Source organism: Amycolatopsis sp. NPDC051106 (assembly GCF_040682775.1).
Lineage (GTDB): Bacteria > Actinomycetota > Actinomycetes > Mycobacteriales > Pseudonocardiaceae > Amycolatopsis.
Genome location: NZ_JBFBBQ010000003.1, coordinates 215,176 through 265,976, shown reverse-complemented (window position 1 = coordinate 265,976; position 50,801 = coordinate 215,176). Strand labels below are relative to the sequence as shown.

42 protein-coding genes (1 of these 42 running past the window's edge) are annotated in these 50,801 nt (G+C 70.6%); 24 read left to right on the top strand and 18 right to left on the bottom strand.

What is annotated here, in order from left to right:
* Positions 1–116 (bottom strand): manganese catalase family protein (locus tag AB0M83_RS04490; RefSeq protein ID WP_364512377.1); only part of this gene is annotated, 116 nt, incomplete at its 3' end.
* A 215-nt stretch (positions 117–331) separates the two neighbouring features.
* Between AB0M83_RS04490 and AB0M83_RS04485 the strand changes: the two genes are divergently transcribed.
* Together AB0M83_RS04485 and AB0M83_RS04480 are read left to right on the top strand one after the other, a co-directional pair.
* Entirely contained in the window at positions 332–1,123 is a 792-nt protein-coding gene (locus AB0M83_RS04485; protein ID WP_364512375.1) for an SDR family oxidoreductase, read from the top strand.
* Between the two features lie 11 nt (positions 1,124–1,134).
* Positions 1,135–1,584, top strand: a complete 450-nt coding sequence (locus AB0M83_RS04480) for an OsmC family protein (protein ID WP_364512349.1) — start codon at positions 1,135–1,137, stop codon at positions 1,582–1,584.
* Between the two features lie 6 nt (positions 1,585–1,590).
* Here the strand turns inward: AB0M83_RS04480 and AB0M83_RS04475 are convergent, their stop codons facing one another.
* Entirely contained in the window at positions 1,591–1,914 is a 324-nt protein-coding gene (locus AB0M83_RS04475) for a hypothetical protein (RefSeq protein ID WP_364512346.1), read from the bottom strand.
* Positions 1,915–2,039: 125 nt separating this feature from the next.
* Complete coding sequence (locus AB0M83_RS04470) at positions 2,040–2,237, bottom strand: acyl carrier protein (protein ID WP_364512343.1); 198 nt, start codon at positions 2,235–2,237, stop codon at positions 2,040–2,042.
* Between the two features lie 258 nt (positions 2,238–2,495).
* On the opposite strand from AB0M83_RS04470, the gene AB0M83_RS04465 reads away from it, so the two are divergent.
* The gene (locus AB0M83_RS04465; RefSeq protein WP_364512340.1) at positions 2,496–2,852 is read left to right on the top strand and encodes a hypothetical protein; all 357 of its coding nucleotides are present in this window, start codon (positions 2,496–2,498) and stop codon (positions 2,850–2,852) included.
* Positions 2,853–3,008: 156 nt separating this feature from the next.
* On the opposite strand, the gene AB0M83_RS04460 is transcribed toward AB0M83_RS04465, so the two are convergent.
* The gene (locus AB0M83_RS04460; RefSeq protein WP_364512337.1) at positions 3,009–3,389 is read right to left on the bottom strand and encodes a hypothetical protein; all 381 of its coding nucleotides are present in this window, start codon (positions 3,387–3,389) and stop codon (positions 3,009–3,011) included.
* Between the two features lie 114 nt (positions 3,390–3,503).
* Between AB0M83_RS04460 and AB0M83_RS04455 the strand changes: the two genes are divergently transcribed.
* The 3 genes from AB0M83_RS04455 to AB0M83_RS04445 all read left to right on the top strand — a co-directional run bounded on the left by AB0M83_RS04455 (position 3,504) and on the right by AB0M83_RS04445 (position 6,807).
* Positions 3,504–5,153, top strand: coding sequence for a RecQ family ATP-dependent DNA helicase (locus tag AB0M83_RS04455; RefSeq protein ID WP_364512334.1), 1,650 nt, complete (start codon positions 3,504–3,506; stop codon positions 5,151–5,153).
* Positions 5,154–5,247: 94 nt separating this feature from the next.
* Positions 5,248–6,189, top strand: a complete 942-nt coding sequence (locus tag AB0M83_RS04450) for a zinc-binding dehydrogenase (RefSeq protein ID WP_364512331.1) — start codon at positions 5,248–5,250, stop codon at positions 6,187–6,189.
* A gap of 33 nt (positions 6,190–6,222) precedes the next feature.
* On the top strand, positions 6,223–6,807 hold the full coding sequence (locus tag AB0M83_RS04445; protein ID WP_364512328.1) for a TetR/AcrR family transcriptional regulator: 585 nt from the start codon (positions 6,223–6,225) through the stop codon (positions 6,805–6,807).
* On the opposite strand, the gene AB0M83_RS04440 is transcribed toward AB0M83_RS04445, so the two are convergent.
* The 6 genes from AB0M83_RS04440 to AB0M83_RS04415 are packed head-to-tail and all read right to left on the bottom strand — an operon-like array spanning position 6,801 to position 15,568.
* Complete coding sequence (locus tag AB0M83_RS04440; protein ID WP_364512325.1) at positions 6,801–8,387, bottom strand: gamma-glutamyltransferase; 1,587 nt, start codon at positions 8,385–8,387, stop codon at positions 6,801–6,803. The genes AB0M83_RS04445 and AB0M83_RS04440 overlap by 7 nt on opposite strands.
* Positions 8,387–9,730, bottom strand: coding sequence for an MFS transporter (locus AB0M83_RS04435; RefSeq protein ID WP_364512323.1), 1,344 nt, complete (start codon positions 9,728–9,730; stop codon positions 8,387–8,389). Before AB0M83_RS04435 ends, AB0M83_RS04440 begins: the two co-directional genes overlap by 1 nt.
* An 18-nt stretch (positions 9,731–9,748) precedes the next feature.
* Positions 9,749–10,846, bottom strand: a complete 1,098-nt coding sequence (locus AB0M83_RS04430) for an FAD-binding oxidoreductase (RefSeq protein ID WP_364512321.1) — start codon at positions 10,844–10,846, stop codon at positions 9,749–9,751.
* Complete coding sequence (locus AB0M83_RS04425) at positions 10,843–11,874, bottom strand: Gfo/Idh/MocA family oxidoreductase (protein WP_364512318.1); 1,032 nt, start codon at positions 11,872–11,874, stop codon at positions 10,843–10,845. The genes AB0M83_RS04430 and AB0M83_RS04425 overlap by 4 nt, the downstream gene beginning before the upstream one ends.
* Positions 11,871–13,526: a hydantoinase B/oxoprolinase family protein gene (locus AB0M83_RS04420; protein ID WP_364512315.1), complete on the bottom strand. Its 1,656-nt coding sequence runs from the start codon at positions 13,524–13,526 to the stop codon at positions 11,871–11,873. The genes AB0M83_RS04425 and AB0M83_RS04420 overlap by 4 nt, the downstream gene beginning before the upstream one ends.
* On the bottom strand, positions 13,523–15,568 hold the full coding sequence (locus tag AB0M83_RS04415; protein WP_364512313.1) for a hydantoinase/oxoprolinase family protein: 2,046 nt from the start codon (positions 15,566–15,568) through the stop codon (positions 13,523–13,525). Before AB0M83_RS04415 ends, AB0M83_RS04420 begins: the two co-directional genes overlap by 4 nt.
* A gap of 124 nt (positions 15,569–15,692) precedes the next feature.
* On the opposite strand from AB0M83_RS04415, the gene AB0M83_RS04410 reads away from it, so the two are divergent.
* Both AB0M83_RS04410 and AB0M83_RS04405 read left to right on the top strand, forming a co-directional pair.
* Positions 15,693–16,754, top strand: coding sequence for a LacI family DNA-binding transcriptional regulator (locus tag AB0M83_RS04410; RefSeq protein WP_364512311.1), 1,062 nt, complete (start codon positions 15,693–15,695; stop codon positions 16,752–16,754).
* Positions 16,755–16,908: 154 nt separating this feature from the next.
* Positions 16,909–19,893, top strand: a complete 2,985-nt coding sequence (locus tag AB0M83_RS04405) for a family 16 glycoside hydrolase (protein ID WP_364512309.1) — start codon at positions 16,909–16,911, stop codon at positions 19,891–19,893.
* Here the strand turns inward: AB0M83_RS04405 and AB0M83_RS04400 are convergent.
* Genes AB0M83_RS04400 through AB0M83_RS04385 form a run of 4 tightly spaced genes read right to left on the bottom strand, consistent with a single transcriptional unit; the run spans position 19,886 to position 24,562 of the window.
* Positions 19,886–21,610: a glycogen debranching protein gene (locus tag AB0M83_RS04400; RefSeq protein WP_364512306.1), complete on the bottom strand. Its 1,725-nt coding sequence runs from the start codon at positions 21,608–21,610 to the stop codon at positions 19,886–19,888. The two genes, AB0M83_RS04405 and AB0M83_RS04400, sit on opposite strands and share 8 nt — an antisense overlap.
* Before the next feature lie 13 nt (positions 21,611–21,623).
* Positions 21,624–22,436 carry a carbohydrate ABC transporter permease gene (locus AB0M83_RS04395; protein WP_364512303.1) on the bottom strand — a complete coding sequence of 271 codons (813 nt, stop codon included), beginning with the start codon at positions 22,434–22,436 and terminating at the stop codon, positions 21,624–21,626.
* Positions 22,433–23,326 (bottom strand): sugar ABC transporter permease, encoded by an 894-nt coding sequence (locus AB0M83_RS04390; RefSeq protein ID WP_364512300.1) that lies wholly within the window; start codon positions 23,324–23,326, stop codon positions 22,433–22,435. Before AB0M83_RS04390 ends, AB0M83_RS04395 begins: the two co-directional genes overlap by 4 nt.
* A gap of 6 nt (positions 23,327–23,332) precedes the next feature.
* Positions 23,333–24,562, bottom strand: a complete 1,230-nt coding sequence (locus AB0M83_RS04385; protein WP_364512297.1) for an extracellular solute-binding protein — start codon at positions 24,560–24,562, stop codon at positions 23,333–23,335.
* A gap of 157 nt (positions 24,563–24,719) precedes the next feature.
* Between AB0M83_RS04385 and AB0M83_RS04380 the strand changes: the two genes are divergently transcribed.
* The 9 genes from AB0M83_RS04380 (at position 24,720) to AB0M83_RS04340 (ending at position 39,584) form a co-directional block, all read left to right on the top strand.
* Positions 24,720–25,727, top strand: coding sequence for a LacI family DNA-binding transcriptional regulator (locus tag AB0M83_RS04380; RefSeq protein ID WP_364512294.1), 1,008 nt, complete (start codon positions 24,720–24,722; stop codon positions 25,725–25,727).
* A 232-nt stretch (positions 25,728–25,959) separates the two neighbouring features.
* The gene (locus AB0M83_RS04375) at positions 25,960–27,795 is read left to right on the top strand and encodes an RICIN domain-containing protein (RefSeq protein WP_364512291.1); all 1,836 of its coding nucleotides are present in this window, start codon (positions 25,960–25,962) and stop codon (positions 27,793–27,795) included.
* Between the two features lie 101 nt (positions 27,796–27,896).
* Entirely contained in the window at positions 27,897–28,196 is a 300-nt protein-coding gene (locus AB0M83_RS04370) for a hypothetical protein (protein WP_364512289.1), read from the top strand.
* Between the two features lie 50 nt (positions 28,197–28,246).
* Complete coding sequence (locus AB0M83_RS04365) at positions 28,247–29,953, top strand: NACHT domain-containing protein (protein WP_364512286.1); 1,707 nt, start codon at positions 28,247–28,249, stop codon at positions 29,951–29,953.
* An 85-nt stretch (positions 29,954–30,038) separates the two neighbouring features.
* Positions 30,039–30,500: a hypothetical protein gene (locus AB0M83_RS04360; protein WP_364512284.1), complete on the top strand. Its 462-nt coding sequence runs from the start codon at positions 30,039–30,041 to the stop codon at positions 30,498–30,500.
* A 161-nt stretch (positions 30,501–30,661) separates the two neighbouring features.
* Positions 30,662–31,810, top strand: coding sequence for a M48 family metalloprotease (locus AB0M83_RS04355; RefSeq protein WP_364512282.1), 1,149 nt, complete (start codon positions 30,662–30,664; stop codon positions 31,808–31,810).
* A gap of 317 nt (positions 31,811–32,127) precedes the next feature.
* Positions 32,128–32,703: a hypothetical protein gene (locus AB0M83_RS04350; RefSeq protein ID WP_364512279.1), complete on the top strand. Its 576-nt coding sequence runs from the start codon at positions 32,128–32,130 to the stop codon at positions 32,701–32,703.
* Between the two features lie 3 nt (positions 32,704–32,706).
* Positions 32,707–34,716, top strand: a complete 2,010-nt coding sequence (locus tag AB0M83_RS04345) for a flotillin family protein (protein WP_364512277.1) — start codon at positions 32,707–32,709, stop codon at positions 34,714–34,716.
* Positions 34,713–39,584, top strand: coding sequence for a DNA repair ATPase (locus tag AB0M83_RS04340; protein ID WP_364512274.1), 4,872 nt, complete (start codon positions 34,713–34,715; stop codon positions 39,582–39,584). The genes AB0M83_RS04345 and AB0M83_RS04340 overlap by 4 nt, the downstream gene beginning before the upstream one ends.
* Before the next feature lie 176 nt (positions 39,585–39,760).
* Here AB0M83_RS04340 and AB0M83_RS04335 read toward each other — a convergent pair whose 3' ends face one another.
* Positions 39,761–40,663: an NADP-dependent oxidoreductase gene (locus AB0M83_RS04335; protein ID WP_364512372.1), complete on the bottom strand. Its 903-nt coding sequence runs from the start codon at positions 40,661–40,663 to the stop codon at positions 39,761–39,763.
* Between the two features lie 35 nt (positions 40,664–40,698).
* Complete coding sequence (locus AB0M83_RS04330; RefSeq protein ID WP_364512271.1) at positions 40,699–41,565, bottom strand: NmrA/HSCARG family protein; 867 nt, start codon at positions 41,563–41,565, stop codon at positions 40,699–40,701.
* Positions 41,566–41,703: 138 nt separating this feature from the next.
* On the opposite strand from AB0M83_RS04330, the gene AB0M83_RS04325 reads away from it, so the two are divergent.
* The 5 genes from AB0M83_RS04325 to AB0M83_RS04305 all read left to right on the top strand — a co-directional run bounded on the left by AB0M83_RS04325 (position 41,704) and on the right by AB0M83_RS04305 (position 47,107).
* On the top strand, positions 41,704–42,489 hold the full coding sequence (locus tag AB0M83_RS04325) for an AraC family transcriptional regulator (RefSeq protein WP_364512269.1): 786 nt from the start codon (positions 41,704–41,706) through the stop codon (positions 42,487–42,489).
* A gap of 76 nt (positions 42,490–42,565) precedes the next feature.
* Positions 42,566–44,152 (top strand): AMP-binding protein, encoded by a 1,587-nt coding sequence (locus tag AB0M83_RS04320; protein WP_364512266.1) that lies wholly within the window; start codon positions 42,566–42,568, stop codon positions 44,150–44,152.
* A gap of 57 nt (positions 44,153–44,209) precedes the next feature.
* Entirely contained in the window at positions 44,210–45,097 is an 888-nt protein-coding gene (locus AB0M83_RS04315; protein WP_364512263.1) for an amidohydrolase family protein, read from the top strand.
* Positions 45,097–45,915 (top strand): SDR family oxidoreductase, encoded by an 819-nt coding sequence (locus tag AB0M83_RS04310; RefSeq protein ID WP_364512260.1) that lies wholly within the window; start codon positions 45,097–45,099, stop codon positions 45,913–45,915. The genes AB0M83_RS04315 and AB0M83_RS04310 overlap by 1 nt, the downstream gene beginning before the upstream one ends.
* Before the next feature lie 46 nt (positions 45,916–45,961).
* On the top strand, positions 45,962–47,107 hold the full coding sequence (locus tag AB0M83_RS04305) for a Dabb family protein (protein WP_364512258.1): 1,146 nt from the start codon (positions 45,962–45,964) through the stop codon (positions 47,105–47,107).
* Between the two features lie 108 nt (positions 47,108–47,215).
* Here the strand turns inward: AB0M83_RS04305 and AB0M83_RS04300 are convergent, their stop codons facing one another.
* A complete protein-coding gene (locus tag AB0M83_RS04300) occupies positions 47,216–47,824 on the bottom strand; it encodes a TetR/AcrR family transcriptional regulator (protein ID WP_364512255.1) in 609 nt (202 codons plus the stop codon).
* 91 nt (positions 47,825–47,915) lie between these two features.
* Between AB0M83_RS04300 and AB0M83_RS04295 the strand changes: the two genes are divergently transcribed.
* Together AB0M83_RS04295 and AB0M83_RS04290 are read left to right on the top strand one after the other, a co-directional pair.
* Positions 47,916–48,446, top strand: coding sequence for a DUF302 domain-containing protein (locus tag AB0M83_RS04295; protein ID WP_364512253.1), 531 nt, complete (start codon positions 47,916–47,918; stop codon positions 48,444–48,446).
* A gap of 10 nt (positions 48,447–48,456) precedes the next feature.
* Entirely contained in the window at positions 48,457–49,881 is a 1,425-nt protein-coding gene (locus AB0M83_RS04290) for an amidase family protein (RefSeq protein ID WP_364512250.1), read from the top strand.
* A gap of 13 nt (positions 49,882–49,894) precedes the next feature.
* Here AB0M83_RS04290 and AB0M83_RS04285 read toward each other — a convergent pair whose 3' ends face one another.
* Positions 49,895–50,801, bottom strand: partial view of a DUF6351 family protein gene (locus AB0M83_RS04285; RefSeq protein ID WP_364512247.1) — the final stretch only. 1,226 nt of this gene lie beyond the right edge of the window; the window shows 907 of its 2,133 coding nt (coding positions 1,227–2,133); its start codon lies off the right edge, out of view — the gene reads right to left on this strand; its stop codon occupies positions 49,895–49,897.

The following is a 50,801-nucleotide window of genomic DNA, read 5'->3' as shown; positions in this document are numbered from 1 at the left end:
GTCACGGTCATCTCGCCGTAGGCGCCGCCGATGAGTTCTTGGAGCTTGTGGGCGTAGACGGGGTCGGGCTTTTCGGGCTTGGCTTCGAACTGCAGCAGTTTCGTGTGACGGAACACGGTGATCCCTCCGTCGTCGGATCGGGGCACGCCGGGACCGGCGGTCGCCGCCAGCGTTCCCGGTTAGCGGACGGTTAACCGTGCGAGTGAACGCGGTCTCGGATCGTGTGAAACGGAGTCGCGGGGGTACCAGGAACCGTCGTGTCCCGTCGCCCGAGGAGGACTCCGTGTCCCAGCCCGCCCAGCAGCAGAGCCCGCCCGGGTCGACGGCGGAGATGACCCCGCGGCCCGACCACGGGGAGCACACCTACCGCGGTTCCGGCAAGCTGACCGGGAAGGCCGCCCTCATCACCGGTGCGGACAGCGGGATCGGCCGCGCGGTGGCGATCGCGTACGCGCGGGAGGGGGCCGACGTCCTGATCTCCTACCTGAACGAGCACGACGACGCGGAAGAGACGCGGCGCTGGGTGGAGGAGGCGGGGCGCAAGGCCGTCGTCGTGCCCGGTGACGTCGCCGATCCGGCGCACTGCCGGGCCCTGGTCGCCCGGGCGGTGGAAGAGTTCGGCCGGCTCGACGTCCTGGTGAACAACGCCGCTTTCCAGATGACGCACGAAACGCTGGAAGAGATCCCGGACGAGGAGTGGGACCACACGCTCGCGACCAACCTCAGCGCGTTCTTCCACCTCGCCAAAGCCGCCGTGCCGCACTTGAAGGCCGGGGCGTCGATCATCGGCAGTTCGTCGGTGAATTCCGACAACCCGAGTCCGCAGCTGATGCCCTACGACGTCACGAAGGCGGGCGTCGCCAACATGTGCGCCGCGCTCGCCCAGCTGCTCGGCCCGAAGGGAATCCGCGTCAACAGCGTGGCGCCGGGGCCGATCTGGACGCCGCTGATCCCGTCGACGATGCCGGCGGAGCAGGTGAAGTCGTTCGGGCAGCAGGTGCCGCTGGGCCGGGCGGGCCAGCCGGCGGAGCTGGCGCCGGTGTACGTGCTGCTCGCCTCCGACGACGGCAGCTACGTGTCCGGGGCGCGCGTCGCGGTGACCGGTGGCACGCCGATCCTCTGAGCGGAGACGCGATGGCTGACGAGATCTACTCGACGGAGGCGACCTCCAGCCGGGGAAGCGTCCGGGTCGACGGCCGGGGCGACCTGGCCTACGCCGTCGGCGAGCCGGGCGACGGCACCGCCGATCCGCTGAACCCGGAGCGCCTCTACGCCGCGGCGCTGGCCACCTGCCTGCACCAGTCGCTGACGATCGCCGCGACGTCGTTGGCGGTGGAGGCCGGCGAAAGCGTCGTGACCGCCAAGGTCACCTTGGCCGCCCGCCACGACGGCGGCTACGAACTGCGCGCGACCGTCGAGGTGTACCTGCCCGGCGCCAGCACCGACTCGCTCTACGACGCCGTCACCCGCGAAGCGCTGCGGCTGTGCCCGCTCGTCGGCGGCGGAGTCGCGGTGACCTTCGACCGTGAGCGCGGCTTGGCGCTCCAGCACCACAGCGGTCCCGCCGATCCGGGGCAGAACTGACCGCTGTCACCGGGGCTGCGTCAAGGCGTCGGGCACGCCCAGGCGCCGGCGCAGCTCCGGGACGAACGCGGGATCCGTGCGGGCGAGCGTCTCCAGGTCGTACTCGTCCGGCAGGGCGAGCCCGCCGAGCAGCATGCGGTCGATGAGCACGCCGGCCGCCGCGAGCACCAGGTCGGCGTCGTCGACCGGGGGCAGATCCGCAGCCGCGGGCGAGGTCAGCAAGAGGTCGAACGTGCCGGCGGGACCGCCGCGGCAGCAGTACCGCACCCGGAAGCGGGCGTCGTCGACGAGCCGCACCTGCCAGACCGTGCACGCAGTGCTGAGGGGCATGCCCCTCCATTACCCGGCCGGCCGGCGGACAAACAGCGGCCGGGAACGCATTGTGTGCGAAGCGACGAAAGCCGGAGCCGGGTCTCATCGTCCCGCCCGGCCGGCGGGACGATGAGACCGCCGATTCACGAGACCGCCGGACCGGACTCCGAACTGCCGGACAGCTCCTTCAGGAATTCGTGGCACTGCTTGGCTCGCGCGGAGTCCTCCTCCATCACTTTGCGGAAGAAGCCGGCGATGTCCTGCCGCCCCGCGTTGTCGGCGTCGCGCACGTACTGGCCGTAGCCGTGGCCCGCCTTCAGGGCGTGGTACTGCACCGACACGAGGTCGAAGGTGACGTCGTCGAATCCGGGTCGGAGCTCCCGGCCCCCGCCGATCGATGCACGGCGTCGAAGCTTTTTGTGCCGACCCGGAAGAACCCGATCGGACCAATGACTGCGCGGTCAGCGGATCGCGGTCATCACACGATGGTGTCCCCCGGTGGAACAATGTGCGGAAACGCCAGTAGTTTTCGCTTCGCGCGACGCGGACCATTCGCTGCCGCTCAGTCCAACGCAATTGTTCATTCGAGGAGTTCACGCATGCTGAAGAAGATCGGTTTCGTCACGACCGCCATGGCGGCCGGCGCTTTGCTGGCCGGTGGCGTCGCCGCCGCCGACACCCCGGACGGCTGGGAGCACCACCACGCGTACGACTCCAACGGCCAGCTCGGCCTGCTCAACCTGAACAACACCGACGCGCTGCACAACGTCAACGCCACGGTCGGGTTCTGCGACAACAACGTCAACGTGCTCGGCGTCCAGGTGCCGGTCCGCGACGTCGCGAACGGCATCGGCGTGCCGGTCCTGTCGCCGGGCGAGCACGAGGCCAGCGGCGAGTCCCCGTACAACTGCGCCGCCAGTGGCGTGGCCGACGGCGGCACGAGCCAGGGCAACTGAGGTAGGTTCCCGCGCCGAGGCCGCCCGCTGATGCGTGCGAAAGCCGGCTGAGGCGCGGCACCGACGCGGGGTGGGACCGGCCACGAGAACGACGAGTGCGCCGGTCCCACCCGGTATCGCGGCGAAAACAGCCGGGAACGTGGCGCCGTCCTGGGCTCACTCGGGCGGCAGGGGTTCCCGGATCTCCTCCGGCATCGAGCCGCCGGCGACGTCGGCGGAGATGCCGAGCTCTTCCTCGTAATCCCTCGCGCCGAAGTCGCCCTCGCGCACCGCGGGCGTCGCAGCGTCGACGTCGGGCCGCTCCTCGGCCAACCGGTCGCCGAGCGGGCGGTCGTGGGCCTGCTCCCACGGCGTCATGCCGTACTTCGTGACACCGGTCCAGTGCTCGGGCGGGTCCATGGCCTCTTCGAGAGGATCCTGGCGAAGGCGGTCCTCGTCGAGGTCTTCGGCGCTGTTCAGCGCCGCCGGATCGGTCTCCACCGCGTCCGGCGCGCCGGTGTCCTGGGGTGGGTCGTAGGGCTGGTGCGGTTCGGTCACCGCGGCACCTCCTTCGCTCGGACCCGGAGGCTGCCCCGATCGCGCCCGGCGAAACCTCCGGCAGCACCGGCCACGCTCTCGTTTCCGGCCGCGAAGTACGGGTACTTGCGGCGGATGGCAGGAAGACGCGACGAACTCCAGCGGATCGCGGCCGAGAACTTCGGCTGGTCCCGGCTGACCCGTGAGCAGCTGGAAGCGATGGAGCAGGTGATGGCCGGGCACGACGTGCTCGCCGTGCTGCCCACCGGGGCCGGCAAGTCGGCGATCTACCAGGTGCCCGCGCTGCTCCTGGACGGTCCGACGCTGGTGGTGTCGCCGCTGATCGCCCTGCAGAACGACCAGATCGAGGGCATCGAGGACAGCGGTGCCCCGGAAGCCGTGGCCCTGAACTCCACGCAGCGCGCCGCCGAGCGCGAGCACGCTTGGGAGGCGTTGCGCCGCGGTACCGCCGAATACCTGTTCCTGTCCCCGGAACAGCTCGCCTCCGACGAAGTCCTCGACGCCGTCGCCGAGCTGGGGGTGTCGTTGTTCGTGGTGGACGAGGCGCACTGCGTTTCGGCGTGGGGGCACGACTTCCGGCCGGACTACCTGCGGCTGGCGCCGGTGGTCGAGCGGCTCGGGCACCCGCGCGTGATCGCCCTGACCGCGACCGCGGCGCTGCCCGTGCGCACCGACATCGTGCGGCGGCTGGGACTGCGCGACCACCGGGAGGTGCTCGCCAGCTTCGACCGCCCCAACCTGCGCCTCGGCGTCGACCCGCTGCCGAACGACGACGACCGGCACCAGGCCGTCCTCACGCGGACGCGGGCGCTGACCGCGGATCCGGCCACCCGGCCGGGGCTGGTCTACGTCACCAGCCGGAAGGACGCCGAAACCTACGCCGGGGAGCTCGACGCGGCCGGCGTCCGCGTGGCGGCCTACCACGCCGGGATGAAGGCGGCCGACCGCGAGCGGGTGCACGAACAGTTCCTGCGCGGCGAGCTCGACGCGGTCGTGGCCACCTCGGCGTTCGGGATGGGGATCGACAAGGCCGACCTGCGGTTCGTGCTGCACGCGTCGGCGCCGGAGTCGCTCGACACCTACTACCAGCAGATCGGCCGCGCCGGCCGCGACGGCGAACCGGCCGAAATCACGCTGTACCACCGGCCTCGGGACCTGGGCAGGCAGAAGTTCCTCACCGCGGCGAAAGCACCGGAGCAGGCGCTGGCGGAGGTGGCCACCACCCTCGCCGGGCACGACGCGCCCGTGAAGCCGGCCGAGCTCGGCAAGGAGGTGAACGTCTCGGCGGCCCAGCGCACCCGGGCGGTCAACCTGCTGGAGCAGACCGGAACGGTCGGCGTCACCGCCGACGGCCGCCTCGAATACCGGGATGCCGCCGCGGACCCCGGGCAGGCCGTCGAGCGGGGGGTCGAGGTCGCCGAAACCCACCAGCGCCTGACCCGGTCCCGCATCGAGATGATGCGCGGCTACGCCGAGACGACCGGGTGCCGCCGGCAGTACCTGCTCGGCTACTTCGGAGAGCAGCTCGACCGGCCCTGCGGCAACTGCGACACGTGCGCCGCCGGTACCGCCCAGGCGCAACCGTCCGGCAGCGGTGCCTTTCCCGCCAACAGCGCGGTCGAGCACGCGGAGTGGGGCCGCGGCACGGTGATGTCCGCGGACGACGACAAGGTGACCGTCGTGTTCGACGACCACGGCTACAAGACGCTGTCGGCGTCCGCGGTCCGCGAACAGAGCCTCCTCAAGACCGTCGCGGGGAATTGAGCGGAGCCTGGACGGCTGGTGCCACCCTTGACAGCTTTGACCACTCGCATTACGTTTCGATCCGAATCGAAACGAAATGAGAAAGTGGGTCACCGTGCGAGCAGTCGTCGTACAGTCGTCCGGGCAGCTCGAGCTCGCCGCCGTGCCGGAGCCGGTTGCCGGGCCCGGCCAGGTCGTCGTCGAGGCCGAGGCGGCCGGCGCGGGGTTCGTGGACGTCATGCTGCGGCGAGGTGAGTACCCGGGTTCTCCGGCGACCGGCTCGATACCGGGGGTGGAGGTCGTCGGCGAGGTGCGGTCGGCCGGACCGGGCGTGGCCGGAGACCTGATCGGCCGCCGGGTACTGGCCCTGCCGGCGTTCGGCGGCTACGCGGAGCTGGCGGTCGCCGACGCCGCACGGGTCCTGCCGGTGCCCGACGGCGCCGACGCCGCCGACACCGTCGCCTTGGGCGTGAACTCGCTCGTCGCCGAGATCTCGCTCGCCCGGGCGGGCACGAAAGCGGGCGACCACGTCCTGGTCCGCGGCGCGAGCGGCGGGATCGGCGTGCTCGCCACGCAGATCGCCGCCGCCCGTGGAGCCGAAGTCGCCGCCGTCACTTCCTCGGCGGCCCGGGGCGAGCGGCTGCGGGCCCTGGGTGCCCGGCTGACCATCGACCGGACTTCGCCCGCCGTCTCCGGAGAGACCTACGACGTGGTGATCGACCCGGTCGCGGGTCCCGGCGTGGTGCCCTACCTCGAATCGCTGCGCGACAACGGCCGGTACGTGCTGTGCGGTGCCGCCGGAGGACTTCCGGCACCCGGCTTCTTTCCCGCTCTGCTGGGGCGGTTCCACACCTCGCCGGCCGTGCTGGCGTTCAGCCTCAACTCGGTGGCGCCCGAGGACCTGCGGACGTCCTGGCGGGTGATCACGGAATTGTGGGCGCAGGGCGCGCTTTCTCCCGTCGTCGACGAGCGCCTCCCGCTGTCCGAAGCCTCGCACGCGCTACGGCTGCTGGAACGCGGTGGGCCGTTCGGCAAGGTGGTGCTCCAGCTCCGGTAAGGTGGCGTGACCGCGGACCAGCAGGGAGGCGCGATGCCACGGCACCGCGACGAGCGCATCGACGAGGCCGTGCTGACCGCGGTCTCGGCGCTGGTGCGCGAAACCGGCTACGCCGCGCTGACCATGGAAGCCATCGCCACGCGGGCCGGCACCACCAAACCCGCCATCCGCCGACGGTGGAAGAGCCGGCAGCGCCTGGTGGTCGCCGCCATGGCGCGCGACCGCGTCGGGGTCACGGAAATCGACACCGGCTGCCTCGGCTGCGACATCGCCGGGCACTTGGAGGCGCTGCGGCTCGGCTTGGACGACCCCGCCATGCGCCGGGTGCTGCCCGCCCTGCTGGCCGACCTCGCCGACGATCCGGAACTGCGCCAGGAGTTCCTCGACGCGGTCTGGGCACCTCGCCGTCAGGCGTGCATCGCCGTGCTGCGCAAGGCGGAGCAGCGCGGCGATGTGCACGTCGACGACGTCGACCTGGTGATCGACCTGTTCGCCGGACCCATCCTCTTGCGGGCGCTGTTCCGGCATGCGCCGTCCGGTCCGGACTTCTCCGAGCGCGTGACGCGGGCCGTCCTCACCGGAGTCGGCGGCACCACCGCGCACGTCTGCGCTCAGTAACCTTCCGCCGCGCCGTTGCGGCGGGGGTCCGCGCAGGAGCGCAGCAAATCGCCGGAGAGCGTGATGCCTTCGAAGTTGCCGGTCAGCGAGTGCCACGGGCCCAGGTCGCGCAGCCACCGGCCGCGCCCGGCGCACCGGCGGCGGAACTCCGTGGCGACGCCGGGGCCGAAACCGTGCTCGAGCGTCACGCCCGGCAGCCAGCCGGACGCGGGTTCGTGCGGCCGGACCCCGAACCGGGGCGCCGCCACCGAGTCCTCGATGGACAGACCGAAGTCGAGCAGGTGCACCAGGTTCTGCAGCACGCACGCGACCAGCGACACCGACGGCGACCCGGACGCGATGACCGGTACGCCGTCCCGCAGCACCAGGTTCGGCGCCAGGTAGACCGCGGCGCGCTCGCCCGGCCACGGCATCGCGCGCTGGAAGAACGATCCGCCGCCGGAAAGCTGGAAGCCCTCGGCGAACAGGCCGTTGACCCACGGCGAGGCCATGTGCGAGTGCGTCACCGAGGCGACGTTGCGCTGCGCGTCCACGACGGTGACGTGGATCGTGCCGGGTACCGGCACCGGCCCAGAAGGAGGAGCGGTGCCGAGCCGAGCCATCCGCCGCGCCGCGTACTCCTTGGACAGCAGGGTTTCCACGTCGGTGGCCGCGGTGCGCGGCGGGGCGTAGTACACCTCGTCGTGCACGTCCGTCAGCAGCTCCAGGGTCTCCGCCGACGAGTGCGCCGGCCCCCACGAAGGCAGGTCCGACAGCTCCAGCAGGTTCAGCGCCTCGATGAGCTGGCACCCGCCGTCGTCGGGCGGCGCGGACGTGACGATCTCGGCGTCCCGGTAGGTGCCCCGCAGCGGGGTGTGCCAGCGGGCCTCGTAGGCGGCGAAGTCATCGGGCGTGATCACGCCGCCGCCGCGCCGGCATTCGGTGCTGAACGCCCGCGCGAAGTCGCCGAGGTAGTAGTCCAGATCCTCGTCCCGCAACCGCTCCAGCGTGCGCGCGACGCGTTCCTGACGCAGTGTCCCTCCGGGCGCCACGAGAGTTCCCTCGGGCAGGAACGCCTCCCGTCCCTGCTCGTGACAGCCCAGCTCCGCCCGGTGCGCGTACATCTCGCCGAACAGGGAGGGATTGACCTCGAAGCCGTCCCGCGCCAGCTCGATGCCGTCGCGCAGCAACCTCGCGCGGGGCAGCCGGCCGAACCGTGCGTGCGCGGCCCGGAAGGCCGGCCACCAGCCGGGGACGGGCACGCCCCGGCCGGTGGTCAGGTCGGCGCCGGTGAACCCGGGCAGCGGCGCCAGCGGGGCCGCCACGTTGCCGTTGAGGTAGTCCGCCTCGCCGGTTTCGCCGTCGTAGTACAGCATTTCCAGCCCGCCGGTCAGGGCCGTCATGTGCGGTTCGGCCACCAGCTGGGTCGCGGCCGCGGCGAGGGCGGCGTCACCGGCCGTGCCGCCCTCGCGCAGGACGTCGAGGCCGGCCCGCACCGCCAGCGGGTGCGAGGTCACGACCATGCCGTGGCGGGCCTCGACCGGCTCCTTCGGGCCGTAGGCCGCCCGGCGGGCGAGTTCGGCGGCCGTCTGCCGGTCCATCAGGCCTCCGTCAGTGAGCTGCGCCGCCGCTCGTCGACCGCGTGCGGCATGGCGAACAGGGCCACCAGGATCGAGACGACGCAGATCACCGTCATGTACCAGCCGAAGGCCGCGTTGCTGCCGGTGAGGCCGAACAGCCACACCGCGATCAGGCCGGCCGTCGAACCCAGCGCGGTCGTGCCGATGTTGTAGTTGAGCGCCGACGCGCTGGCCCGCACCTCGGCCGGGAAGCTCATCACGTACGCGGTGGTCAGGGGGGCGCCGACGAAGTTGTTGATGAAGGTGAACGCGACCACCGCGACCACCGCCAGCCAGAGCGAACCCGAGCCGATGGCCAGGAACGTCGGCACCGTCAGCACGACGAACAGGCCGTAGCCGACGACCAGCGGGATCCGTGCCCCGTGCTTGTCGGCGAGCTTGCCGCCCCAGATCGCCGGGAGCGGCCCGATCGCGTAGGTGAGCAGGGACGCCAGCAGCGCGTTGTTCTCGGCGAACCCGGCCTTCACCATCGCGGTGACGAAGTAGGCCTGGATGACGAACGAGCCCACCCGCTGGCCGGCGCCCAGGCCGATGGCGCGCAGCATCGCGCCCCAGTGCTCGCGCACCGCCGTGCGGAACGGCGTCTGCTTGACCTTGCTGCGTTCGGCCAGCTCCGCCATTTCCTTGAACTGCGGCGTCTCCTCGACGTGCCGGCGGATGTAGATGCCGATGAGCGCCATCGGGATCGCCAGCAGGAACGGGATCCGCCAGCCCCAGGCGTTGAACGCCGGGGCCGGCATCGCCGAGATCACCAAATAGGCCACCAGGGTCGCGAGCAGCGGACCGACCGAAGTGGACGCCACGCTGAGCCCGGCCAGGTAGTTGCGCCGGTTGCCGCGCTCGTGCTCGAAGATGAAGTTGGCGGCCGTGGTGTACTCGACGCTGGCCCCGATGCCCTGCAGCATCCGGCACAGCAGCAGGATGATCGGCGCCGCGATGCCGATCGCCGCGTAGTTCGGCAGCAGGCCGATGCCCGCCGTGCCGACGCTCATCACGGCGATCGTCAGCAGCAGCACGAACCGGCGGCCCTTGAGGTCGGCCAGCGGGCCCAGCACGATCGCGGCCAGCGGCCGCAGCGCGTAGGACAGCACCACCCCGGCGTAGGTCGACAGCAGGGCCGCGCTTGAGTCACCCGCGGGGAAGAACTGGCGGGAGATGATGACCGCCAGCGTGCCGTAGAGGCCGAAGTCGTAGTACTCGACGACGTTGCCGAGCATGGCGGACAGGAGGACCCTGCGCCGCGAGCGCAGATCGGATCCGGGCGGCCCGGCGGCCGTGCTCTCCCGGGTGTCGTGGTCGGTCAACGGGATCTCCTCGGGAAGTCAGGGCCGGAAGCGGTCCGGCCGGAAGGACGCCAGCAGGGGGTGGGGTTCGCCGGTGCGGATCTCGCCGGCCAGCAGTTCACCGGCGATCAGGCCGAGCGTGGCGCCGGAGTGGGTGAAGGCGACGAAGCAGCCCGGCACCGTGGACAGCGCACCGAGCACCGGCTCGCCGTCGCCCGGAACCGGCTTGCGGCCGAGCTTCCAGGACGCGGCGGTCAGGGTGACCCCGCCGGCCAGCAGGGCGGACGCCTCGGCGGTCAGTTCCTTGACCACCGACTCGTCGATCGTGCAGGTGCCGTCGGCCGCCTCGGTGATGCGGTCCTCGTACCAGTGGTGGTCGAGGGCGAAGGTGTTCCCCGGGTTGGGGCGCAGAGCGACGCGCGGGGTGTTCATGACGGTGCGCACCGCCGTGTCGGCCGGCTCGGTCAGCACGAGCATCGACAGCGGCGAAGCGTCCGGAATGGACACTCCCAGCCCGGCGACCACCGACGGGGTGGCCGCGCCGCAGGCGACGACGACGGCGTCCGCGTCGAACCGCTGCCCGTCGGTGGTGGTCACCCCGGTGACGGCTCCGCCGCCGGTCGTGACGCTCGCGGGGCCGGCGCCGGTGACGATCTCCCCGCCCAGCCCGGTGAACTCGGCGGCCAGGTGCTCGATCAGGTGCGGCAGGGAAACCCAGCCCTCGCCGGGGTTGTACACAGCGGACTCGGGGGCCGCGGCCGGGTCGAGGCCGGGGATCTCTGCGGGTGAGACCAGTTTGGAGTCGTACGCGTGCGCGAGTTCGGCGCGGTGCCGGTCTTCCATCGCGCCGCGGTCGGCGCCCCAGTGGAGGCCGCCGTCGAAGCGGAGCCAGTCGCGGGTGGGGTCGGCGGCGAAGAGCGTGCGGTACCGGTCGATGCCGGCCATCCGCAGCGCGTGGTAGGCGGCCGAGCGGGACCCGGCCGAGTTGAGCCACGAAAGCGAGCGCCCGGATGCGCCGTCGGCCAGCTCGCCTTCGGTCACCAGCACCACCGTCACGCCGTCGCGCTGCAGGTGCGTGGCCGTGGAGACGCCGAGCACGCCCCCGCCCACCACCACGACGTGCTTGCCTGCGGTCATCGGGAAAGTTCCCCCTTCCGGGCGTGCGCCCGCTCGATGATGCGAAGGACGTCCACCGCGTCCCGTGGGTCGACCGGGAGCTCGCCGCCGTTCTCGATGGCGGCGGCGAGCAGGCGGTAGAACCGGCCGTAGTCCCCGGGTTCCGGCTCGACGGCCCGGGTGTCGCCGCGGACGCCGAGCGTGCCCCAGTTCTCCCGGGGCTCGTGGCCGAAGCCGTCGTCGCCGGGCCGGGCACCGTCCTTGAGCGCCTGCTCCTGCGGGTCCAGGCCCCACTTGGTGTAGCCGGCCTTCTCACCGAGGACGTGGAACCGCGGCCCGGGCACCGCGGCGAGACTGGACATGAAGAGCCGGGACCGGGTGCCGTTCTCGTGGGCCAGCACCAGGAACGTGTCGTCGTCGCCCTCTCCCGCGCCGCGGCGGAGGACGTCGGCGTGCACCTGCTCGACCGGCCCGAACAGGCGGCACGCCTGGTCGATGAGGTGGGTGCCGAGGTCGAACAGGATCCCGCCACCGTCGGCGACGCCCGTGGCCGCCTTCCAGTCCCGCGGGCCCTGCGGCTTCCACCACTCGAAGCGGGACTCGAAGGTGTGCACGCGGCCCAGCTCGCCGTCGTCGACCAGCCGGTGCAGGGTCCGGAAGTCGCCGTCCCACCGCCGGTTCTGGAACACGGTGAGCACCCGGCCCACCCGGTGCGCGTGCTCGATCAGGGCCTCGCTCTGCGCGCTGGTGACCGCGAACGGCTTGTCCACCACGACGTGCAGTCCGTGGTCGAGGGCGGCCGCCGCGAGATCGGCGTGGGTCACGGGCGGAGTGGCGAGGACGACGAGGTCGACTTCGGCGGCCCGGGCGAACAGTTCGTCCGCTCCGGAAAGGACAGTCGCTTGTGGATACTCGGCCGCGGCTTGGGCGGCGCGGCCGGCGTTGCCCGTCACGACGAAGTCGAGCGAGTAGGCGTCGTCGGCGGCGAGGAACGGGGCGTGGAAGATCCGCCCGGACACCCCGAAGCCGAGCACGGCGGTCCGGATCACGCTTCCACCCCGTACACCGTCCGGGCCCGCTCGGCGGAGATCCGGCCTTCGGCGACGTCCCGGCGCACCTCGTCCGGGTCGCGCTCGGCGGGCGGCCCGTAGCCGCCCGCGCCCGCGGTCCGGATCGAGACGCGGTCGCCGGGCTGCAGGCGCGTGTAGCTGTGCTCGACCGGTTGCGCCCCTTCGGAAAGCTCCACGCTGGCGCTCTCGCCCGGCTCGCCGCCGAACAGGCCCCACGGCCGGGACCGCTGCCGCGAGGTGTCGAGCCAGAAGTGGACGTCGGCCTCCTCGACCCGGACCGTGCGCCGGATGCCCATGCCGCCGCGCGTGCGGCCGTCACCGCCGGAGCCGTCGACGAGCGCGTACTCCTCGACCACCAGCGGATACTCGGTTTCCAGGGCTTCCACCGGCAGGTTGCTGGTGTTGGTCATGTGCACCTGGACGCCGTCCATGCCGTCCTTGGTCAGGCGCGCGCCGCAGCCGCCGCCGATCGTTTCCAGGTAGACGAAGTAGCGGCCGGTCCGGCTGTCCACCCCGGAGAAGTGCACGCCGGTGTTGGCGCCGTTGCTCGCGGCGGTGACGGTCTCCGGCACCGCGTTGGCGAGGGCGCCGTGGATCAGGTCGACCACTCGCTGGCAGGTTTCGCTGCGGCCGTTGACCGCGGCGGGTTCCACGCAGTCGAGCACCGAGCCCCGGGGCGCGTTGATCGTGACCGGCCGGTGCAGGCCCGCGTTGGGGATGATGTCCGGGTCCACCACCGTCTTGAGGGAGTAGTAGACGGCCGCGTACAGCGCGGTCCACACCACGTTGACGCTGGCCCGGACCTGCGGCGGGGCGGTGAAGTCGAACGTCACCTCGTCGCCGCGCACGGTCACGGTGACGCCGAGGTCGAGCTCGTCGTCCAGCTCGGGGCAGTCGAAGCGGTCGGTGAAGGGGTAGGTCCCGTCGGGCACCTTCGCGATCGCCGCGCGGGTGCGCCGCTCGGTGTAGTCCAGCAGCGCCTCGCCCGCCGCGACCAGCGTGTCACGGCCGTACCGCTCCGCCAGCTCGGTGAAGCGGGTGACCGCGAGCCGGTTCGCGGCGATCTGCGCCCGCAGGTCGGCCCGCCGCTCGTGCGGCACCTGGCAGTTGAGCAGGATCAGCTCGAACAGGTCGGTCTGCAGCTCGCCGCCGCGCATCAGCCGGACCGGCGGGATGCGCAGGCCCTCCTGGAAGATGTGGGCGTGCCCGCGGTCGCCGAAGTCGGCGTGGTGGGCCAGGTTCGCCACCCACGCGGTGATCTCGCCCTCGAGGAACACCGGGGACACCAGCACGATGTCGGGCAGGTGCGAACCGCCGCCGGTGAACGGGTCGTTGGCGATGAACGTGTCCCCGTCGGCGATCGTGCCGGCCGGGTACCGGCGGGTGATCTCGTCGACGACGCCCATCAGCGAGCCCAGGTGCAGCGGCGAGCCGCCCTCGTCCTGGGCGAGCATCCGGCCGCGGGCGTCGAACAGCGACGCGGTGCAGTCGCGGCGTTCCTTGATGTTGGTGGAGTAGGCGGCGCGCACCAGCGTTTCGCTCATTTCCTCCACGATGGACGACAGTGCGGAGCCGATCACTTCGACCAGCACGGGGTCCTGCATGGTCTTCCTTTCCGTCGCGGGGGTCATCGGCCCACCGTCACGACGAGGTTGCGCAGTTCGTCGACGACGGCGACGTCGCCGGGCAGCAGCAGGGTGGTGGTGTCCATCTGCTCGACCACGGCCGGGCCTTCGATGCGGTGCCCGGGGTTCAGGCGCGAGCGGTCGTAGACGGGACAGGGCGTGAAGCCCCCGCTTTCGGGCAGGTAGACCTCGCGGGTGGCGCGGACCGCGGCGCTCGCGTCGGCGTCCCCGAGCGGGGCGCGGTGCAGCTCGGCGCGGGACACCTCGCCGACGGCCCGCACCCGGAAGGTGACGACCTGCACCGCGTCCTCGGCGGCCGAGTAGCCGTACAGCCGTTCGTGCTCGGCGGTGAACCGCTTGGTCAGCTGCGTGACCGTGTCCGCGGTGATGACGCCGTCGGGCACCGGCACGGCCAGCTCGTGGTTCTGGCCCGTGTAGCGCATTTCCACGAACCGCTCGACGCGGCGGCGCTCCGGCGGCACGTTCTCTTCGGCGAGCCACGTCGTCGCGGAGGTCTCCAGCTCCGCGAACACCCCCGCGACGCCCGGCTCTTCCGGAGCCATGATGCGGGTGCGCAGGAAGTCCGCGCGGATGTCGGTCATCAGCAGCCCGGCGGCGCACTGCGCACCCGGCGTCTCGGGCACCAGCACGGTGCGCATGCCCAGCTCGCGGGCCAGCCGCACGGCGTGCAGCGGCCCGGCCCCGCCGAAGGGCACCAGGGTGTAGTCGCGCGGGTCGTAGCCGCGCTGCACGGAGATGACCCGGATCGCGCGGGCCATGTTGGCGGTGATGACCCGCACGATGCCCTGCGCGGCGTCGAGGACGTCCATGCCGAGCGGGCCGGCCACCGTCGCCACGGCGGTGCGCGCCGCGTCCGCGTCGATCTTCATCTGCCCGTCCAGCAGGTACTCCGGGTTGAGCACGCGCAGCACGACGTTGGCGTCGGTGACGGTCGGTTCGGTGCCGCGGCCGTAGCAGGCCGGCCCCGGATCGGCGCCGGCGCTGCCCGGCCCGACCTTGAGCGCGCCGCCCGCGTCGATCCAGGCGATCGATCCGCCGCCGGCGCCCACGGTGTGGATGTCCAGCATCGGCGCGCGCACCGGCCGCCCGTCGATCTCGGTCCCGGTGGACTCCTTGGGCACGCCGTCCTGCACGAGCGAGACGTCGGAAGACGTGCCGCCGACGTCGAAGGTGATGATGTCGGGGAAACCGGCGGCGCGGGCGATCCCGGCCGCGCCGACCACCCCGGTGCTGGGTCCGGAAAGGACCATCCGGGACGGTGTCCGTTCGGCCGTCTCGAACGGGATGACACCGCCGTTGGACTGGGTGACGTGCGGGGTCACCCGCAGCCCCAGCTCGGCGAGGCGGGTGCGCAGCCGGACGAGGTAGCGGGCGACGACCGGCCCGAGGTAGGCGTTGACGACCACAGTGGACAGTCGCTCGTACTCGCGGAACTCCGGCAGCACCGCGGAGGAGACCGAGACGTGCACGCCCGGCAGCTCCTCGGCGAGGATCCGCTCGGCGGTCTGCTCGTGCCCGGGATCGACGAAGCTGTACAGGAAACAGACCGCGACCGCCTCGACCCGCTGCTGGCGCAGCTGCCGGGCGAGAGCGCGGATCTTCTCCGGGTCGAGGGCGCGCTCGACGCGGCCGTCGTGGCGGACCCGCTCTTCGGCTTCCAGCCGCAGGTCACGGGGCACCAGCGGCGCGGGCTTGTCCGCCTGGAGGTCGTAGAGGGAAGGACGGCGGCCGCGCCCGAGCTCCAGCAGGTCGCGGAACCCGGCGGTGGTCAGCAGGCCGGTGCGGGCACCCCGCCCGGTGAGCAGCGCGTTGGTGCCGACGGTGGTGCCGTGGGCGAAGTAGGTCACCTCGCCCAGGTCGCGGCCGCCGATCTCGTCGAGCAGCTGCGAAACCCCCGTCACGATCGCCCGGCCGGGGTCGTCCGGGGTGCTGGACACCTTGCGCACGTGCAGGCGCCCGGTGTGCTCGTCGAGAGCGCAGACATCGGTGAACGTGCCACCGGTGTCGACGCCGATCCGAAGTGTCATGTGCTCAGCCTCGCGGGAGTGAGAACCTTCTCATTGGCTACTGAGTGAGAACCTTCTCAGTCGGTGGTAGCCTCAGTCAAGGGATTCGTCCCGAACGGTTTTCGCCGATGGGGGAGGCGCGCAGGTGACGACGCACGAGGCTTCGCTGATCGAGGTCGCCCGGCTGGCGGAGGTGTCGACGGCGACCGCGGGGCGCGCGCTCGGCGGGTACGGGAAGGTCAGCGAGCGGACGCGGGAACGCGTGCTGGCGGCGGCGGCCGAGCTCGGGTACCGGCCGAACAGCCTCGCCCGCAGCATGGTCACCGGCAGCACGCACACGATCGGCGTCGTGGTGACCGACGTGGCGAACCCGTTCTTCGCCACCGCGTTGCGCGGCATCACCGACGTGACGTCGCCGGCCGGGTTCGAAGTGCTGCTGGCCAACACCGGCGGCGAGCTGGCGGCCGAGCAGCGGGCCGTCACGGTGATGTCGGAGAAGCGGGTGGACGGCATGATCGTCGCCGCCGCCCGGCCCGGCGAGGCGGCGCACCTCAAGCACGCGATGGGCGCCGGGGTCCCGATCGTCCTGATCGACCGGCAGGTCAGCGGCGTGCCGGACGCCGACAGCATCACCGTGGACAACGACCGCGCCGCGGCGGAGGCCGTGGAGCACCTGCTGGAGCTGGGGCACCGCCGGATCGGCGTGATCACCGAGGCGGGCGACCAGCTGGCGCGGGTGCGGTCGGGCACCCGGCGGCGCGGCCTGTTCCCCAGCGCCGTGCGGCTGCGCGGGTACGTGACCGCGCTGGGCGCGGCGGGCCTGCCGGTGGACGAAACCCTGGTGGCGTCGGCCCGGTACGACCGCGAGTCCGCCTACGACGCGATGAACCGCCTGCTCGACCTGCCCGAGCCCCCATCGGCCGTGGTGTGCACCGACAACGTCCTGGCCTCCGGCGCCTACCGGGCCGCGCAGGACCGCGGGCTGCGCATGCCGGCCGAGGTGTCCTTGATCGGTTTCGACGACGAGCCGTGGACGACGCTGGTGCGCCCGGAGCTGACGGTCGTCGAGCAGCCCACCTACGACCTGGGTGCCCGCGCGGGGCAGCACCTGCTGGACCGCATCACCGCCGGCGCCACCCCGCGCCGCCCGCAGCACATCCAGCTGAGCGCGAAGCTCGTGGCGCGCAGCTCGACCGGGCCGCGGTAGGGAAGGGCTGGGCTGTCTCCAGCGTCCGACTTACGCCGCTAGACGGCGTAATTTCGCTCAAACGCGACATACTTTCGTTGACTTAATGCAAAAGTCGTCTTTACGCTCACCGGGCGTCAGGTACAGACCCTGGCTCTTCCCCCGAGGAGCAACGATGCTTCTGGCTGTCCGCGAACGATGCCGCCGGGCGGTTCTGGTGGTAACAGTCCTGTTCACAGCCCTGTCGGCGGTCGTCGTCACACCCGCTCACGCCGCCGTCCCCCCTCAAGAGCCAGGCGTGACCCTCCGCGTGTTCGACATGCAGACCGAGCTGAGCAAGCTGTGCACCATCAAGCCCGGGTTGACCCCCAACGTCGACAAGCTGATGCCGACGATCAACTGGACCAGCACCGCCGACTTCGGCGTCGCCGACTTCCTGGTGTCCGAGGTGACCGGCAACATCGCCATCGCGACCGCCGGCACCCACCAGTTCCGGCTGACCAGCGATGACGGCTCCCGGCTGCGCATCGACGGCCAGGTCGTGATCACCAACGACGGCCTGCACGGGGCCACCGCGGTGACCGGCTCGATCGCGCTGACCACCGGGTACCACGCGCTGCGGATCGAGCACTTCGACAACGCCGGTGACCAGCAGATCACGCTCGAGTGGCAGCCTCCCGGCTCGTCCGCCTTCGCGGTGGTGCCCACCTCGGTGCTCAGCACCGACGCCGGGGTCGTCCGGGTGACTTCGCCGGGCAAGAAGGACTGCGAAAGCACCGCCGACTCCCCTGGTGACGGCCTGCCGCTCACCGGCGTCCACCCCGGCTTCACGCTGACGAACCTGCGCCCCGACGGCTTCCAGCCGCAGGTGACCGGGATGGACTGGCTGCCGGACGGCCGCCTCGCCATCACGACCTGGGGTGGTTCGGACAACACCGCCGGGGAGGTCCAGCTGATCAGCAACGCCACCGGCACCACGGACCCGTCCCGGGTCCGGACGCAGCGGATCGCCAGTGGCCTGAAGGAACCGATGGGCGTCAAGTACGTCGACGGCAAGCTGTACGTGTCGGAGAAGACGCGGCTCGTCGAACTCAACGACACCAACGGCGACGGCGTGACCGACGTCTACCGGACGGTGGCGACCTGGCCGTTCGGCGGCAACTTCCACGAGTTCGCGTTCGGCCTGCTGTACAAGGACGGGTTCTTCTACGTCAACCTGTCGGTGGCGATCGACCTCGGCGGGGCGACCACCAATCCGCAGCCCGCGCCGGGCCGCGGTGTCACCATCAAGGTCGACAAGAACACCGGCGCCGTCTCGACCATCGCCGGCGGCCTGCGCACCCCGCACGGCATCGGCTGGGGCCCGGAAGGCGACGTCTTCGTCACCGACAACCAGGGCGGCTGGCTGCCCGCGAACAAGCTCGTGCGCATCAAGCAGAACCGGTTCTTCAACCACTACACCAACCCGGCGGGCCCGTTCGACGCGCAGCCGGTGACCGCGCCGGTGGTGTGGTTGCCGCACAACGAAATCGCCAACTCGCCCAGCAACCCGGTGCAGCTGACCCAGGGCACCTTCGCCGGCCAGCTGGTCTACGGTGACGTGACTTACGGTGGCCTGCAACGGGTCTACCTGGAGAAGGTCAACGGCGAGTACCAGGGCGCGGTCTTCCGCATGACCCAGGGTCTCGAGTCCGGGGTCAGCCGGATCAGCCTCGGCCCGGACGGCGCGATCTACACCGGCGGGATCGACGGAGGCGGCAACTGGGGGCAGCCGGGCAAGCTCGCCTACGGCCTGCAGAAGCTGACCCCCAACGGCGCCAACACGTTCGACATGCTCGCCATGCGGGCGGTCCCGGGCGGCTTCGAAGTCGAATACACGCAGCCGCTGTCCGCCGCGACGGCGCAGGACCTGAGCACCAAGTACCAGGTCTCGCAATGGCGTTACGCGCCGACGGCCGCGTACGGCGGTCCCAAGGTCGACGAGCAGACCCTCACCGTGACCGGCGCGACGGTGTCCGCCGACCGCAAGAAGGTCACCCTGCAGATCTCCGGCCTGCTGGCCGGGCGGGTCGTCCACGTCCGGTCGCCGCGGCCGTTCGCGTCCGAATCCGGCACGCCGTTGTGGAGCACGGAAGCGTGGTACACCCTCAATTCCCTGGTGGGCGGCCCGCCGGCGAGCGTGACGTACGAAGCGGAGCGCGCGACGCTGAGCGGCGGCGCGGGCGTCAACACCGACCACACGGGCTACGAAGCGACCGGATTCGTCGACGGGTACTGGACCCAGGGCGCCGCCACGACGTTCGCGGTGAACGTGCCCACGGCCGGGAACTACAACGTCGGCCTGCGGTACGCGAACGGCCCGAATCCCAGCGCCGGGACGAAGTCCGTGAGCGTCTACGTCAACGGCACGAAGGTCCGGCAGACCCGGCTGGCCAGTACGACGACGTGGGACAGCTGGGCCCGCCAGCCGGAAGTGCTGCCGCTGACGGCGGGGGCGAACTCGATCTCCTACCGGTTCGACAGCGGCGACGCCGGCAACGTCAACCTCGACAACATCACGGTCACCGCGGCCACCCGGATCCCGTTGTTCACCGGAACCGACCTGAACGCCTGGGAACTCCGCTCCGGCGGAGCGGCGCCGTGGCCGGTCGCCGGCGGCTCGATGGAGTCCCTCGGCGGAGACATCCGGACCCGGCAGAAGTTCGGTGACTTCAAGCTGCACGTCGAGTGGTACGAGCCGAATTACCCGTCGAACGTGACCGGGCAGGCGCGCGGCAACAGCGGCGTGTACCTGCAGGACCGCTACGAGGTCCAGGTGCTCGACTCCTTCGGCGACACGACCCTCGCCAACGACGAGGCCGGCGCGATCTACACGCAGAAAGCACCGGACGTGAACGCCGCGACAGCGCCGCTGACGTGGCAGACCTACGACGTCACGTTCCGCGCGGCACGCTTCGACAGCGCCGGGACGAAAACCGACAACGCCAGGGTGACGGTCGTCTGGAACGGCGTGACCGTCCACAACGACGTCGCCATCACCGGCTCGACCGGAGCCGGCGACCCGGAAGGCCCGGCCCTCGGCGCGATCCGGCTGCAGGACCACGGCGATGCCGGGGAGAACGTGCGGTTCCGCACCATCTGGATAGAACCGATCAGCTGACGACCGTCCGGCGGGGCTCGTTCATTGAGCCCCGCCGGCCTTCGGCGTCCTCGGCGAGAAGCAGGTAGGCGCCCGCCGTCCAGGTGTACGCGCGGTCGCGCAGTCCTTCGCCGGTCAAAGCGTCGAAGTTCTCGGCGAAGCCCGACTTCTCGCAGGTCGTGCGGAACCGGGCGCTCACCTGCTCGGCGAGGTCCACCGCGCCGCCGCGGCGGAGACCGTCCTCGATCAGGACCGTGGCCGGCGCCCAGACCGGGCCTCGCCAGTACCCGTCCGCCTCGTAGTACGGCGAAGTGGGCAGTTCCGTGGCCGGCCCCACCGCGGTCAGGTGCCGGGCGATGCCGTCGCACAGCCGCTCGAAGACCTCGGGCGGCAGGTGCTCGCCCAGCACGACCGGCATCAGCTCGAGCAGGCTGGATCCGCCGCGGAGCGTTCCGCTGACCACGCCGCGGCTGACGAACCGGGTGCCGTCCCACAGCCGGTCCAGCATCGCCGCCAGCAGGTCGTCGGCCTGCTCGTCCCATGACTGCGCCGGCTCGCCGACTTCGGCGGCGAGCCGGGCCAGCTCCTTCAGCTGCAGAACCAGGAACGCGGCGAGATCGGCCGACTGGACGAGGCGTTCTTCGCGGAACACCGTGGCGTTGTCCCAGCCGCTGTCGTTGCCGTGTTCGTAGTAGGGCAACGCGTGGCCGGGGGGCCGCCGGTGGTCGAGCCAGAACCGCGTCCACGCCGAGAGCTGCCGGTACGTCTTTTCAGCCTCGGGTACCTCGCCACCGAAGCGGTCCCGCAGCCGGCCCAGGGCCCACCCGTGGATGGGCGGCTTGACGAAGTTGCGCAGCGTCTCCGAGTGGGTGATGGAGTCCGGCAGGGCCCCCTGCTCGTCCTGGTGGTCGAACACCACCTGGAACTGGTCCCAGGCGAGCTCGGGGGCGCCGGAGGCCAGCGCCAGCGCGGTGAAGCAGTGGTCCCAGCTCCACACCTTGTCCATCCAGTGCTTCGACATCAGCACCGCCGGCCGGGTGATGAACCCGGCGGGCCGGACCGTGGCCGACCAGATCACGTAGCAGGCCAGCTCGGCGGCCGGGGTCCGCTCGCCGCGCCACGGCGCCACGGCGTCGGCGAACCGGGCGAAGTCCGCCTCGGAAGCAGCGACCGCTTCGGAAAGGCCGGCCGCGGGCGGTTGCGGCGGCGGTGAAGTAGCGATCTCCTCGATCACCAGCTCCCACGGATCGCCGTCTTCGCCGGCGGCGACCAGCCGTTCGGCCGTCCCGAGCGCCTGCTCGCCCGACCGGCGCTCCTGTCCGGAAAGGACGGTGACGCGGAACCGGTGCCCGGTTTCGTAGGAGGTGAACACGGCACCGCCGGCCGGATCGGGGTAGAGGTACGTGCCGGTGAAGGGCGTCAACGTCGGCTCGGTCGCGCTGATCCGCACTCCCAGCCCGGTTCCCGCGAGGTGCAGGGTGCTCGGCGACCCGAACGCCGCGGTGATCCGCCCGGCACCGGCGTTCCAGGTGAGCTTCGCCGGCTCCGCGGTGAGCGAAGCGGAGACCCGGCCACCGTCGGCGACGGGCACGATCGACAGCACCGCGTGCATCCCGTTGCGGTGGGACACCAGGTGGACATCGTCGCTGTAGGTCGCGAGGCCCACGACGGGCGAGAGGCCGAACCAGGCGCCGAACCGGCTGAAGGGGATCTCCCGCACCGAAAACTCGGGGGCCACAGTGGACTTCCTTTCAGTCTTTGACGGCGCCGGTGGTGATGCCCGCGGCGACGAAGCGCTGCGCGACCACGAGGAGCACGGTCGCGGGGATCGACGCGACCACGGCCGTGGCCATGATCGAGTTCCACTCCTGGTTGTTGTTGCCGATGTAGCGGTAGATGCCGAGGGTGAGCGGCTGCAGCCGGCCACCGGCGTCCAACGTGGCCGCGAAGACGAAGTCCGACCAGGCCCACAGGAACGAGAACAGCGCCGCGGTGACCAGCCCGTTGCGGCTGGCCGGCAGCACGACGGAGACGAACGTCCGCCAGGGCCCGGCACCGTCGATCCGGGCTGCCTGCAGCAGTTCGTCCGGAACGACCGCCATGAACGAGGTGAGGATCAGCACCGCGAACGGCACGGCGATGGTCGAGTCGGCGAAGATCAGGCCCCAGACCGAGTTGGTGATGCCGAGGCCGACGTAGATGCCGTAGAACCCCAGCGCCATGATGATGCCGGGGATCATCTGCGCGACGAGCAGGACGAACGCGAGCGGGCCGCGGCCGCGGGGCCGGAGCTTGGCCAGCGAGTACGCCGCGGGCGCGGCCAGGACCAGGGTGAGCACCACCGTGCCCAGCGCGATGAGCAGGCTCGTGCCGAAGTACGGCAGTTGCTCGCGCAGGACCCGCTCGTACCCCTCGGTGGTCGGGGACGCCGGGAACAGGTCGGGTGGCGTCTTGCGCATGTCGCGCGCGGGCGTCAGCGAGACGGTGATCATCCAGTAGACCGGGAACAGCATCAGCGCGGTCAGCACCAGGCCGACCGCGGTCCGCCAAGCGGGGCGCTTCATGCCGGCTCCTGCTTGCGCTGCAACCGGATGTACAGCAGCCCGGCGGCCAGCGCGAGGAGGATGAGCACGTTGCCCACGGCGGCGCTGGGCCCGAACCGGGGGAGCAGGCTGCCGAACCCGAGTTCGTAGGACCAGGTGGCCAGGGTGCTCGACGAGCCGCTCGGCCCGCCCTTGGTCATGATCCAGATGAGGTCGAACACCTTCAGCGTGTAGACGAGGCCGAGCAGCAGGGTGATGGCGGAAACCGGGCGCAGCAGGGGAAAGGTGATGTGGCGGAAGGCCTGCCAGCCGGTCGCCCCGTCCAGCGCCGCCGCCTCGTAGACGTCGCGGGGGATGTTCTGCAGCCCGCTGTAGAGCACGACGAGGTTGAACGGGATCCCGATCCAGATGTTGGCGGCGATGACCGACACGAGCGACCAGGACGGCGAGGTCAGCCAGTGGACCGGCCCGATCCCGAGCAGCTCCAGCCCGGCGTTCACCAGCCCGGACTCGCTGTTGAGCAACCAGGCCCACGTCGACGCCGACACGATGAGCGGCAAGAGCCAGGGCACCAGGAACAGGGCCCGCAGGGTCGCCGACAACCGGAACCCGCGGGCGAAGAACACCGCCATCGCCAAGCCGATCACGTACTGGAACGCCAGCGACGCCACCGTGAAGACCAGGGTGTTCACCAACGCGGTCCGGAACAGCGGGTCGCCGAACACCGTGGCGTAGTTGGCGAACCCGACCAGCGGCGCTCCACCGTGGACGAACGTGCGGACCGTGTAGCCGCGGATGCTCAGGTCGACGTTGGTGAGCAGCGGGTAGGCGTAGCACACCACCAGGTAGGCCACCAGCGGCACGAGGAACGCCCAGCCGACGACCTGCCGGCGCACCTCTCGCGAGCGCATCGGCACCTACTTCGCCGCGGCCTGCGCGTCCGCGAGCGCGGCTTGCGGTGTCTTGGCCCCGGTCAGCGCGGCCTGGACCGCGCCCCACAGGGGCTGCGAGATCCGCGGGTAGCGCGTGCCGAGGTCGTCCCCGGTGCGGCCCTTGGCCTTGTTCACCGCGTCCACCCAGACACCCAGCTCCGGCGTCTGCGCGACCTGTTGCCGCTGCACGGAGGGCACGGCCGAGACGTAGGTCAGGGCGGTGTCGGTCGCGAGCACCTTGTCCGGGTCGGTCAGGCACGCGACGATGCGCGCGGCCTTGGTCTCCTTGTCCTTGTCGTCCTGGGCCGTGACGGTGACGAACTCGCCGCCGGTGGGCGCCGGCGCGGTTCCCCCGGCCCGGGCGGGAATCGCGATGACGCCGTACTCGAAGCCGGCCTTCTTCGCGTTCTTCAGCTGCCAGGTGCCGTTTTCCGCGAACGCGTACTCGCCGGTGGCGAACTCCTGCCAGCTCGTGGTCTGGGTGTTGTTCACCACCGAGTTGGGGGCGTATCCCTTGTCCAGCCACGACTTCCACACTTCGAGCGCGGCGGTGGCGGCGGGGGTGCCCAGGTCGGTCAGCGCCGCTCCGGCGCCCCAGAACCACGGCAGGAACTGGAACGTGCCCTCTTCGGTGCCGATCGCGGAGAACGTGATTCCCTTCTTGCCCGTCGCCTTCACCTTGGCCAGCGCGGCGTCGAGGGAGGCCCAGTCCTTGATCGCGGCCGGGTCGACGCCGGCCGCGGTGAGCACGGCCTTGTTGTAGTAGAGCGCGAGCGTGTTCGCCCCGATCGGCACGCCGTAGGTGTGGCCGCCGATCTGCCCGGCGCCCAGGAGGTTCGCGGACGCCTGGCCGGCGTCCAGCCCGACGTCCTGGTTCGCCTTCAGCACCCCGCCTTCGGCGAGCGTGCTCACCACCGGGTTGTCCAGGACCAGGACGTTGGGGGCGGTGCGCTGCTGGGCGGCGAGCAGGACCTTGTTGGTCAGGTCGGTCGTGTCGTAGGACTGGCGCCGGACCTGCACGCCCGCTTCCGTGCCGCACTTGCCGATCACCTGCGCCCACTCCGAGCTCGCGTCGAACTGCGGGTACGGGTCCCACAGGGCGAACGGGCCGGATTCGCCGGAGCCGCCGGCGTCGGACGACGGCGAGCACGCGGTCAGGGACGCGGCCAAGCCGAGCGCGGCCAGGGCGGCGGGGAGACGTCGGGAGCGGTGCATGGTGGTCCCTTCCTGCGGCTGCGGTGGCGACTACATCGAACCGGTTCGATGCCAGAAGGCGACGTCAACGTAGCCGTCACGTCCTGGCCGCGCAAGTACGCGTTACGATCGTCGACGGATCGGTCGAACCGGTTCTCTGCGGAACGGAGAGGTGCGGATGAACATCGGGGAGATCGCCCGGCGCGCCGGGGTGTCGCGCAGCACGGTGTCCTACGCGCTCAGCGGGAAACGGCCGGTCTCCGCGGCGACCGTGCGGCGGATCAACGACGTGATCGCCGAGCTCGGCTACCGGCCCAACGCCAGCGCCCGCGCCCTCGCCGAAGGCCGCACCCGCACGTTCGGCCTGGTGATCCCGCCGGCGAGCGCCCGGCTGACCGACGCCCAGCTGGGCTTCGTGGCCAGCGTGGTCGAGGCGGCGGCGGTGCACGACCACGACGTGCTGCTCTCGCCGGGCGGGGGAGACCACAGCCGGTCCTTCGACCGGATCGTCACCGGCCGCCGGGTCGACGGGGTCATCCTGATGGAGATCCTCCTGGAAGACCCGCGGGTCGAGCGGCTCGGCCAGGCCGGCCTGCCGTTCGTCACCATCGGGCACACCGAGCACCCCGGCGCGTTGTGGTGGGTCGACGTCGACTACGCGGGGCTGATCAGCCGGTGCGTCCACCACCTGGCCGACCTCGGGCACCGGGACATCGTTCTGGTCAACCGCTCCGACGAGCTCGTCGCCGCGGGCTACGGCCCCGCCCTGCGGGCGGCCGCCGGATTCCGCGAGGCGGCGGGGGAACGCGGCCTCACCGCGCACCACGTGTGCTGCGCCGACGAGCCCGCCGCCGGCCTGACGTGCTTCGAGCGCATCCGGGCCGACTGGCCCGAGGTGACCGCCGTGGTGACCATCAACGAGGCGGCGCTGCCCGGGGTGCAGCGGGCGCTGCTGCGGGCGGGCCTGGACGTGCCGCGGGACTTCTCGGTCACCGGTGTGCTCGCCGACCGGCTGGCGGAAGACTTCCACCCGCCGCTCACGGCGGCGGACGTGCCGGCCGGGGAAATGGCCCGGCTCGCCGTCGCGCTGCTGCTGGAGCAGATCGGGGACGCGTCGGCCACGCCGCGGCACGCTCTGCTCGAGCCCGCGATCTCCCTGCGTTCGAGCACTGGCGCGCGCCGGTAGCGCGGAACCGGTTCGACAAACTCTCTCTTGATTGACGGACTCTTCTGCGCGTACTCTCGTCGTCGCATCGAACCGGTTCGAATTCCTTCCCGCCCGGTCCGTCCGGAGTGTCGATGGTTCAACGGCGAACATCCGCACCGCCGCCCACGGCGGCCGCTCCACCTTTCCCCGCGTCGCCGCCGGTCGCCTCTCCGCTTGAGTCCGGGACGTCCCCACGTCCAAGGAGTCGCAAGTGGACACTGTGCGCACGCCCCGGCGACCGCGTCGCCGCCTCCTCACCCTCCTCGCCGGAGGTGCCCTCGCCGCCGCCTCCCTGACCACGGCCACCACCCCGGCCCGGGCCGCCGACGAGTCCATCAGCGTCGACTTCTCCGTCGCGGGTGGCGCGCCGACCTACCGGGCTTCGGGCTGGATCTACGGGATGACCGAAGACGCGTCGGGGCCCGCCGACCACTTCTACCGCGACGTGCGGTTCCGCTCCATGCGCGCCGGAGGCGCGCAGCTCGACAGCCCGGGCGGCTGGGTGTCGGGCCGGTACGACCGCCGGTGGAACGCGACCCGCGCCCAGTTGCTGCGCACGCGGTCCCTTGGCGGCCAGTTCGTCCTGCTCGTCCATGACCTCTGGGGTGCCGACGGGTACCCGATCTCCCGTTTCCCCGGAGACAACGGCAACTGGAGCGACTACGACAGCTTCCTCACGCGGCTGATCAACGACGTGCGGGCGACGGGCGCCCCCGTCCAGTGGGACCTCTGGAACGAGCCGAACCTCGGGATCTTCTGGAACCGGCCGCAGGCGCAGTACTTCGAGCTGTGGCGCCGCACGTACCAGCGCGTCCGGGCGGCTTTCCCGGACCAGTTGATCGTCGGACCCAGCTTCGCCGGGGTCCCGTCGACCACGAACACCTGGTGGAACCAGTACCTCGACTTCGTGCGCGCGAACAACGTCGTCCCCGACGTCGTCAGCTGGCACTCCCTGCCCGGGGATCCCGTGGCCAACGTCGCGGCGGCGAACGCCACGCTCGACCCGCGCGGCATCCCGCACCCGAGGCCGTACCAGATCAACGAATACGGCGCCTCGAACGAACAGAACCCGGGCGACGGCTCCTGGTACATCGCGCGCCTGGAGCGGGCCGGTGCCGACGGCCTGCGCGCGAACTGGGCGAGCACCGGGAACCTGCACAACGACCTCGCCAACCTGCTCGTCCGTGATCCGGCCGGCCGGCACCTGCCGAAGGGCGAATGGTGGGTCTACCGCTTCTACGGGTCCCAGACCGGCCAGATCGTCTCCACGACACCGAGCCCGGCCTACGACGCGTTCGCCACGAAAGGCAGTGGCACAGCGAAAATCCTGGTGGGCGGCGGTGGCACGACCGGTAACGTCCACGTGACGCTGAACCGGCTGGACACCACGAGCGGCGTCGTCCAGGACAACCAGGTGCGGGTGCTCGTCCAGCGCATTCCCTACAACGGCGGGGGCGCGGTCCAGGGACCGGTCACGGTGCAGAATTCGGTGGTGAGCCTGTCCGGCAACGCGGCGACGGTCACCGTGCCGCACACCGCGATCGACGACGCCTTCACGATCACGCTGCTGCCGCCCTCGGACGGCGGCTTCCAGTCCGTCGCGGTCGCCCAGCATTCCCAGCAGTGCCTGGACAACACCAACCTGGCCACGGCCGACGGCAACGGGCAGCAGCAGTACCCCTGCGAGGGCGGCGACCAGCAGCTCTGGAACTTCCGCCCGGTTTCCGGCGCGGCCGGCACGTTCACGATGGTCAACCAGCAGACCGGCAAGTGCCTGGACGTCAGTGGCAGTTCCACCGCGGACGGCGCGGCCGTGCAGCAGTGGACCTGCCTCGGCGGCGCCGCGAACCAGCAGTTCACGCTGCGCAAGGTGACCTACGCCGGCAACGACGCCCACGACTACCAGCTGGTCGCCGGCCACAGCGGGAAATGTGTCGACGTGAACGCTGTCTCGTCCGCGCCGGGTGCGGTGGTCCACCAGTGGACCTGCAAGCCGGCCACGCAGAGCAGCCCGCTCAACCAGACCTGGCGGCTCTGGGGCCGCTGACGCAACACTTTGCCGCGGCGCTACTCCGTCCGGGGCATTTACGGTGATCGGTGTGCCCGTCCGTCTCGCCCTTCCTTTCCCCGAGCGGGAGGATCCGGAGCGTGACGACGTGGAAGCGGTGGGCGGTCGCGCTGGTCGTGCTCGCGGCCGGAGCGACGGCGATCGTCTGGGCGTTGCGGTCTCCCGCAGGTTTCGACTCCGCGGCCAAGGCCGGCGGCCTGATCGCCGCGCTGGTGCCGCTCACCCTGACGCTCGTCCATTGGGCACGCCGATCACCGCGCGCGCCACAGCTGGTGTCTTCTCCTGAGCAAGCAGGCGCTGCTCAGCGGCAACTGGCCGCGCTGGTGCTGGCCCAGTGGCCGCGGAAGCCGTTGCCCGCCCGAAACTGCTCAGGTACCTGATCGGCCAAGGTGTTCCCCGGTTCCAAGGCCGTGCCGATCGGGTCGCCGACATGGTCAGGGAGTTCCGCAGACGCCCGACGCGGCGCCTGGTGATTCTCGGTGACCCCGGCATGGGCAAGACGACGCTGGCCGTTCTGCTGCTTCGAGAACTCCTCGCGCATCCCGACGGTGCGGAGCCGGTCCACGTGCTCCTGTCGATGTCGGGGTGGGATCCCGGCACCGAATCCCTCCACACTTGGCTGGCGTGGCGGATCGCCGAGGGCTACCCGGCGTTGCACGCCGCCGACTTCGGCCCGGACGCGGTCCGGGCGCTGGTCGATCAGCGGCGGATCTTGCCCGTCCTGGACGGCTTGGACGAGCTCCCCGAACGGATCCGCTCCGCGGTCCTCGACCGGCTCAACGCCGCGGCCACCGACCCGCTCATCCTCACCTGCCGGACCACCGAATACGAAGAAACCCTCGCGCGTCACCAAGGCCACCGCGGCCTCACCGGCGCGGCCGTCCTCGAACCGGGTCGGCTCGAGGCCGCCGACGCCGCCGCCTACCTGGAACGCAGCCTTCCGCGAACGGCTGCCACCCGGTGGGCGAAGCCGCTGAAGCTGCTGCGGGACGACCGGAACGGTCCGATCTGCCGAGCACTGTCCAGTCCGCTGGCCCTGTGGCTGGTCCGCAAAGTCTACGTGGAGACCGGCGCCGACCCCGTCGAACTGTGCGACACCAACCGTTTCGCCACCGCCGATGCCATCACCGAGCACCTGCTCGACCATCTTGTCCAGGCGGTCGTCACCGCGAATCCGCCACAACGGGAAACCGGCGAGCAGCACCCGTTCGGTCCCCGGCAAGCCTGGGATCCCGTCGACGCCGAGAAGTGGCTCGCCTTCCTGGCCCGCCACTTGAACGAGATCGGCAGCCGCGATCTCGCCTGGTGGCAACTGAGCCTCGCCGCGCCCGGGCGAACCGGTGCGCTCATCAAGATCGGGCTCGGCTTCGGAGCGGTGACCGCGGCCTGGTCGGTGGCTCTGTTCGTGTTCGGGCTCGACTTCGCGATCGTGTTCGCGCCGTTGATCGGCTTGGGGTTCGTGCTCGTGAGCGGATCGTCGACGAAGGAACCGGTGTACGCCGACCTGCGCCTCCGAGGGCGGATCCGGCTGCTTCCGCGAAAGCTGACGTCGTGGCCGAGCATCCGCGCCGGGCTGGTGATCGGGGTGATCGTCGGTGTCGTCCTCGGGCTCGCGGACCGAAGCTGGGGTGCGTCCGCGGGCGGGCTCGTGTTCGGGCTCGTGGTGATCCTCGTGTTCGGGGTGATCGAGTGGGCTAAGACTCCCTTGACCAGCGAAGGCCCGCAGACACCGACGGTGACCTTCCGTCGCGACCTGAAGTTGGTGTACCTCTATTCCCTCGCCTGCGGCTTCGCGTTCGGGCCCATGTTCGGACTGGTGTTCGTGCTCATGTTCTCGTCCCTGGCCGGGTTCGGCCTGAAGCTCGCGGCCGTGCTCGTCTTCGGCTCCCTGTTCGGGCTCGCCTCAGGCTTCGTTTACGGGCTCGGGCAATCGAGCGGACGGCACTTGGTGACCGTCTTCGTGCTGCATGCCCGAGGACGTGGGCCGCTGCGGTTGCTGAAGTTCCTCGACGACGCCCACCGGCTCGGAATACTCCGCGAAGCCGGTCCGGTCTACCAGTTCCGGCACGCGAAGCTGCAGGACCGCCTCGCGCGGTCCCGGGAAGTCGTCGGTTCGCACCCTCATACCCCGGTATGAGGACCTCGGGGACCCGCTCGTACCGCGGTCCGAAATCTGCTGTTTCAGCAGGTGAGTGCGCCGTGATCCGGATTAGCGTCGCGGTATGGAAACGCGAACCCTGAACGGGAATCCCCCTGGCACGCTGGTCGCCGCCTTCTTCGGCTACCTCGTCTCCACCGTTTCGGCTCTCGTCGGTGCCGGGCTTCTGCTCGGTTACCGGGACGAGCTCGCCGACGCGGTGCGCACGGGCATGAACAACGGCGGAGCGCGCCTGACCGAAGAGCAGATCCAGCGTTCGGCGACCGTCGCGCAGGCCGTCGGCATCGGCGTGCTCGTCGTCCTCGCCCTGCTCTACCTGCTGCTGAGCTTCAAACTGAAGGCCGGCCGGAACTGGGCGAGGATCGTTCTCACGGTCGTCACGCTGCTGCAGGTCGCTTCTCTCCTGGCGACCTCGGGAACCGCCGTCAACTACGTCAGCACGGCGATTTCGGTGCTGGCGCTGGTGCTGTCCTACCTGCCGCCTTCGAACGCCTATGTCGCGCAGGTGAAGCACCACCGGGTCTGAGCCTCCCCTAGTACTTTCGGCCGATGTCCGCACGGCGAAAACCCTCCGAAAGACGTGAGCCATTCCGGGGTTCTTGTCCCGGCGCCGGTTCCACCGCCAATGATCGCCCTACTGTGGCGGTGCTTCGTGATCTTGAACCGGAACCGAAGAGGGGAACCACCTTGCCCAACCGGACCAGATTCCTCGGCAAAACACTCGCGGCGGCGGGCACCGTGGCGGCGCTCGCGCTCGCCACGGCCATGCCCGCGGCCGCGGACACGCCCTCCACCGTCGAGCAGGACGTCGCGCAGCTGTACCAGGACGTCGTCGATCTCTACAACGGCCTGCCCGCGGACGCGCTGCGCGGCGTCGATCGGCTCATCGAGTCGCCGATCCCGCGGTTCGGCCCGCAGAGCCAGGCCGCACAGGGCCCGATCCCGGGCTGCACCGACGGTTCGCTGCTGACGTACGCGGACAAGCTCGCGTCCCAGCTGACCCCGCTCGAGAACCAGGCGTTCAACGCGCTGTCGGGGCTCAGCCAGCTCTACGTCCAGGGCGTCGCGTCCGACAAGACCCCGCAGGTCTTCGGCACCGACGGCCAGTACACCTCGCGGGCCACCGCCACGATCGACAAGCTGCGCGGCTTCTGGGACATCGAGAGCTGGAACATCCAGCTCGTCGCCTGGAAGGGCACCGATCTCGGCAGCCAGGCGAAGATGGCCCAGACCTTCAGCCTCGGCCTCGCACCGGCGAAGGTGAAGGCCGCGGCGGCGCTCGCCACCAAGGTGCTCTACGAAGTGCCGGCGCTGCAGGGCGGCCGCCACCCGTTGCTGACGTTGAACGCGTTCTCGGCCCCGGCCGGCAGCCTCGGCGGCAAGCGCGTGGCCCTGGGTGACGGCCTGCTCGACACGGTCAACGTCCTCGGGTTCGACGAGGTCTCGGTGGAGTCGGTGGTCGGCCACGAATACGGCCACCAGGTCGACTTCGCCCACGACAACTACCCGCCCAACGAGTCGTCCGAGATGGGCCCCGACGCTTACGGCGGCTACTTCGTCGCGCACGCCAAGGGTTTCGCGTGGAACGCCCGCATCCAGCAGGAGGTCACGTACCTGGACGCCTCCATCGGCGACTGCTACCACAGCCACGGAACCCCCGACCAGCGCAAGGCGGCGGGCGCATGGGGCGAGAAGCAGGCGACGACCCAGGGCAACCCGAACCGGATCGTCCCGTCCGCCACGATGATCGACAAGTTCCAAAAGGTGTACCCGAAGCTGATGCCGCCGGCCACTGACCAGCCGGCCGCGGCTGCGATGGCCGCCGCTCACGGCTGAGCCAGGTTCCCGTCAGCGGGCCGTCTCCCGAAGCGAGGGAGGCGGCCCGCTTTCGCGAGGGGCCCTCCATCCGGAGTTGTCGCCACCGGGTAAAGGCGGAAGAGCGGGATTGCCGGGGCACTCTTCTCCGGTCTGTGGACGACGTGTCCGGTCAGCTGGGTGCCGAGCGGGAGACTCGGCAGCTCCGCGGAGGCAGGCACCGGTGTGACCGGTTCGTGTCCGAAACGTTCTTCCCCACCCCCGCCTGCCGGTTATAGTCGCTGGCCAGGGCTCTGGAGTGCCGGACGCCCTTCCTTGGGGGAAGGAAACGACGTCGGATGAGCGGGTTCGTCACCGCGGCTTTGGCTTTTCCCGCCGTGCTCTTCAGCTTCCTGCTGATCGTCGTCATCGGGTACTGGGTGCTGGCCCTCGTCGGGGTTCTCGACGTCGAGGACGGGGACATCGGGTTCTTCGGCGGGGTTCCGCTGCCCCTCTCGCTGTCGCTGCTCGTCGCCTTCAGCTGGTTCCTCAGTCTCGTCGGGACCGTTCTCCTCGACGGCGTGGACACGCCGTTGCGGGTCGGGCTCGGCTTTGGCGTGCTGGTCGCCGCGCTCGGGGGAGGGGCGCTCGGGACCCGGCTGGTCGTCGTGCCGTTGCGGCGCCTCTTCGCCGGGGCCGTGCCGAGCCGGCAGGACTTCGTCGGCCGGGTGGCCGTGGTGCGGACCTCGACCGTCACCGAGGACTTCGGGCAGGCCGAAGTGGCCGCCGCCGATGGGGCGTCGGCGATCATCTCCATCCGGCTCGCCGGGGAAGGCAACCTCGGGCTGGGCAGCCGCGTGGTCATCTACGACTACGACAGCGTGGGTGAGTTCTTCTGGGTCAGCCCGCTGGAACTCGAAGCAGAAAAGGACTGACGCATGGATGCCATCGGCCTGGGTGCCGGCGTGTTGATCGCCGTCGTGGTGCTGATCCTGCTGGTGCTGTTGTTCGTCGTGAGCCGGCTGTTCCGGAAGGTGCCGCAGGGCAAGGCGCTGATCATCTCCAAGGTGCGCAAGGTCGACGTCACCTTCACCGGCGCCGTCGTGCTGCCGGTGCTGCACAAGTCCGAGGTCATGGACATCTCGGTGAAGACGATCGACATCGAACGCACCGGCCAGGAAGGCCTGATCTGCCGGGACAACATCCGCGCCGACATCCGGATTTCCTTCTTCGTGCGGGTCAACAAGACGGCCGAGGACGTCGTGAAGGTCGCGCAGGCGATCGGCACCGAACGCGCGAGCGACGAGACGACGTTGCAGGCGCTGTTCAGCGCGAAGTTCTCCGAGGCGTTGAAAACCGTCGGCAAGCAGCTCGACTTCGTCGACCTCTACACCAAGCGCAACGAGTTCCGCGACCAGATCATCCGCGTCATCGGCACCGACCTGAACGGGTACAGCCTCGAGGACGCGGCGATCGACTACCTCGAGCAGACGCCGATGACGTCGCTGGACGCGGCGAACATCCTGGACGCGCAGGGTATCCGCAAGATCACCGAACTGACCGCGATCGAACACGTGCGCACCAACGAATTCCGCCGTCACGAAGAGAAGGAAATCACGCGCCAGAACGTCGATGCCCGCGAGGCGATCCTCGAACTGGAGCGGCGCCAGGCCGACGCGGAAATCAAGCAGCGCCGCGAGGTCGAGACCATGCGGGCGCGTGAAGAGGCGGAAATCCTCAAGGTGCAGGCCGAGGAGCGACTCAAGTCGCAGGCCGCGCAGCTGCGCACCGACGAGCAGCTCGGTATCCAGCAGCAGAACCAGCAGCGCGAAATCGAAGTGGCCGGCAAGAACCGCGAACGCGTCATCGCCATCGAGTCCGAGCGGATCGAAAAGGACCGCCTTCTCGAAGTGATCGGCCGCGAGCGCGAGACCGAGCTTTCCCGGATCTCGAAGGACAAGGAACTCGAAACCGAGAAGCGGTCGATCGCCGAGGTGATCCGCGAACGGATCGCCGTCGACAAGACCGTCGCGGAGCAGGAAGAGAACATCAAGAAGCTGCGCGTGGTCGAGGAGGCCCAGCGCACGCGCGAGGCCATCGTCATCCGTGCCGAAGCCGAAGCGCAGGAGAACCTGGTCAAGGGCATCAAGGCCGCCGAGGCGTCGGAGCAGGCCGCCAAGCACAAGGCGCGCGAGGAGCTGACCCTCGCCGAGGCGCGCCAGCAGACCGCCGAGCTGGAGACGCGGGCCAAGATCCGGCTGGCGGAAGGCATCCAGGCCGAGGAGGCCGCCGCCGGCCTCGCCGCGGCGCTGGTCAAGGAGCGTGACGCCGACGCGCTGGAGAAGGTCGGCCGCGCCGAAGCGATCGTCGAGCGCGAGAAGGCGATCGTGGTCGCCGAGGCGCTGCGCGACAAGCTGAAGGGCGAGGCCGAGGGCCTCACCGAGAAGGCCGCCGCGCTGGCCGCGCTCGACAGCGCGAGCCGCGAGCACGAGGAGTACCGGCTGCGGCTGGAAGCGGAGAAGGAGATCCGGCTGGCCGCGCTCGACGTGCAGCGTGACGTCGCCGAAGCGCAGGCGACGGTGCTGAGCGTCGGGCTGGAGAAGGCCGACATCGACATCGTCGGCGGCGAGACCATGTTCTTCGACCGGATCGTCGGCTCGATCGGGCTCGGCAAGAGCATCGACGGTTTCGTGCAGCACTCCGACGTCGTCCAGTCGCTCGCGCGGCCCTACCTCGACGGGTCGGCCAGCTTCACCGACGACCTCGCCAAGCTGATCGGCGCGGTCAGCACCGAGGACGTGAAGAACCTGACGCTGTCGGCCTTCCTGGCGAAGCAGCTGCAGGCCGGCGGCCCGGACAGCGACAAGCTCCGTGAGCTGATGACCACGGCGCAGCGGCTCGGCCTCGCCGAGACGTCGGTCGCCACCGTCGTCGCCGCGAAGCAGTGACGGCGGCCGAGACGAAGCTGGACGCGGGCACGTATGACGTGCTCCGCGTCCGGCTGGCCGCCCAGGCGGCCGAGCTGGCGAAACGCGCGGACGAGCTCAACGCGCGCCGGCTGGAGGTCTTCGGCAGCGCGCAGCTCGCGCTGATCGGCACCGAACGCATCCGCACCGCGAACAACTGCGTGCCCCGGGACATCGTCGCCGTCGGCGGGCGGATGTTGTTCGGCTACAACGTCTTCATCGGGCTCAAGCCCGAGACGGCGGTCGACGACGTCTTCTCGCTGCAGCGCTTCAGCCACGACGAAACCGCGTTCCGGTTCGACGACGTGAGCGCGCAGGACCTGCCCGAGCTGCTGCGGGACGAGCAGTTCGGGCGGGACTTCGGCGAGCTGTACCGGTACTACCGCCAGGCGAAGCTGCTGCAGCTGCGCCGGCTGGACGGGAAGCTGCTCGCGGTGTTCCAGATCGGCCCGCGCACCGAAGACATCCGGGTGCTGCGGTGGGGTGTCGCGCCCGACGGCGCGGTGTCCTACCTGGACAACCGCGGCGAGCGCGACCACGTCTTCCCGCCGTCGCACGATTTCGAGTGGGTCGAAACCACGCGCGAGAACCACGTCCTCGGCCGGCACCCGCACATCTCGATCGAGGACGAGGTGTTCGTCGAGACCGTCGGCGGCAACCTGACGGTCAAGGTCGAAAACAACACCGAGACCGGCGCCGGCGTCTACGCCGAGCCGGTCGACGAGCCGTTGCAGAGCCTCGCCGACGCCGAAGTCTCCTACGCCCGGATCGGCCCGCTGATCCTGCTGCGCATGCTGCCGTACAAGGAAACCACCTACCGCTACCTGGTCTTCAACACCCGCACCCAGGACGTCGTGCGGCTCGACGGCATCGGGCAGGCGTGCCAGCGGCTCCCCGAGGACCACGGCATCATCTTCCCCGGCGGCTACTACCTCGACACCGGCGTGAGCAAGACGTTCGACACCACAGTGGACGGTCTCGAGTTCGAGCGCGTGATCCGCTCGCCCAACGGCGAGGACGTGCTGTACGTCTTCCACGCGCGGGCCGAGGGACGCTCGCTCCTGCTGCCCTACAACGTGATCCGCAAGGAGGTCGCCAACCCGATCCCGTGCCACGGGTACTCGCTGTTCGACGACGGCACGATGATCCTGTTCCGCGCGCTGTCCGACGAACCGAGCCGGGTGCACCCGATGCAGGTGTGGCGGACGCCGTTCCAGTCGGACACCTACGCCGCGTCACAGCCCGCCGGGACCGGGCCGCTGGAGCGCGTCGGGAACGCCGATCTCGTCCGCGGGATTTCGGACTGCCTTTCGATCTCGACGATGATCGCGGACATGGCGCCGTCGGCGGCGGTGTTCGAGGCCCTGATCGCCGCGTGCGCGCGGGTCTTCGACCACTACCACTGGCTCGGCGAGACCGAGCTGGGCGATCTGCGCTCGCCGCTGTCCGACGTCCGGGTCACCGCCGAGCAGGTGCTGGACGAGTTCGAGACGGTCACTTCGCTCACCGCGCAGGCGGCCGAGGCCGTCGACACGGTGGCGGCCGACACCGCGTCGCTCGTGCGGCGGGTCCGCGGGGAGGCCCTGAACACGGCGGACGCGTGGGTGCGCCGCCTCGCCGAGATGCACCGGGCGCGCGGGCGTCTCGTCACCGTGCGGGAGCTGCGCTACGCCGACACCGCGCGGGTCGACACGCTGATCGGCGAGCTCGACACGGAGTTCTCCGAGGCCGCGCACCGCGCCGTGCGGTTCCTGCAGGGCGAGGAGGCGTTCACCGGCTACCACGCCGAGGTGGACGCGCTGGTCGCCGGGGCGGCCGCGATCACGACGGTCGCCGAGGCCGGCCCGGTCGCCGAGCGGCTCGACGAGCAGTCCGCCGGCCTGGAGGTGCTCACCGACGTCGTCGGCGGGCTCGACATCGCCGACGCCGTCGTCCGCACGAAGATCCTCGAGCGCGTCGGCGAGGTGATCGGCGCCGTCAACCGCGCCAGGGCCACCTTGGACGCGCGGCGCAGGGAACTCCTGGAGATCGAGGGCCGGGCGGAGTTCGCCGCCGAGTTCGCGCTGCTCGCGCAGGCCATCACGGGCGGGCTCGCGGTGGCGGACACCCCGGAGCGCTGCGACGAGCAGCTGGGCAGGCTGTTGCTGCAGCTGGAGAACCTCGAATCGCGGTTCGGGGAGTTCGACGACTTCCTGACCTCCCTCGGGGAGAAGCGCACCGACGTCTACGAGGCGTTCTCCTCGCGCAAGCAGGCGCTGCTCGACGAGCGGGCGCGGCGGGCGGACCGGCTCGTCGATTCGGCGGACCGGATCCTCGGCAGCGTGACCCGCCGGGTCGGTTCGCTCGGCTCGCTCGACGAGATCAACACCTACTTCGCGGCCGATCCGATGGTCTCGAAGCTGCGCAGCGTCGTCGAGGACCTGCGTGCGCTCGGCGACCAGGTCCGCGCCGAAGAGCTCGAAGGCCGGGTGAAGGCCGCCCGCCAGGAGGCCGGCCGGGGCCTGCGCGACCGGCTGGACCTCTACGGCGAGGGCGGCGAGACGATCCGCCTCGGCCGCAGCACCTTCGCCGTCAACACGCAGGACATCGACCTGACGCTGGTGCCGCACGAGGGCTCGATGAAGTTCGCGATCACCGGCACCGACTACCGGGCGCCGGTGCGCGACGAGGCGTTCGAGGCGACGCGGCCGTACTGGGACCAGCTGCTGGTTTCGGAGTCGCCGGAGGTGTACCGGGCCGAGTACCTCGCGACGTCGATCCTCGCCGAACGGCCGGCGGCCGAGCTGGTCGAAGCCGACCTGCTCGACGTCGTGCGGAGCGTGGCCGGGGAGCGTTACGACGAGGGTTACGCGCGTGGCGTGCACGACCACGACGCGGCCGCGATCCTAGGGGCCCTGCTGCGCCTGCGGTCCGCGGCCGGCCTGCTGCGTTACCCGTCCGCGGCCCGGGCGGCGGCTCAGCTGTTCTGGGCCTTCGGCGTCGACGAGCGGGCCAAGGCCGCGTGGACGACGCGGGCCGCGTCGCTCGCCCGGGTGCGGGAGGCGTTCGGCCACCCGAAGGCGATGGACGACCTGGCGCGGGAGCTCACGGACGCGATGACGGCGTTCCTCGACGGCGCCGGGCTGCGGCTCGAGGCCGAGTTCGCCGGGGAGTACCTGGTGGAGGAGCTCGCCGTCGCCCAGCCCGGGTTCGTCACCGGCGGCGGCGCGCGCACGGTGCTGGACAAGTTCCGGCTCGACCGGCGGAGCTTCGCCGAAGACCTGCGTTCCCTCGACGACCTGGCGGACCGCTACCAGCTGGCCGACGCCTGGCTGCGGTCCTTTGCGGACGCCGCCGGGCTGTCGGCCGACGAGCTGCCGGAAGCCGTCGCGATCGAGCTGTGCGACCTCCCGCGGTACGACTCGTCGGCGACGCTGACGACCACTGTGGACGGTCTGCTCGGCTCGCACCCGCGGCTCACCGGGCGGTCGCTGACGCTGCGCCTGGACGAAGTGCTCGCCCGGACGCACCGCTTCCGGCGTGATCGCGTGCCGGGGTTCCGCGCCTACCAGCGGCTGCGCAACGACCTGGTAGCGGCCGAACGCGACCGGCTCCGGCTGGCCGAGTACAAGCCGAAGGTGATGAGCGCCTTCGTGCGCAACCGGCTGCTGGACGAAGTCTACCTGCCGCTGATCGGCGACAACCTGGCCAAGCAGCTCGGCGCCACCGGGGACGCCCGGCGCACCGACCAGTCCGGCCTTCTCCTCCTGATTTCGCCGCCGGGGTACGGCAAGACGACGCTCATGGAGTACGTGGCCAGCCGGCTCGGACTGGTGTTCGTGAAGGTCAACGGGCCGGCGCTCGGCCACGACGTCACCTCCGTCGACCCGGCCGACGCGCCCAACGCGACCGCGCGGCAGGAGGTCGAGAAGATCTCGTTCGCGCTGGAGCAAGGCAACAACGTGCTGCTGTACCTCGACGACATCCAACACACCTCGCCGGAGCTGCTGCAGAAGTTCATCTCCCTGTGCGACGCGCAGCGGCGGATGGAAGGCGTGTGGGAGGGCCGCACGCGGACCTACGACCTGCGTGGCAAGCGGTTCGCGGTGTGCATGGCCGGGAACCCGTACACCGAGCAGGGCAAGCGGTTCCGCATCCCCGACATGCTCGCCAACCGCGCGGACGTGTGGAACCTCGGCGACGTGCTGTCCGGGAAGGAAGACCTCTTCGCGCTGAGCTACGTCGAAAACTCGCTGACGTCGAACGCCGTGCTGGCGCCTTTGGTTTCCCGGGAGAAGTCCGATGTGGACGTTCTTGTCCGGATGGCCCGTGGCGACGGTTCGGTGCGCGCCGACCAGCTTTCCCAGGCGTATTCGGCGACGGAGCTGGAGCAGATTCTCGCGGTGCTCCGGAAACTCCTGCGGGTGCAGCGGACCGTGCTGGCGAACAACCAGGCCTACATCGCTTCGGCGGCGCAGGCGGACGCGTCCCGCACCGAACCGCCGTTCCAGCTGCAGGGTTCGTACCGGAACATGAACAAGCTGGCCGAGCGGATCGTGCCCGCGATGAACGACGCGGAGCTCGAGGCCCTGATCGACGACCACTACGCGGGCGAGGCGCAGACGCTGACTTCCGGCGCCGAAGCCAACCTGCTCAAGCTGGCCGAGCTGCGAGGACGTCTGTCCGAGGAGCAGTCCCGGCGGTGGGCCGCCGTCAAGGCCGCGTACCTGCGGGCGCAGGCACTGGGCGGCGACGACGAGGACCCGATGAGCCGCGCGGTCGGCGCGGTGGGCCTGCTGGCCGACCGGGTGGGCGCGGTCGAAACCGCCATCGGGCGCGCGGCGCAACGGCTGGTGCGGGAAGAGGCTTGATCGCTTTGACGCAGCGCTGACGGCGGCGGCGTGCGAGCAGCAGGCGAAACTGCTGCTCGCCCGCGGTCTCGGCCACCTCCGGCAGGCCCGACCGGTGGAGGGCGGACGAGCCGGCCGGGCTCGCCAGGAACCGTGACGCGCTGCCGTCGTGCCTCCCCAGCCGGCCGGGCGCTGAGCTACGGCCGCAGGAGGAGCTTCCCGCCGGCGTGACCGCTCGCGCTCAGCTCCTGCGCCTTCGCGGCGTCCTCCAGCGGGAGGTTCTGCGCGATGCGCACCGTGAGCTTGCCGTCGGCCGCGAGGCGGGCGTACTCGCCGAGGCGGGAACCGAACGGGGCGCCGGGGCCGGAGAAGGTGACGCCCAGCTCGGCGGCCTTCGGATCGGCGATCGTGATGAGCCGGTCGGTGCCGCCGCCGAGCAGGTCGATCGACACCTGCAGGTCGCCTGCCCCCGCGGCGTCGTACACGGCGTCGATGCCCTGCGGTGCGGCCTCGCGGACCCGGTCGGCGAGGCCGGCGCCGTAGGCGACCGGGATCGCGCCCAGCGAGCGCAGGTAGTCGTGGTTGCCGGGGGAGGCGGTGCCGATGACCGTGGCGCCGCGGGTGACCGCGAGCTGAACACCGACGGCGCCGGACACCCCCGCGGCTCCGTGCAGCAGGAGCGTGTCGCCTTCCCCGACGCCGAGGGCGTCGAGCACGCGGACCGAGGTCTCGACGGCGACCGGCAGTGCCGCGGCGAGGTCCCAGTCGAGGTCTGCGGGCTTCGGGCCGAAGTCGACGGCCAGCGCGTGCTCGGCGTACGCGCCGGTGACGGTCCAGCCCAGGACCTCGTCACCCACCGCGACGCCGGTCGCGCCTTCGCCGACCTCGTCGACGACGCCGGCCGCCTCCACGCCGGGGATCACCGGGAACGGCGGCGTCACCTGCGGCCGCCACCCGTTGCGGATCTTGGAGTCGAGCGGGTTGACCCCTGCCGCCACGACCTTCAGCCGCACCTGGCCGGGTCCGGCGTGCGGCTCGTCGACCTCTTCGAGGCGGAGGACTTCCGGGCCGCCGAACTCGGTGTAGGTGATCGCCTTCATGTACTGCTCCAGTGCTCGTCGCTGTAGGTGGAAGATCAACTCGTGGGCGCGGTCCAGCCGGTGGCTCGGATCCATTCGGCCAGGTCGAGGGTGGCCGGCTCGATCGCCCGCACCACCGCGAGATCCGACGGGTGTTCCGCCGCCTTCGCGAACTGGCGGAACACCGCCCGGTCGAGGTCGTTGGGAAGCACGCTCAACGGGAGGGCCTTGTACCGTGCCGGGAGCCCGGCGCGCGCGCCGAACGCCGCGGCGATCCGAGGGCCCGTCAGCTCGTCGGCGACGAGCTCGACGGCTCCGCCGGGTGCCTCCGCGGTGCCGAGCAGGAGCGCGGCGGTGACCCGGCCGACGTCCCTGACCGAGATCATCTTCAGGGCGGCGTCCTCCGGCAGCGGCAGCCTCAGCACGATCTCTCCGTGCTCCAGGCTCGGTGCCATCTCCTCCATGAAGGGGGCCGGGCGAACCATCGCGGCCCGGAGGCCGGATTTCCTCAGGTGCTCCTCGATCGCGTGCTTCGAGTCGTGGTTCGGCACCCCCCGCTCCCGGTCCGCGCCGAAGACCGAGTTGAACACGACGTGCGGGACGCTTGCCGCGACCGCCGCGTCGACGAGCGCCGTGCCGATGCGGATCTCCGTCTCGACCTCTTCGAGGGTGTTCGCCTCCGGGGTCATGAAGGAGAACGCCTCGACCGCCGTCAGCGCGGCGGCCAGCGACGCCGGATCGTCGGTCCGGACGGCCGCCAGCTCGACGCCGCGGGCGGCCAGCGCCTGAGCCCGGTCGGATCGCGGGTCGCGGACCAGGGCCCGCACCGTGGCCTTGTGGTCCAGCAGCGCGTCGACCACCGCACCGCCCTGTCGCCCCGTCGCGCCGAAGACCGCGATCGTGCCGGTCGTCCGGGTGCTCATCGCTGCCGGCCTTCACCGGCGGCCTCGACCTTGATCTGTTGTGCCATGTCTCCACGATGCGTCTGCGGCGCCCGGCTTACCACCGGTATCGCGCCAGGTTCTCCCGATAACCCGCCAGTGGCGGGTAGTCTCGATCGCGTGTCCGATCCCATCGGCGAGCCGAGCTTCTGCACCGACGATGCGCCGTTGTCGGCGCCGCTGGCCCATGGCGCCACCGTGGCCGCGCACTTCCACGACCACGGCCAGCTCCGCTACGCCGCGCGTGGGGCCCTGGTCACAGCGACCCAGGTGGGCACCTGGGTGGCGCCGGCCAGCCGGATCATGTGGGTGCCGCCCTTCGCGGTGCACAGCAGCAAGGCGTACGGCGAGACGGAGATCCAGGTGCTGTCGCTGCCCGTGACGCTGACCGGACAGCTGCCGGCCGAGCCGACGGTCTTCGTGGCGAGCGCGTTGCTGCGCGAGGCCTACCTGGCGCTGATGAGCGAGGGCGAGCCGCTGGAGAGCCCCCGTGCGCGGCTGCTGATCGACGTCGTACTCGCCGAGCTCGCCCGCGCCGCCCCGGAGCCGCTGCGCCTCCCGGAGCCGAGCGACCGGCGTCTCAAGGCGGTCACCGACCTGCTCCACGGGGACCCGGCAAGCCCGGCGACCCTGGCCGAACTGGGCCACCGCACCGGCGCCAGCGAACGCACCCTGAGCCGGCTGTTCGGCAGCGAGCTGTCGATGAGCTTCCACCAGTGGCGCACCCTGCTGCGCATCCAGCGGGCGCTGATCGAGCTCGGCGACGGCGCCTCGGTCACCGCCACGGCGATCCGGCTGGGCTGGTCGAACCCCAGCAGCTTCATCGACGCCTTCACCGAGCTGGTCGGTCAGACACCCGGGGGCTATCGCTCGTCGGCTCGGTCCGCCAGCAGCTCCCATGGGTGAGAGCTTGGCGGGGTAGCCGTAGTTCCTGGCGGAACATCGGTGGCAGCCCCATGGTGCGGGATCCCACGCTGGACGGGTGACTTCCTCCGCCACCACCCAGAGCTCCTCGCCGGCGTCGGCGGCCTCGGCCGGTGCGACGCTGAGCGACCTCATCGTCCGGTCGCTGACGCGGCACAGCTCGTCGGAGGCGTTCGTCGCGGGCGACCGGCGACTGACCTACGCCCAGGTGCGCGACCTGGTTTCGCAGTACATGGGTGCGCTCGGCCGGCGCGGCGTCGGCCTGGGGGTGGGCGTCACCATGCTCAGCCAGAACACGCCCGAGTCCTGGATTGTGCAGGCTGCGACGTACCTCCTCGGAGGGCGCTTCACGGGACTCCAGGCCCTGGCCTCGGTGCAGGACCACATCGTGGTCTGCGAGGACGCGGAGGCAGCCGTGCTCGTGGTGTCGGCGTCTCTCGAGGAGCACGGCCGGCAGGTCCTGGACCAGGTCGACTCGGTGCGCCACCTCCTGGTGGTGCCGACCGGCGGGGGCCTGCCCGAGGGCGAGTCCTACGCCGCACGAGCGCTCGATGCCGGGCCGGCCACCGAGTCCGACATCGCGTGGCTGCAGTACACCGGCGGCACGACCGGTCGGCCCAAGGGCGTGATGCTGCCGCACCGGGCGATGGTGCAGACGGCGCTCTCGCACCTGGTGGACTTCGAGCAGCCGCACCTGCCGCGCTACCTGGCCGCGGCGCCGCTCACCCACGCCTCCGTGCTCAGCGTCGTCCCGACCCTGCTGGGCGGTGGGACGGTCGTCGTCGAGCAGGGCTTCGAGCCCGGCCGCTTCCTCGACGTGATCGAGGCGGAGCGCATCAACTGCCTCATCGGGATACCGACGATGATCTACGCGCTGCTCGACCACGCCCGGCCGGAGACCAGGGACCTGTCGAGCCTCGAGGTGATCTGGTACGCCACCGGGCCGATGTCGCCGGTGCGACTGGCCGAGGCGCGCGAGCGCATCGGACCGGTCTTCTCCCAGCTCTACGGCCAGACCGAGTCGACCGGCCTCGGGACCGTGCTGCCCAAGGCCGCTCACGAGACCGCCGACCTCGAGCGGCTCAGGTCCTGCGGCCGGCCGGTTCTCGGCAACCGCATCCGGCTGGTCGACGACGACGGTCACGACGTGCCCGTCGGCGAGGTCGGCGAGATCGTCATGCGCAACCGCGGCGTCATGCTCGGCTACCGGAACCTGCCCGAACAGACCGACGAGGCACTCAAGGACGGCTGGCTCCACACCGGCGACCTCGCTCGCCAGGACGACGAGGGCCTGCTCTACATCGTGGACCGCAAGAAGGACATGATCATCTCCGGCGGCTTCAACATCTACGCCAGCGAGGTCGAGGCGGTCCTGACCGGCCATCCGTCGGTGAGCTCGGCCGCGGTCATCGGCGTACCCGACGAGCGGTGGGGCGAGGTCGTCACCGCGTTCGTGGTGGCCCGCTCGGGGCAGGAGATCGACGGGCCCGCGCTCCGGGCCTTCGTCAAGCAGGTCAAGGGATCGATGTACGCGCCCAAGGAGGTCGTGGTCGTCGACTCGCTGCCCCAGACGGCTGTCGGGAAGGTCGACAAGAAGTCACTGCGGGCTCCCTATTGGCGCGACTCGGCGCGCAACGTCCACTGACCCATCAGAGCCGCAGACCCTTCAGACCCGCAGCATCGAGGAAAGGCGCTCTCAACGTTGAGCACAGACACGACCCCCCGCCTGATCGACTTCCACTCCCACTGGGGCACCGAACGAGGGTGGCGAGGCAGTCCGTATGAGACCGCGGCGGACCGCGAAGCGCTGCGGGGCTACTTCAAGTGGGGCATGAGCTTCGTCAGCGACGAGGAGCAAGCCGAGCAGTTCCGTACGGCGAACGCCCGGGTGATGCTGGACTTCGCCTTCACCTACACGTTGGAGGTCGGCGCCGTCCGGGAGCAGCACGACTACGCCTTCGACTTCGCGCGCCGGCACCCCGACGTCGTCCTCGGCCACTGGATCGGCATCGATCCCACGCAGCCGGCCCACGTCAAGGAGCTGGAGCGCTGCCTCGGCGACGGACCCGGGCTGATCGGACTGGCGGTGCACCCGTTCACACCGGCCGGCACGCCGGACGAGCCGGGCTGGGAGGCCTGCCTGAACCTGTGCCGCGAGGCCGGCCGTCCCGTCCTGGTGCACGTCGGGATGTCGGCGACCGGCGCCGGCACCCGCGGCGGCATGGGCATCACCCTGGAGGGCAGCCACCCGCGGTACGTCGATCGGGTGGCCGCGCGCCACCCGGACCTCAACGTGATCGCGGGCCGGGTGGCCTGGCCCTGGCAGTCGGAGATGATCGCGACGGCTCTGCACAAGGGGAACGTCTGGATGGAGCTCCACGGTTGGTCCCCGCGCTACTTCCCCGACGAGCTCAAGCGCGAGATCGGGAAGCGGCTGCGCAAGCGGGTCTTCTTCGGCGCCGACTACCCGATGCTCAGCCACGAGCGGCTGGTCGCCGAGTGGCGCGAGCTGGGCTATCCCGCTGACGTCCTCGACGACGTCTTCACGGGCAATGCCGAGGCCTTCCTCGCCGAGATCGGGGTGGCGTGATGGACCTGGGACTGACCGGCAAGGTCGCCATCGTCGGTGGCGGTAGCGACGGGCTCGGCTTCGCGATCGCCGAGCGCCTCCTGGCCGAGGGCGCCCACGTCGCCTTCTTCGCACGGCGCGCGGAGAAGGTCGCCGCAGCGGAGAGGCAGCTCGCCGAGAGGTTCGGCGAGGAGCGGGTCCTCGGCCTGGCCGCCGACTGCTCGAGCGCCGCGGAGCTGGAGAGGGTGACCGCCTCGACGCTGGAGCGGTTCGGGGACGCCGTCCACGTGCTGGTAACCAACGACGGCGGACCGCCGATCCGGCGGATCTCCGAGCTCACCGACGAGGTCTGGCTGCAGGCCTTCGAACGGCACTTCTTCTACGTCGTCAGGTCCGTGCGGGCCACGCTGCCGCACATGACGGCCGAGGGCGGCAGCATCCTCAACGTCGTGTCGGCGGTCGCCCGGCGTCCCGCGGTCGGCATGGCCGCGCCGACGACGGTGTGGTCGGCGGTGATCGGCTACGCGCAGACCCTCGCACTCGAGGTCGGTGCGCAGAACATCAGCGTCAACACGCTGCTGGCCGGCTACTTCGACACGTCGCTGCTCGCCAAGACCATCGAGCGTCAGCCCGAGCTGTCCAAGGAGCGGCTGGGGAGCACGGCGCCGCTGGGACGCGTCGGCGCACCCCGCGAGTTCGCGGACCTCGTCGCCACGCTGGTCTCACCGGGCTCGAGGTTCGTGACCGGCACGGTGACCCCGGTCGACGGAGGCGCCAGCGTCGGGTTGGGCGCCAGTTTCGACTCCGCGGCTCCCGCGCCGCAGGGGGCCCGGTCGTGAGGTGGCCCGTCGTCCTCGGCCGATCAACCCAGGCAAGGAGTACGTAGTGATTCACCACCTGCTGTTCTTCTGGTTCCGGAAGGACTCGCCGCGAGCGGAGGTGGAGGAGGTCCTGGAGGGTATCCGGAGTTTCGCCACCATCCCCGCCGTCAAGGACTTCTCGATCAGCGAGAATCGAGCTTTTCCGGAGTCGTCCGACCCGTTCACCCATGCTGCCGTCCTTACGTTCGACGATTTGCAAGGCAGGAACGAGTATCTCGCCGACGACCTGCACCAGTCCGTTCGGCACAAGGCGATGTCCGTGCTCGGTGAGTTGAAGACCATCAGCGTCGACACCGGCCAAGCAGCAGAATCTGCCACCCAGGATGAGCCGATCGAATCGCCGCGTGGAGTCTCAGCACAGCGGGAGGAGCCTCCGAGCCTCGAGGGCCTGGCAGCGCAACTTCACAATGCGGAGCTGACCCGCTGCACCATCCCACCGTTGTCGGAGCAAGTCCCGGGGCTGAGTGTCGCGGACTCCTACCGGATCCAGCAGCTGAACGTCTCTCGCCGCCTGCGGGATGGCGGTGTCATTGTCGGTCACAAGGTCGGCCTGACCTCCGTGGCCATGCAGGAACAACTCGGCGTCGACGAACCCGACTACGGGGTCCTTTTCGCCGACATGCTCGTAGACGACGGCCAACCGATCCCGGTATCCGGTCTGATCCAGCCGCGGGTCGAGGCGGAAGTGGCTTTCATCATGGCACGCGAACTGCACGGACCAGGCGTTACGGAAGCCGACGCGCTCGAAGCGATCGTGGGCGCGCTTCCGGTGATCGAGGTGATCGACAGCCGCATCAGCGCGTGGAAGATCGGCTTGACCGACACGATCGCCGACAACGCATCTTGCGCGAAGGTTGTTCGCGGTGAAGTCGTGACGCCGATCGCGGAAATCGATCTCCGCACCATCGGAATGATCCTCACTGTCAACGGCGAGATCGTGTCAACGGCAGCCGGAGCTGCCGTGCTGGGGAACCCGATTCGCGGGCTGGTCTGGCTTGCCAACAAGCTGGCCGAGTTCGGAGTTTCCCTGCAGCCGGGTGATCTCGTGCTTTCCGGCGCGCTCCACGCGTCCATTTCGGTGACCGAAGGAATGTCGGTTCACGCTGAGTTCGCGAACATCGGCGGGATCACAGCCGAATTCACTTCCTGACGGTGGCCGGGACGCGCCACCACCATCCGCGACCGCCGGCGGACCGGTGTCGAGCAGGCCGTCAGCCTGTTTTGCGAGCCATTCTGTGGGCGACGTCCACTGCCTCGCTCAGGTGAGTCCGGTCGCGCTCCCGATGAGCGTCTTCGCCAGCTCTTCGGCGTCGTCAAGCGGTCCCATGTCGTTGAGCGAGGTGGACAGTGCGCGAGCGCCCTCGAACAGCACCGCAAGCTGCCGACCCAGGGCTTCGGGCTGGGGAGCGCCTGCTTCGGCGGCGGTTTCGACCAGGCGCACGGCGAACTGCCGCTTGTGCCGCTCGACCGCCGCCGAAGCTTCGGCCAGCGTCCCCGCCGACTCGACGGCGGCGTTGTGCAGCGGGCAGCCGCGCACCACTTTTGCCGAAGGCGAGCCGGCCGGGCGTTCGGCGAACAAGCGCAGGAGACGCTCCCGCGCGCCGAGGTCACGGCGCTCCAGAACGGTCTCGCCGAGGATCGCCCCGTCGGACTCGATGCGCTGCAAATAGGCGCCGACCAGCGCTTCCTTGCTGGGGAAGTGCTGGTAGAGGGTCCGCGTCGACACGTGCGCCACGTCGGCCAGCTTGGCGACGCCGGTGGCGTGGATGCCTTCGCTCGCGAACAACTCGACCGCCGCGCGCAGGATGCGCTCGCGCGCTCCACGGCCACCTCGGGTGGCGCCGGCCGTCGCTTCAGTCGTCTCCATGGCGCAAGTATATCGATCGTTTTACTTCTGCGGAGGCGCCTGCTACGTTCAAGTACAGCGATCGTTGTACTTGACGAGAGGAGAACGACCCATGCAGCACTTTGCCGAGATTCGCCACGAGGTGGTCCGGTGGTCGATCGACACCCAGGCGCCCTTCGACGACTTCCGGGCGCGCTATGAGGCCGCCGTGCCGGCGGTGGACCTCGAGCGGATGACGCGGCTGCGCGCCGAGCACGCGAGCTGGGACGCCGTGCTGGCCGACGCCGCGGAGAGCGCGCCGCACGGGTTCCTGCGGTTCTGGAGCACGGATGTCGGGGATCTCATGCGCCTCGCGGGCCATCACGGGTCCTGTGCCACCTACCTGATGGGAAACCACACCATCGCCGAACGCATGTACCGGCACGACCCGGCCGTGATGCTCTACGCGCCCCTGCGCACGACGATCCACGAAGACCGGCACGGCGTCACGCGATTCTCCATCGACCGGCCCAGCAGCCGCTTCGCCAGCTTCGGCGACCCGGACATCACGTCCGTCGGCCTCGAACTGGACCACAAGGTCCTCAACCTCCTGCGAGTGCTGGACGTCCCGGTGCCCGCCGCTCTCACCGTTCACCAGGACTAGCGAGGTACTCATGGCAGACGACAACCTGGCCGACCTCGGTGTCGCCGCGGCAGCCGCCGCGATCCGTGACGGCGACATCACCTCCGAGTCCTACACTTCCGCGCTTCTCCGCCGCGCTCGGGAAAACGCTGACCTGAACTCGTTCATCACGATCGACGACGCCGCCGTGCTGGCCGCGGCCGGTGACGCCGACAAGGCACGCGCCACCGGTTCCGTCGCTCCGCTCCTCGGGGTCCCGCTCGGCGTAAAAGACAGCTACACGACGCGCGGACTGCGCACGACGTTGGGCGTGGAGACCCTCGCAGATTTCGAGCCGGCCGACGATGCCGCCGTGGTCAGCGCGGTCAAGGACGCCGGCGGAATCGTCTTCGGCAAGAACAACCTCGTCGAAATGTCGTTCGGGTTGACCGGAAGCAACCGGCGCTACGGCCAGGTGAAGAACCCTTACGCCCCCGATCGTGTGCCGGGCGGGTCTTCGAGTGGCTCCGCAGCGGCTGTGTCGGCCCGGATCGTGCCCGCCGCGTTCGGCGGGGACACGGTCGGTTCGATCCGGGTGCCCGCGTCGCTGTGCGGCGTTGTGGGCTTCAAGCCGACCACGGGCCGCTGGCCGGGCCGTGGCGTCGCGCCGATCTCGCACACGCTCGACACGACAGGCCTCCTGGCTCGCGACGTCGAAGACTGCGCGCTGATCGATCGGATCGTCACGAAGGAGACGGGTCCGCCTCCCTCGGATCGTTCCGATCTGAAGGGAGCGCGGTTCGCCTATGCGCCCAGGCAGTACCTCGAGCTGGTCGACCCGGAAACGGAATCCTCGTTCAGGAAAGCACTTCGGCGGCTGCGGGACGCGGGTGCGGAAGTCGCCGAAATCGACCTCGGCGACGACTTCTCCGCACTGGCGGACCGGACGACGTGGAACGTCTTCTTCCGCGAGACGAGAGACGCGGTGTCGAAGTTCCTGCGCGACAACGGTTTTCAGGTTTCCTTCGAGCAGATCTATGACGACCTCAAGCCGGAACTGAGGGAGGTGTGGAGCCACCTGGTCCTGCCGACCGGAGCAGGCTTCTTGGCGCAAGCGGACTACGAGGCGACGCTGTCGATCGATCGCCCGGAACTCCAGCGCAGGTTCGGAGAAGTGTTCACCCGGCAGGGATTCGACGCGCTGATCCTCCCGACGACGCCCTGCCCCGCTCCGCTGATCGACCGGCAGGCGAAGTTCACGGTCGCGGGTGAAGAGGTCAGGGACCTGTTCCTCGCGAAGAACACCGTTCCCGCCAGTGGAGCAGGCTTGCCCGGCATCAGCATTCCCCTCGGGCTGACCGGAAACGGGCTCCCGATCGGCATCGAGTTCGACGGCGCACCCGGCCACGACCGTGCGCTCCTCGACTTGACGCGTCGAGCGCAGGCCGTTCTCGGCACTCTGCCCGCGCCCGTGTGAGAAGCGCCCAGGCTCACTTCTCGCCAGGCCGGCTGTCGTACCGGAGCCACGTGCCTGCCGTTCCGTGCTGTCCGATTCCCGGTTTGCCGTAGTCACACACACCGCTGGGGAAGGCAGCGCGCAGCTCAGCGCGTTCGGTGCGGGTGAACGACACCGGGTAGTCGCCGAAATCGAGGGGTTTGCGGGCGCAGGCGGCGACGTCTTCGGTGAGCGGCCCGCCTGCTTGGAGCCGGGGGTTGGCCCCGGTCGGGTAGCCGGTGCCGCACCGGCCGGTGGCCGGGTAGGTCAGCGGTTGCCCGAGGCGTTCGGCCGCCGAGAGGTAACAGCCGTCGGTCAGGCCGGGCGGCTTGTTCGCGATCACCTTGGCCTGGCGGCTGTGCGGGGAGTGGTCCGCCTCGATGGCGGTCAGCCACCGGTCCATCGCCGCCAGTTCGTAGGCGTTGGCCGCCGCGAGCTGGTCGGGCGTGTACTGGTTCTCGATGATCACTTGGTTGGCTGCGGTCTGGTTGGCCTTCTCCAGTCGCGCGCGCATGACGAACGACCACTCGCTGGTGTGGATGTCCAGCAGCGGCCCGGCCGTGTCGAGGTGGACCCGCTGGTCGATGATCGGTGTCGTGCGCAGGCCGTTGCCGCCGCTGGGCACGATGTCGTCGCGGTAGGCCGCGTGGGCCGCTTGGGGGTCGGCTGCGCTGCGCTCGGCAACCGGTGTGCCGGCTGCGTCGTACCCGCCGATGCCCGCGTTGAGCGCGGTGAACTGCGCGGGGCTGATCCGGCCCTGTTCCAGTGCGGTCAGTCCGTATTGGACACCCGTGTTGTCGGCGAGGCCGCGGACGAAACCGGTTTTCGCGTCGCGGCCGAACTGGTTGGCGTACTGTTCGGCGACGCTGCACTTGACGCCGCCGGGGTTGGTGACGGGGTCG

What these genes read in the sequence shown, in the direction of transcription:
- AB0M83_RS04485 (WP_364512375.1), top strand. Translation starts at nt 332, where the DNA reads ATGACCCCGCGGCCCGACCACGGGGAGCACACCTACCGCGGTTCCGGC.
- AB0M83_RS04480 (WP_364512349.1), top strand. Translation starts at nt 1,135, where the DNA reads ATGGCTGACGAGATCTACTCGACGGAGGCGACCTCCAGCCGGGGAAGC.
- AB0M83_RS04475 (WP_364512346.1), bottom strand. Translation starts at nt 1,914, where the DNA reads ATGCCCCTCAGCACTGCGTGCACGGTCTGGCAGGTGCGGCTCGTCGAC.
- AB0M83_RS04465 (WP_364512340.1), top strand. Translation starts at nt 2,496, where the DNA reads ATGCTGAAGAAGATCGGTTTCGTCACGACCGCCATGGCGGCCGGCGCT.
- AB0M83_RS04455 (WP_364512334.1), top strand. Translation starts at nt 3,504, where the DNA reads ATGGCAGGAAGACGCGACGAACTCCAGCGGATCGCGGCCGAGAACTTC.
- AB0M83_RS04445 (WP_364512328.1), top strand. Translation starts at nt 6,223, where the DNA reads ATGCCACGGCACCGCGACGAGCGCATCGACGAGGCCGTGCTGACCGCG.
- AB0M83_RS04440 (WP_364512325.1), bottom strand. Translation starts at nt 8,387, where the DNA reads ATGGACCGGCAGACGGCCGCCGAACTCGCCCGCCGGGCGGCCTACGGC.
- AB0M83_RS04430 (WP_364512321.1), bottom strand. Translation starts at nt 10,846, where the DNA reads ATGACCGCAGGCAAGCACGTCGTGGTGGTGGGCGGGGGCGTGCTCGGC.
- AB0M83_RS04420 (WP_364512315.1), bottom strand. Translation starts at nt 13,526, where the DNA reads ATGACCCCCGCGACGGAAAGGAAGACCATGCAGGACCCCGTGCTGGTC.
- AB0M83_RS04415 (WP_364512313.1), bottom strand. Translation starts at nt 15,568, where the DNA reads ATGACACTTCGGATCGGCGTCGACACCGGTGGCACGTTCACCGATGTC.
- AB0M83_RS04405 (WP_364512309.1), top strand. Translation starts at nt 16,909, where the DNA reads ATGCTTCTGGCTGTCCGCGAACGATGCCGCCGGGCGGTTCTGGTGGTA.
- AB0M83_RS04395 (WP_364512303.1), bottom strand. Translation starts at nt 22,436, where the DNA reads ATGAAGCGCCCCGCTTGGCGGACCGCGGTCGGCCTGGTGCTGACCGCG.
- AB0M83_RS04390 (WP_364512300.1), bottom strand. Translation starts at nt 23,326, where the DNA reads ATGCGCTCGCGAGAGGTGCGCCGGCAGGTCGTCGGCTGGGCGTTCCTC.
- AB0M83_RS04385 (WP_364512297.1), bottom strand. Translation starts at nt 24,562, where the DNA reads ATGCACCGCTCCCGACGTCTCCCCGCCGCCCTGGCCGCGCTCGGCTTG.
- AB0M83_RS04380 (WP_364512294.1), top strand. Translation starts at nt 24,720, where the DNA reads ATGAACATCGGGGAGATCGCCCGGCGCGCCGGGGTGTCGCGCAGCACG.
- AB0M83_RS04365 (WP_364512286.1), top strand. Translation starts at nt 28,247, where the DNA reads ATGGTCAGGGAGTTCCGCAGACGCCCGACGCGGCGCCTGGTGATTCTC.
- AB0M83_RS04360 (WP_364512284.1), top strand. Translation starts at nt 30,039, where the DNA reads ATGGAAACGCGAACCCTGAACGGGAATCCCCCTGGCACGCTGGTCGCC.
- AB0M83_RS04350 (WP_364512279.1), top strand. Translation starts at nt 32,128, where the DNA reads ATGAGCGGGTTCGTCACCGCGGCTTTGGCTTTTCCCGCCGTGCTCTTC.
- AB0M83_RS04345 (WP_364512277.1), top strand. Translation starts at nt 32,707, where the DNA reads ATGGATGCCATCGGCCTGGGTGCCGGCGTGTTGATCGCCGTCGTGGTG.
- AB0M83_RS04335 (WP_364512372.1), bottom strand. Translation starts at nt 40,663, where the DNA reads ATGAAGGCGATCACCTACACCGAGTTCGGCGGCCCGGAAGTCCTCCGC.
- AB0M83_RS04330 (WP_364512271.1), bottom strand. Translation starts at nt 41,565, where the DNA reads ATGAGCACCCGGACGACCGGCACGATCGCGGTCTTCGGCGCGACGGGG.
- AB0M83_RS04310 (WP_364512260.1), top strand. Translation starts at nt 45,097, where the DNA reads ATGGACCTGGGACTGACCGGCAAGGTCGCCATCGTCGGTGGCGGTAGC.
- AB0M83_RS04300 (WP_364512255.1), bottom strand. Translation starts at nt 47,824, where the DNA reads ATGGAGACGACTGAAGCGACGGCCGGCGCCACCCGAGGTGGCCGTGGA.
- AB0M83_RS04295 (WP_364512253.1), top strand. Translation starts at nt 47,916, where the DNA reads ATGCAGCACTTTGCCGAGATTCGCCACGAGGTGGTCCGGTGGTCGATC.
- AB0M83_RS04290 (WP_364512250.1), top strand. Translation starts at nt 48,457, where the DNA reads ATGGCAGACGACAACCTGGCCGACCTCGGTGTCGCCGCGGCAGCCGCC.